This window comes from Shewanella sp. (assembly GCF_048265805.1).
Lineage (GTDB): Bacteria > Pseudomonadota > Gammaproteobacteria > Enterobacterales > Shewanellaceae > Shewanella.
This window is the reverse complement of sequence record NZ_JBLXAT010000002.1, coordinates 115,344-173,014: the sequence shown is the minus strand read 5'-3', so window position 1 is coordinate 173,014 and position 57,671 is coordinate 115,344. Positions and strand designations below refer to the sequence as shown.

The window sequence follows — 57,671 nt, the reverse complement described above, 5'->3', positions numbered from 1 at the left end:
ATTGGCGTGATCACAATCGCCTTTGCCAAGCGTCATTTGGCACCACCGCTGTTATATGCTGTAGCAGCGATTATTCCGATGATCCCTGGCTCATATGCCTACAACACCGTAATTGCGGTGGTGCAACTAACGGCCAGCCAAACACTGCAACCAGAATTACTCAATAGTGCGGTAACTAACGGCTTAAAAACGATATTTATTTTGGGGGCGCTATCTGTCGGCTTGGCAATGCCCACCTTAGTGTATTACCGTACACGCCCTATTATATAACAGGATAAGCTCATGCATATCGCAATGATTGCCGCCATGGCGAATAACCGAGTGATTGGAAAAGATAATCAAATGCCATGGCATCTGCCGGAAGATTTGCGGCATTTTAAGGCGATGACATTAGGCAAGCCGATTATTATGGGACGTCGTACCTTTGAGTCTATCGGTCGTCCATTGCCAGGGCGGGTTAACATTGTAGTAAGCCGCCAGACTGACTACCACGCCGAAGGTATTACCTTAGTATCATCGCTCAATGACGCGTTGCTGGCCGCAGGCGATGTCGAAGAAGCGGTAATCATCGGTGGTGGCCAACTTTATCGTGAAGCGTTGCCATTAGCACAGCGTTTGTATCTAACTGAAATTGATTTAGCGGTAGAAGGCGACACCACATTTCCGCAATGGGATGATGGAAGTTGGGAGATTGAAAGTGAAGTTCCAGGAAAAAGTGTATCAGGATTAGTATTTTGCTTTAAAAGCTTACGCAAGAAGTGTTAAATTCTGCAGGGTTTGAAAACCCTGATTAACAAAGGCTTAGGCTTTTAATAACGACAAATACATTTAAGGAGTGAATGATGCGCTTATTTCCAGTGGCATTAGCGCTAGTTGTTGTATCTTCATCAATGTTGCCAGCAACCAAAGCGGTGGCAGCTGATTCTATCGCCGCAGGTATCTGTACCGAAGTTCAAGGTGACAGCAAAATGCGTCTGCGTAAAGAATTAAAAGATCACCGCGTCAAACTGCGTAACATCTACACAGATGTTGCATGTAACGGGGAAAGTATTTTGCGCTTTGCCTATCGTTCAAATGCGAATGATACCGGTGCGTTTATTGCCCAACGTTTGCTGACCGATCAACTGCAAGCGGCAGAAAGTGATGGTCAATCAATCCTCGATTGGGCCAATGCCAATGGTTTTGGTGATAGTCCAATTACTAAAGCGATTAAAGAGCGCTTGGGCGGTTAAGTTTTTATCTTAACGCGCTGATAACGGGCTAATGGTGCAAACTGTTAGCCCATTTTTTATTGAACTACTCAGCAGGCAGCGTATCAACAGGCAGTTGTTGTAAGCGTTTACTGTTGCGTTTTATGCGGGTTCGGCGTCGGTCTGTCGCCGCTCGTTTGAACGATAACGCACGTGACAATAGCAGGCCAATAATTCCCGCCACAACTAACATAATCTGCTGCTGTCGCATATTTTGCTCATGTGCAGCTTGGATTTCATTAAAAAATAGTCGCGGATTCAGTCGTACTTCAACGAATCCTAAGTTATCGTTACCTTGAATAATCGCTTCCACATACGGTGGATAGGGCGCTAGCAGCGCGGCCAGTTGTGGGGCGTCAGGGGGGAGTTCTGCTTTATCAATATCCTGAGCAAAGGATACTCGCATACCCTCTGCATTGTAGATAGTCGCCGCCATCACTTTGGGATCTTGCACCAGCGCGGATGTGAGCCACTGCAACTGCTCATCGTTTTGTAGCTGCAAAGCTGGCGCGGCACCATAGGCGGTTTGCTGCACCATCAATCTTGCCATCTTTTCTGTTTGGTTCTTTAGAAGCTGCTGGCCTTGTAGTAGGCTGGTCTGCCACAATTGCACCAAGGCATAAATCAACACTATTGCGAGTGCTATTTGCAGCAAACGAATGATCGTTTGCGTTGCTTTAAGGCCTTTAAATAATAACACTTTGTACCTTAGTTAACTGCTGGTGGTTTGTTAATCATAATGGATAATTACGCCATCGCACAGCCGGAGATAATTTGAGTATGGTTGCAGCATTTTCCCACTTAACACGAATATCCCACGAAGGGCTTGATTGCTTTGCGACAGATAGCCATCAATGGCGTATTCATGATGAAGGAGAGTTTGCTACAGCTGCTCGATTACGCCTAGTGTTTACTGCTGAGGCGGAGGTTGCTGTGGTGCAGCTACTAAGCTATCTGCCGATTGCCAGTATGGCGCAGTTGCACCGTCAGCAAGCGTTGCTGGGGCTGGAATTAGTGTTAGCGCTGCCACTAACCGCGGAGCAACTGCAGGCGGTATCTGCTTTGCCACAGGTTGAAGTGTTAACTATTGCTGAACAGCAATTGTTGCCCGCTTTGCATAATCCAGGTCTGTTGGTGATGGATATGGACTCCACGGCGATCCAGATAGAGTGTATCGACGAACTAGCAGCGGCGGCGGGTGTTGGCCAAGAGGTTGCTGAGGTAACCGAGCGTGCAATGCAAGGTGAGTTGGATTTTGAGCAAAGTTTACGTGCTCGAGTGGCTAAGTTAGCCGGCGCCCACAGCAGTATTATTGATGAGTTGTGCGCACGGCTACCACTGAGCCCAGGGCTGGATACTATGATTGCTGAACTGCAACAGCACCAGTGGCGCATCGTCGTGGCATCTGGTGGTTTTACGCCTTTTGTTGGCCACCTAAAGCAGTTGCTTAATTTAGATGCTGCCTACGCTAATCACCTGGTACTGCAAGATGACCAGTTCACTGGTGACGTCACAGGAACCATCGTCGATGCGCAATTTAAAGCGGATACTGTGACTCGTTGTGCTGCAGAGTGGCAAATTGCTCATCAGCAAACGGTCGCTATTGGCGATGGCGCCAATGATATTCCTATGGTGCAAACCGCGGCATTTGGTATTGCTTATCATGCAAAGCCTAAACTCTCTGCCGCAGCAGATGCTTCCATCAAACAATTGAGTTTGGCCGCGTTGCCTTATTTTTTACAGGCTTAATGCGCCGCGTGTAATTCTGGATAACGCCACGGTACTTCGGTGGAGATATCGGTGATTTCGCCAACGCCGATAATACGCCATAACATCTGTTCGAGCTGTTTCTCGCGATGTGCCGCATGGATACGGATGTATTCTAGTTCTCGTTGCAGATAGGTCATGTCGGGCTTGCCCGTGGCAGCCCGATAAATTCTAAAAGCAACAAACTCGCCAATCTGCTGCGCCTGCTTAATGTAGGCGATCTCCTCGTCGATGCTGTGAAATTCGTGAATATATTTGCAGCGGATAAGTTGTCGATTGCTATTCATGTTGACTGCAACGGCGAAAAGCTCGATATGTTTAGCATTCTGCTGCGGCCGCATCTGCCGAATAGGCAACACAATTTCCTGTCTTAAACGCCCACCACTCAACAGTGGGGATAAATCGAACAGCAGTTTACGCTCTCTGTCGCAGGCAAATCGGTCGCTAATAGGGTCGCGTTGCATGCCGATGCCGATGGCAGCGATTTGGAACGACCTACTGGTTTTCTCCACCATAAACGGAACTGAGTTGAGGTGCCGAACCAGTTGGTTCTTCAAACCATCGGCGAGCTCTTTGGCCTCAATATTGTGCTCGGCTAATTGAGATAACTTCGCTCGATTGTGAATAATTAAACGGTTGAGAAAGTCCACCCCAGTATGTACTTCATGACCAATCACCGCACAGAGATGTAAGGTTTTGCCATCTTTGCGTTGTTTCACCAAGCGGTAGGCCAAGGCTTGTAACTTAGTTTTAGGGGAAAGCTCCTGTAACTTGGTAAAGCTGACGGTAAACTCTTTGGTACTTTCAAACTCAGCCGCATCAGTTAAGTCGAGTTGTAAGCCGCGGCTAGAAATATCATGGGTGATGCCGCTGATCTCTTTGCCATCCTGCAGCAAGCTCACTTGAGTTTTAAACGCATAGCGAGGCTCTTGGCGTCGTTCACTAAACTGCAGTGATACTGGATGAATGCTGGTTTTGGTGATTTTTTCTTGACCAAATCGCTTTAACTCGTTGGCTTTGAGGTCGGTTTGCCAGCGCTGATAACGCAGCTGTGCCTCAAACGAGGTGCAATCAAACATCTGCAATATGTGGGTATAGTGCGCCAGTTGCTGCTCTGTCAGTGCCGAATAAGTGAGATCGTCACCCGGTAAAATAGAGGATTTATAGCTTTGGTTGTGATCAATTGGATTGACGTATAAACGGTAAACATGCCAATTGGACTTGTTGGCGCCAAAGCTCAGAAAAAGTGCGACCAGATCATGTTGTTGTAGCTCTGCTAGCGTTGCAGAGTAAAAAAACACACTGTTGTTAATCTGGTAGGTAAAACTGAACAACAGGGCATGAGCCTGTTCCTCTGGATGCTCAATAACCGCCTGTAATCTTGTGTTGGTGAGCATTGCTGGCAGTTGATTAACCTCTTGCTCATCAACAAAATGATGTAGTAGACGTTGATTATCGCGCGTGAGCAGCAGAGTATTTGCGCGATATTGCTGTTCACTGTCTCGTTCAACAAACAGCGGTAAGTGCGGATAGTGGGGCAGATAATGGCGCTCAAAGCCCATGCCGCTGGCGTTAACCAATAGATCGTTAATGTCCACTTTATAGCGGAATTTAAAGCCGCGGATCAGATTGGCCAGCATCTCGCCTAGCTTTTGGCTACCACTGATACGCTTTAAGCGCAGGATGCAATCATCGCCTTTAGTTTGTGCATCGGCGACTTGGTATTCCACCCCTTGTTGCAGATCTTCAAAATAAAACTCATCACTTAGTTCCGTTAACTTAACTAGCAACGGTTGGTTAAGGTTGAAATTATGATCTGCTGGCAGTTTGATGCGTGCGCCACTGATCGATAGATCTAAGGTTGAGCCAACTAATTCACGTCGTTGAGGCTGTGACACTAAGATCTTAATGCTGTAGTTCATCCGCTCTTCGGTACGGCGAATGTAGTTGCCCAGAATGATACCGGGCACCTTAAACAGCTCATCGATTTCTTCGGTCTCGTTCGGCAGAGAGCGTTGTCTGCGTCGACGCTCCTGATGCATGTTCATCACATGTTCGTAAACGCCCATCGTGTAATGGTTACGGTAAAGCGCGAGGGCAGTTTCAAAATCTTGCCGCGCCGCTTCATCAAGAAAATGGCGTTGTTCACCGAATATGACTTCGGAACAGGGACTATCAGATTTATCGCGCAGATCGATGAGGCGTAAGCAAGGGGACGCGAGGCGATTGACTTCCATCTTAAGCAGGAAACGAGTCGAATTGGATTCTTTAGCGGTAAGTTTGCGAAAAATCTCATCAAAATTCGGCTCCATCATCATGGGCTTAAGTTGTTCAATCAGATTAGCGTTTGCTTCCGAATTCATCGAGTGATCCTAAAAGAATGTTACACTGCCCCTGCTCGTATTATATTGTCGGCGGATGCCAAGGTAACTAAAGTTATTTTTGTAAATTGTCTTCCGCTAACTTAACGTTATTTCATGTTTTTTTCACTAAATTGATCAAGCTGATGTTATATGGCCAAAAATAAAACTGCCTACGTCTGCAATGAGTGCGGACAAGACTTTCCCCGCTGGCAAGGACAGTGTAGTGCCTGTCACGAATGGAACACGATTACCGAAGTTAGACTCGGTGCGGTAACCGCCGCCAAAAGCCAGAAATTTAGTGGTTATGCGGGCAACGCGGGCAGTTCGGTACAGACGTTAGATCAGATTGATTTGAATGAATTACCACGCATTGCTACCAGTTTTACTGAATTTGATCGCGTACTCGGTGGCGGCATCGTGGCGGGGAGTGCCATACTGATTGGTGGCCATCCGGGAGCGGGTAAAAGTACGCTGTTGCTACAAACTTTATGCGCACTCGCACAAACGATGCCAGCGTTATATGTCACTGGTGAAGAATCATTGCAACAAGTGGCAATGCGGGCGCATCGGTTAGCGTTACCGACCGACAAATTGAAAATGTTATCGGAAACCAGCGTCGACGTTATCTGTGAAATCGCCTTACGTGAAAAGCCAAAAATCATCGTTATCGACTCGATTCAGGTGATGCATATCAGTGATGTGCAATCATCTCCTGGTAGTGTGGCGCAGGTGCGTGAATCGGCAGCGTTTTTAACACGCTTTGCCAAGCAAAATGACATTGCCATTATCATGGTTGGCCATGTCACCAAAGACGGTAGCTTGGCTGGCCCGAAAGTGCTGGAACACTGTATTGATTGTTCCGTCATGTTTGAAGGCGATTCGGATAACCGCTATCGCACGCTGCGGTCGCACAAAAACCGTTTTGGAGCGATTAACGAATTAGGCGTATTCGCCATGACCGAGCGTGGCTTACGTGAAGTTGCTAACCCTTCAGCCATTTTCCTTTCCCGTGCTGATGAAGCCGCGCCCGGCTCAGTGGTGATGGTGGTGTGGGAAGGGACGCGGCCACTGCTGGTCGAACTACAAGTGTTAGTGGACCAATCGATGGTTGGGCATCCTCGTCGCATTGCCGTGGGCACTGACGCTAACCGTCTGGCGATGTTACTGGCGGTGATGCATCGTCACGGTGGTTTGCAGATGTCCGATCAAGACGTGTTTGTGAACGTGGTGGGTGGCGTCAAAGTTACCGAAACCAGCGCCGATTTGACCTTGCTGCTATCGATGGTGTCTAGTTTTCGAACCATCGTATTGCCGCGGGATTTGGTGGTATTTGGTGAAGTGGGGTTGTCGGGGGAAATTCGGCCCGTTCCCAATGGGACTGAGCGGTTAATTGAAGCAGCTAAGCACGGCTTTACGCGGGCTATTGTGCCTAAAGCCAACGTGCCTAAGAAGCCGCCTCAAGGCATGACTGTAATTGGTGTAGCCAAGTTGACTGAGGCGCTTGAGGCGTTGGTCGATTAGTCTGGTGATGCACTGCCACGTTAAGGGTTAGCGTGGTCGTGCTCAGCAATAAATTGACTCAACTCGCGGTTGAGCATGGACGAATCGCCAATGTTGAGTTCAAGTAGACGACGCAAATGGGTAATGCTGTCGACGTCGATAAACGCACATTTGAGACCGAGAAAACCGCCGCGCTGGTACATCACATCAGCTGGCATGCGCAATTCAATATCGGAACCGGGCAGGGTAAATACTAACTCCATGGGTTCCGTGCTAGCAAAGCCTTCGGGTTGCTCTACCATCGCACCGTTCAAGCATAAATCGTGCAGTCGAGTCTGCCATTGGCCACTTTGCGTATGAAGGTGAGCTTTAGCATCAAATAGCACCCGCGAGAATTTGCGCTTTTCTTCCATATGTTATATCCGTCTGTTCCTCTGCAATGCTTAAATTGTAGACACAAACTACGGTAAGAGACATAGCGATGGCGAAGTTTTGTTTTATGCGGCGCTCAGATATTCAACCTGTGGTGTTGTACTAACTACCGCAGGATTGGTTGTCATCGCCGTAACGGATCATACCGCTGGCACTGATATTGACACTGCGAGAGTCACCGCTATCACCATTGGGGCAATAGATAAAACTCACTTGCTCGGTACTTTTGGTCAGGCCATCAGGGCGAAATACCACCTTGTCGCCAACAACACGGTCGCTGCTATTAAAACCTTCTACCACCTTTAGCACTTTACTGACGCTAGCGGTGTTAGCCGTTGTAGTGGCGTAAATCAGTAGGCCAGATTGCCAACTGTCACCACAGCTTGTGCCGCTGCTATTCGGGCATACGCCTACAGGCGCACCGTAGCTAATCGCTTGGTTTCTGGCAAAAGACAGCGCTTGTTGGATGCGGCTGATTTCAGAGCTACCACGGTAGGCATCGTACAGTGACTTCAAAGATGGTACGCCGACTGTGAGTAAAATAGCGGCAACCGCAATAGTGACCATGAGTTCCACTAAGGTGAACCCATTGGGTATCTTGCGCATACAATACTCCATAACCTACCAATACATCGCTAAGTATAGGGACAGCTGTGGAGCAATGACACATTAAATTAACAATTTGTGTTGTCGCTAAGGTGAATTCGTCCCGCTTGATTAACGATGATCGCTTGTGCGTCCACACCACTTTCCTGCGGGCAGTAACTCAAGGTGCCATTCATGCCGCTGGCTAAACCAGTTGGCAGAAAGCGGATGGCTTGGCGATTGAAAGAGATATCTGCTTCTCCGCCAAATTCCCCTGATTCATACAAGACCGGCTCCCCGTCATCCTTTTGGAAATTGCCATTGATATCGACAAATACGGTCACGCCTTGCTGCCAAAGATTTTGATTGCAATTGTTATTTTCTAAATGGCACAGTGTGGTGCGTGCACCGTAACTAATCGCTTGGTTGCGAGCAAGCCAAATAGCCTGACGTAATTGTTGCAGTGTGGTGGACGCTTGATAATGGGCCATCAAGCTTTTGAGTGAGGGTACACCAATGCCCAAGATGATACTGGCCACACAGATAGTGACCATCAACTCCACTAAGGTGAAGCCGCAGCTGCTGAGTTTCATAGACAAATCCTTTGTCGTGGTTGAGAGTCTGCATCCTGCAAACACGGCTACCAGTTTAGGAGCTATCAGCTGTGATGAAAATGCTGTTTTTAGACGATTATCTAATAACCAAAAGCGTGCGTTATAGTTAAATTTACGCTTTGGCTGGCAGCTTTCGTCGTCAGCTGCGTGTTAAGCTAGCGAAAAATTGAAATAAAGGCTTAAAGGAGTACCTGATGAAAAAAGTGGAAGCGATAATCAAGCCGTTCAAGCTTGACGATGTACGTGAAGCGCTGGCTGAGATCGGTATTACCGGCATGACAGTGGTAGAAGTGAAAGGCTTCGGACGTCAAAAAGGGCACACTGAACTCTATCGCGGTGCTGAATATATGGTGGATTTTCTGCCAAAAGTGAAAATTGAAGTTGTCATCAAAGAAGAGCTGGTGGAACAGACGGTTGACGTCATTGTTGATGTGGCTCGCACTGGCAAAATTGGCGATGGTAAGATTTTTGTCACGGATGTGGAACGTGTGATCCGCATTCGTACCGGTGAAGAAAACGAAGAAGCCGTTTAACCGGTAACTGCATGAATACAAAAGGGCTGGTTATTGACCAGCCCTTCTTTTATTCGGTGCTTGCGCTACCATCATGAAGATGCGATGCCGCTATTATTCCCACTTGGTGTTCAGATATTCTGTCTCCATATGTTCGTCATAGTAACGGCGCTTAGTGTCGCGACGACGCTGCTTCACTTTCTTACTGCGTTGCTTGCTACGCAGTTGGTCATCATCATCGTTCCATGATGCGTCATCTTCATCAAAATAGTATTCGCGTGACATGTTACAGGTCCAATCAACAGTGCAAATATAGCACTCGATCTTTTTACTCAAAGCTGTTGCTAAGCTAAAGCGAAATATTTAGTGCTTATCGGTAAGAATTTTTTGCCGTTGTAAATTGACCCGTATGACCACTCGAATGCGGTTGATTATGATGCCCGTCGTAGTCGTGCGACAAACATCCCATCACTATCCGCTTCAAAAGGCCAGATAGTCAGGTATTGTGTCACACTGCCAGTAAAGGGATGTGTCACTGTTTCCAGCGTAAATTCTGGGTGTTGTTGCAAAAATTTTTCAACGAGCAGCTGATTTTCGGTAGCGGTGATAGAGCAAGTCGCGTAGACCAATACTCCAGCGGGTTTAACCGCAGCCGCCGCCCGCTGTAAAATCTTTTGTTGCAGTTCGGCACTGTTATTAACGACCGATTCATCGTCTAACCAACGCTGGTCGGGGTTACGACGCCAAGTGCCGATACAACTGCAGGGCGCATCGACCAATACGCCATCAAAGCTGGCGCTGGCGACGGGGAGCGTGTCATCTTGCCAAGGGGCGGTGCTAATGTTGCTGAACCCCGCTCGTTGGGCGCGTTTTTGCAGCTCATTCATAGCGGCAGGTCGTACATCAGACACCACGATATCGGCGACTGTGTTACCTGCTTGTTCCATCAATGAGGCTAGCTGCAGGGTTTTACCTCCAGCGCCACAACAGGCATCCCACCAATGTTCACCAGCATGAGGTGCACAGATCTGGCCAATCACTTGTGACGCCAAATCTTGCACTTCAAGGTGTCCATCGCGATATAAAGGCACTTGTTGTAAGTTAATACTTTTTTGACCCAAATTAACCGTGTCACTAAAGTGCCCCGCTGTGGCGGCAATCTCAATAGCCTGCAATTGTGCCAGCGCGTCAGCTCGCGACATACGTTGTACACGCCCCCATATCGGTGGGCGTTGACACAGCGACTCAATCAGCGCTTCTTTAGCGGTAAAATCAGCAGGCAGATATTGCCATAACCAATCTGGAACCAGTTGTTCTAGGGTGAACAATTTAGGCGCAAAACTATTGTTGAGCCAACGGCAGGCCGCTTGTGGGCTATAAATTTCATCGGCCACGTAATATTGCGTATCGGCCAACGTGGCCCAAGCTTCGGCAATATCCTGCCAGGCGTGTTGCTCTATTTGGCTTGTCAGATAGAGCAGTAAGGTACGTGCAGACCCCGCGCTTTGCTCAGGTTGCAACTGTTGTAACCAGCCCCACCAACGAAATAGACCAAACAGGGTTTCTCGAATAATGCGACGGTCTTTTGCCCCATGTTTTTTAGTGGCACGAAAATACTCCGCAATGACGCGGTCGGCATTTTTTTTCGATGTGATGATGTCATCAAATAGGCCATTAATGGTGGTGGCATAGCTTAAGGCGCGTTTTTCTATTGGGGTCATCGCAAGTTTCCGGCGTGGGCTGATAGTGCAGGGCGCGGAGTATAGCAAACTTCCCGCGCTGTCACTTAATAATCGAGTTCAAGGGCGAAGCAAAGATAGCCCATCAGTTTTTGCACGGCTTGAAACTCTTGGGCGCAAAAATCTACAAAGTCGTCGCGACAAACTTGTTGGCTGCTCAAACTTTTGATGGCAATAAAATCTTTGCGTTTAAGTTCATCAATCAAGGGGTGTTGCTTATCAAACCCCTTGGGGGGACGTTGCAGCGAATCGCCGTCCAACATGAAGCCGGCAGCAGTTAACTGTGCAATTGCTTTGAGGTAACTGTTGGGATTGTCATCAATACATTGACGAATTTTGTTGAGCTCTGGCCCTGCCGGATGCCAACAGCCGGCAGCAAGAAAACATTCATCTTCGGCAATATGCACGTACATACCGGGGGCGTGTACATCACCCGCCTGAAAATGACGAAACTGGATGCCGACATTGAGTTTATATGGTGATTTGTTGTGGCTGAAGCGGGTGTCTCGTTGGGGCCGCATTAAACTGCCGCCGACCTTTTTAGCCACTGCGGTCATACGTGGTGACATCGCCTGAATATGTGGCTGCATAAGCTCAATAAATTGCAGCGCTGGCGTACGTACATTGTCTTCGTAGGTTTGTTGGTGTTCTTTAAACCAGCTACGTTCGTTGTTGTGTTTCAGTGCACGTAAAAATGCAAAACTTTGGTCAGAAAACATCACGGTCCCTTGCTGATGACTGGACTACTTAGTAGCGATATCCGCTTCTAGCTCAATATCGGTACAACCTTTAGCGCAGCGGATACTGCCAAGCACATCGCCTTTGGCGCTGGGCAACTTAGCACTGAGCGCTTTGCCACAATGGTCACAAAGCATCGTCTTGCCGGCGAGCAACGCTTTGATCATACGCTGTTGCTGTTTAAACGACAGGCTGCTGCGTTGGTTGAGTTCGGTAAAGTTTGGCTTGGTCATTCAATTGATAATAGTTGCCTACTAGTTACGGCCGATTATACGGGGCCGTGGTTGATCTCGGCAAACTACGGGCGAAATCCAGCGATTGCTGAAGGAAAATCAAACAAATCTTAGCCGCTATTCGCAGTAATTTTTCTCATGCATTCCGCGTTGTTGAATATATTTTTAAGCCTTTTCAGATTGTTATCTAACATCGCTACTGAAATTACCGCACGGCGTCCAAATAAATTCACTTTTACATTAATTAACCGCAGTCATATGGTCGCTTATATGAGGCATGGGCGTCTTAATGTTAGGTGCGCTTATGCCCCTGCTGTAGTTTAAGGATAGTTATGCTAACGATGTTTAAGAATTGGTCGCTGAAGGTGAAGATTACGCTCACTTCAGCGTTATTATTAGCGCTATTGAGCATATTGCTGATCTGGCAAAGCCTGACAGCGCTAAATAGTACGATCAACACCACCTTGGATGCCAACATTGATGGCTTTGCGCAATCGGTGTCAGTCAACTTGGGTAACTGGATGGATGATCGTATTCAAGCTATTGAAAAAACTGCTAACTCACTAGCAACAAATAAGGACATTGCGCCACATATCTTGTTGCAACAGACCAACGAAGCCATGCGTTTTCGCATTACTTATCTCGGTACTGTCGATGGGCAGATGCTGCAAAACGACCCGAACGTCATCCTTAAAGATTACGACCCACGCACCCGCAGTTGGTATAAGGGCGCCGTTGCTAATAACGACCTGTTTATTAGTGATCCGTATACCTCGGTAACATCGGGTAAGTACGTGGTAACTATCGCTTACCCAGTAAAACGTAACGGCCGATTGATTGGTGTTATTGGGGGCAACTTGACCCTCGACGCGCTGACAGAAACCATTGGTAAGTTGAGTATTGCTGGCAATGGTTACGCGCTGTTGATTGATGATAGTGATCAGTTGATTGCCCACCCACAAGAGCGCTGGCGTCGTAAAGTAGCCTCTGAGTTTTCAGACAAGCTGTCGCCAGCCAAACTGCAACAGCTGACAGCACGCAATACGATTGAACAGGCAAATATTGCAGGGCAAGACAGCTTACTGTATTCAGTGAATATTCCACACACTCGCTGGACGTTTGTAATGGTGATGGATCGCGATACCGTGATGGCTCCAGTGCATCGCCAGTTGTGGGTCCAATTAGGAATTGGTGCCATTATTCTGCTCGGTGCCACCATGTTGTTAGCCTTTATGGCACGTATTTTGTTCCATGATTTGGAGCAGATCCGCCAAAACCTGAACGCGATTGCGTCAGGTAACGGCGATCTTACCCAACGTCTCCCCATTACCAGCAAAGATGAGATAGGCCAACTGGCGAGCAGTTTTAACCGCTTTATCGAGCAGTTACATGGCATTATCTCAACGCTGAAAGTCACGTCACAATCGTTGCAACTGGAGTCTGAATCATCAGCCAGTGCGGCACAGCAACAACATAATCGTGTGCAAAAGCATCAATCTGAGCTGCATATGGTGGCCACCGCAGTGACTGAGATGGCTTCTGCCACGCAAGAGATCTCCTCCAATGCAGAAACCACATCACAGCAAGCGATGGATGCGGTGACATTAGGTGAGCAGGGATGTGAGCAGGTTAGCCGCAGTCGCCAGTCGATTTCTGAACTCGCAACCGATCTTAGCCACACCAGTGCAATTATTGATAAGTTACATGAACATTCCCAGACAATTAGTTCCATTCTTTCTACCATTGCCGGGATCGCTGACCAAACCAACTTGCTAGCGCTTAACGCCGCAATTGAAGCCGCACGCGCGGGCGAACATGGTCGTGGTTTTGCGGTGGTTGCAGATGAAGTGCGAGTGTTATCACAACGCACTCACCAGTCGACGCAAGAGATTGAAGCTATGATTGCTGAGCTGCAACAATCCACGGTCGCGGCAGTGACCGCTATGACTGACGCCAGTGAAAAGGCTGATGGCAGCGTGGCAGACGCAGAAGCGGCTAGCCAAGTGCTGCAGCAAATTAGTGATGCGGTGCGCAGCATCAATGATATGGCGGCGCAGATAGCCTCGGCAGCTGAAGAGCAAGCGTCGGTGACTATCGAAATTAACCAAAACACCGAGATCATTCGTGAAGTTGGTGATGAGATGTCGCGTAGTAGTGAGGCCGCATCAGCTGGTGCCATCACGCTCAAAGAGCTCGGCAGTGATATCAGCCGTGAAGTGAATAAGTTCGTTATTTAATGTGTGACGGATGAACCCATATAAGAAAGGCCTCGTAACGAGGCCTTTCTTTTAGGCGGCTAGAACTGGAGGTAGCGCCAGTCTCTAGCGGTACATCAACTACATCGCATTTTTGAAGATTTGGCAGATCTCTTCATGAGTTGCTTGTTTAGGGTTAGTGATACCGCAAGCATCTTTCAGGGCGTTGGTTGCCAGTGTTGGAATATCCGCCTCTTTCACGCCAATGGTGGTGAGGTTGGCTGGAATATTGATATCTTTTGCCAGTGTTTTAATGGTGCGGATCGCGGCTTGTGCGCCTTCTGCATCACTCATGGCAGAGACATCAACACCCAAGGCTTTGGCGACGTCTTTCAGACGAGGTGCAGCGACTTGAGCGTTGTACTCTTGTACAAATGGCAATAGCAAGGCGTTACATACGCCATGAGGCAAGTCGTAGAAACCGCCGAGTTGGTGTGCCATCGCATGTACATAGCCTAAGCTGGCATTGTTGAACGCCATACCTGCTAAGAACTGCGCATAGGCCATTTGTTCACGCGCTTCCAAATTGCTACCTTCATTAACCGCTGTGCGCAAATTATCACGAATGATTTCAATCGCTTTAATTGCACAAGCATCAGTAATTGGGGTTGCTGCGGTAGATACATAAGCTTCTACGGCGTGGGTTAATGCATCCATACCTGTTGCTGCGGTCAAACCTTTTGGTTTTTTCAACATCAATTCTGGGTCGTTCACTGACAAAATTGGGGTAACGTGTTTGTCAACGATAGCCATTTTGATATGACGTTTTTCATCAGTGATGATACAAAAACGCGTCATTTCACTGGCGGTGCCTGCAGTGGTGTTAATAGCAATTAATGGCAGCTGAGGTTTTGCTGATTGGTCGAGACCTTCATAGTCGGCAATATTGCCACCATTTGCGGCGACTAAGGCAATCCCTTTCGCGCAATCGTGTGGAGAACCGCCACCTAAAGAAATTACGCAATCACACTTATTGGTTTGCAGCAGTGTTAACCCAGCTTCAACGTTACTGACGGTTGGATTGGGATGCACGCCGTCGTAAACGGTCGCTGCTAACCCCGCGTTGCCCAACTTCTCAACAACACTGCCAACGATACCGATATCAACCAAAGGCTTATCAGTGACAATCAACGCATGTTTGAAACCAAATGATTTGATATCACCGACGGCTTCGTCTAATGAACCTTTACCAAGTACGTTTACAGATGGAATGAAGAATTTTGTAGCCATGATGACACCTCCTAGTGTTAGGGCTTTTCTCCGCTCTCGCGTGGCAGTTGGTTTAGCAAGAAGTTTAATAGAAGTAAACTTGAGTAATTGTGCTCTGAGTATCAATTACCTGCACGACTCTGCCCGAGAACATTTACGTATGTCTCGTTTAACTTGTTCAATTTAATATAAATAATGCAAGATAAGACGGGGTAGACTCTTGAAATCCTTATGCGAAAAGGCTAACGGAGTTTTTTGGCAAGTCGCTATTAGATTTTGGTATAATCGGGAGCCATCGCTCGTACTATGACCTGATCTTTCCACCCAAAATAGAGTTATCGCTGTTCATGGAAAAACATCAATTACTGTTAATTTCACTGCGCAAAATTATTCGTGCCATCGACTTACATAGCCGACAGTTGAGTAAGCACTCTGGATTAACGGGGCCGCAGTTGATGGTGATGCAACAGATAAGCTCACTGGGCAATCCGTTGCTGAAACAGATCGCCGCAGAAATTAATCTCAGTCCAGCTACCGTTACCTCGATCATCGACCGATTAGAAGCCAAAGGTTTTGTTAGCAGAGAGCGTTCGGTGACGGATAAACGCAAAGTGCACCTGTTACTTAGTGATACAGGTAAAGCACTACTAGCCAATGCACCATTACCTTTGCAGGAACATTTCATAGAGCATTATCAATCGCTTGAAGCTTGGGAACAAAGCCAATTGCTGTCAGCGGTTGAGCGCATTGCAGCGATGATGAATGCTGAAGCGTTGGATGCTGCGCCTATGCTATTAGTGGGCCAGATAGCTGACGAGAAATCTGAATTAAAATAGTGCGTCCCACAGTTTCTCATAGATGTTGATTAGCGCAGGTGCCAATAACTCGCATGCGCCCAGTGTGACGACATATCCGCTTCAGATTGGTCGCTAAAGATGCGTTTTTTGCAAAACGGCGGCGCTGCATATCGGCGCTTACGCCATGCCCAACGCGATTCTGCCTCTCCCCGGTGTCGCCAAGATGAGCACCTTCTTAAGCGTGTTGATGTACACGCTCATCTCCAAATGTCCCCACGGTTCATTTAATTAACGGCTTTACCAACAAGCAGTTAACTTCTCTCTGCTTTGGTTGCACTTGAATGGTGATCTGTTGCACAGTTTTACATCGTTGATTGCACAATATAACCCCATCACATTGTCATCAGTTGATGCAATAATTGTGCAAAAAATAGCTAATATGCTGATTTGTAATGGTTAGTTTTGAGCGGGTTGTTTCACAATAAGTATTTGTGAAAATTGAGATTTGCTTATGGCATGTAACCTGCTCAATAATTGTTATTCAAAACTGTCACGGGGAACTATGGATGGATCTGGACAAGTTGCTTTACCTGCAAGGTGTTGGAAACGGTTTTGTTGACTGTAATGGTGTTTATCATGAGGTGCCAACATCAGATCGGGAGTATCTGCTCAAAACCATGTGTTATGAGCAACTAAGCTCGGTAAGCGCAGCTGATTATCCGCAATGGGTTGATGGCAGAATCGACGAGTTGGATGCACAACCGTGGACCAAATTACTCCGTCCTTTACAATGGGCTGATGTCGATCAGCCGATGCTGACCTTTCAAGTTCCTGCCCAATTTTCTGGCAAATTAACGCTGGAGTTGACCGCCGAACAGCAAGCCCCAGTCATACTGACATTTGATGTGCAAGCTGCTGGTATTACCGGCGATTACTTTACCCGCAATCAGTCATTTGTAGAGCGCAAGTTAGCGCTAGCGCCGCTATTGGCAGCCATCGATGAAGCATTGCCGGGTATGGGCTACCATCAGGTAAATTTGACCTATGCCGATGATGCTACTTCAACGGAGCAGGGCATTTTACTGTTGGCTCCCACACAAGTTTACGGCGCCGATTTAGCCAGCGTAGCGCCAAATAAACGCCCTTGGGGCGTAAGTCTACAAGTCTTCTCGTTATGGAATGCCGAGTCAGCAGGTGGTTCTTTGCCTACAGCATTTGGTGATTTTGCCGCGTTGGCCGATACCATCAAAATATTGGCCGCTCAAGGCGCTGATTTCTTACTGCTTAACCCATTACATGCCTTGCCTCTGCATGAGCCGGAAGCCGCCAGTCCTTATAGCCCATATGATCGACGTCGCTTACATTGCTTGTATATCACTCCAAGTTTATCGGCCGAGGGGCAAACGCCACAGTGGCGTGAGTTTTTACCTAAGCGTATGCCAAAAGCCGACAAAGGTGAGGAATGGATTGATTACACCCTAGCCGCACACTACAAGGCGGCCGAGCTTAAGGCGATGTTTAAGGTGTTTAATGCCTATCCGGCAACACATCCAAGACGTATCGCTTTTACCGAATTCTTAGACGCTGAAGGCACTGCATTGCAGCACTATGCCGAGCAGCAGGCAGATGAAGCCACAGCGCCTTGGTTGAAGAATCCTGAATTTTATTGCTATTTACAGTTTGTTGCGGAAGAGCAACTAGCTCTGTGCCAACAGTTAGCCACTGATAGTGGTATGGCGATCGGTTTGATCCGTGACCTTGCCGTAGGCGCAGTGGGAAGTGGTGTTGAGGTGTCGCGAGAAATTGAGCAATTTTGCACCCGCGCGAGCATCGGTGCTCCACCAGATCCATTTGCCCCACAAGGGCAAAATTGGGGGCTGACGCCATTAGATCCTATCGGCTTAAAACAGAATAACTTTCAACATTTTATCGAAATGTTGCGCTGCAATATGCGCCATTGTGGTGCATTACGAATCGATCACTTTATGGGGCTATTTCGCTTGTGGTGGTGGCCAATCGCGGAGTTAGGCCAACCGCAACCGACGGGCGCATATATCTATTATCCATTTGAACTGATGATGGCTATTTTGCGCTTAGAAAGCCATCGTGCGGCTTGCATGGTCATCGGGGAAGATCTCGGCATTGTGCCACCAGAGATTAAAGCGCCGATGACGGACGCCGGCATCTATTCCAACGAGCTATTTTACTTTTGCAGCGATGATTATCACTACCCGCAATATGCGGGCTTTAAAGCGCCCCACGACTATAAATCACACGCTTTAATGATGCTGGCTAACCATGATGTACCGACGATGGCCGCTTGGTGGCAAGGTAAAGATCTGCTCAAGCGGCATGAGCTTAATCTGCTGAGCCAAGAGGATCTGCAACATGCGCAGCAACAGCGGGAACATCAACGGCAAGGTGTATTGCATTGGCTGAAAGATATGGCGGGGCTGACGGAATCCTCTGCAACGCTAGATGTGATTTTACCCACTTGGGCCAAAACGGTCGCCTCTGGCAATTCGCAGCTATACAGCATTGCGCTGGCGGATTTATTGGCCGAGGTCGATGCTATTAATATCCCCGGTACCAGCAGTGAATACCCCAATTGGCGGCGGCGTTATTCCGTCCCCGTTTCCCAATTTGCGGCCAAGAACTTATTCGTAGACGTGCTGACGGCGGTGAGGTCGGTACGTAACACTCATCATTCTTAATGTTTTGACAGGAGGAGCAGGAGATGAAGCAGGAGATGTCTGAACCAGTAACCGAAGGCGCTGTGTCTGGCGAGTCCATTGGCAACACTCCAAACGATGTCTGTCCGGAATATGGTTGTGCTCGGGCATTAGCGGAGGGCCGTCATGGAGATCCATTTAGTTGGCTAGGCATGCACTTAGTCGGTAGCGACAAGCCATCTCTTGTAGTACGGGCGGTGCTGCCCGGTGCGACCAAGGTGGATGTGTTAGATAAAAAAACGGGCAAGAAAGTCACCAGTTTAACCGCGGTGTCCGGCGCGGAGCCATTGTTTGTCGGTAAGATGCCGCGTCGCGTCAAGCCGTTCCCCTATCTGCTACAAGTCAGTTATCCCGCCGCACAACATACGGTGAGCGATCCCTATTCGTTCTCATCGTTACTCAATGATGATGATACCTATCTGTTTAACGAGGGACGTCAGCAGCAAGCATGGCATTTTCTCGGGGCTAACTGGCATGAGGTCGATGGCGAACAGGGGATCCAATTCTGCGTGTGGGCGCCCAACGCACAATCGGTGTCGGTGGTGGCGGATTTCAACTGCTGGGATAAGCGCCGCCATAGCATGCGGAAACATCCTGCCTCAGGGATTTGGGGAATTTTTATTCCAGGTTTAGTTGGATTAGAACACTACAAATTCGCCATTCAAACCGCGGGTGGTGGCTGGCATGAAAAGGCCGATCCTTATGCGCGCAGCATGGAGCCACCACCCTATAACGCCTCGATTGTGCCACCACGAGATCAATGGCAGTGGCGCGATAGCAAGTGGATGAAGCGGCGCGCGCAAACCGCATGGCACCAAGCCCCCGTAAGTATTTATGAGGTGCACTTGGGCTCATGGCGCCGTAAAGGTGATGATGGCCGCGACTACATTAGCTACCAAGATGCCGTTAGCCACCTGATCCCTTATGTGAAAGAGCTGGGCTTTACTCATGTGGAGTTTATGCCGCTGAGTGAGTTTCCGTTTGATGGTTCTTGGGGTTATCAACCCGTGGGTATGTATGCGCCAACCTACCGTTTTGGCGATGCGGCAGGTTTGAAGATGATGATCGATGCCTTTCACCAAGAGGGCATTGGGGTGATTCTAGATTGGGTGCCAGCGCACTTTCCTAAAGATCCTCATGGGCTGGGCAACTTCGACGGCACCTGTTTATATGAACATCAAGACCCACAGCGTGGCAGCCATCCAGATTGGGATACCTTGATCTACAACTATGGTCGCAAAGAGGTGCAAAGCTTTCTACTGAGTAATGCCTGTTATTGGTTACAAGAGTTCCATATTGATGGCTTACGGCTGGATGCGGTGTCCTCGATGTTGTATCTCGATTACAGCCGCAAAGCCGGAGAGTGGTCTCCCAACCAATTTGGTGGCCGTGAAAACCTAGAAGCTATTGAGTTGCTGCAGGAGCTTAATACCCGCCTGTACGCCAGTTTTCCCGGTATTATGATGATTGCCGAAGAGTCCACGGCTTGGGGCGGTGTCAGCCGCGCGGTAAGTGCTGGTGGCCTTGGATTCGGTTTTAAATGGAATATGGGCTGGATGCACGACACCTTGTGTTATATCGGTCGCGACCCGGTGTATCGCAGCTTCCATCATCATGAAATGACCTTCTCAATGGTGTATGCCTACACCGAGCAATTTATCTTATCGCTAAGCCATGACGAAGTGGTGCACGGCAAGCGCGCATTGCTAGAAAAAATCCCCGGTGATGATTGGCAGAAGTTTGCCACGTTGCGCGCTTATTACGGCTTTATGTGGGCGCATCCGGGCAAGAAATTACTGTTCATGGGCAATGAGTTTGCGCAGCGGCGTGAATGGCAACATGACTACAGTTTAGATTGGCATTTGCTGCAATACGCGCCGCACCAACAGATGAAACAGTGGGTGACGGATCTCAACCATGCTTATACCGAGCTTCCCGCATTGTGGCAACGCGACATGGAAGGCAATGGTTTTGCATGGTTGGATTGCACTGATACGGGTAGCAGTGTGTTGGCTTTCTGCCGTTTTGACGCCAAAGGCCGCCCAGTGGTCGTAGTGTGTAACTTTACTCCCGCAGTGCGGGAAGGTTATCGCATCGGCTTGCCACAAGGTGGGCATTACCGTGAACGATTGAATAGCGACAGTCACTTCTATGGTGGTGCCGATGTTGGTAATAACGGCACCATTGTCAGTGAGTATCAACCGTGGCAGGGCATGAAGCACTCAGCGGTAATTACCTTACCGCCGCTTGCGACCTTGTACTTCACATTGCAGGAGAACTAACCATGTTCATGCGTCCGGGACAACCCTATCCCTTGGGCAGTTCAGTGGTAAAAGATGAGCAAGGCCAAGTCATCGGGGTCAATTTTGCGCTGTTTTCTGCTAATGCGACAGAAGTCGAGCTGTGTTGCTATGAGCAGGATAGCGGCGGCCACTGGCGTGAGTTGGAACGCTATATATTGCCTGAGTATCGCCAGCAGATCTGGTGCGGTTTTTTGGAAGGTGCCGCTGCAGGATTGTGCTACGGCTATCGCGTTAAGGGACCGTATCAACCTCACTTAGGGCATCGCTTTAACCCCAATAAGTTATTGATGGACCCTTATGCTCGATGGTTCAAAGGAACACTACAGCCGGGGCCGTGGATGCTTGGCTATGCGCGAATTGACGAGCAAGGCAAGCCACTCGATGTTGAATGCTTATTGGAATCTCCTGAGTTTGAAAGCGAACTTGCGCAAACTCAGGGGGTTTCTGCTGATGGCAATATCGGTGATGACACCTTACTGAACTGTGTTGATAACGCTTGGGCAGTGCCGCGTTCGGTCGTGGTGGAGGAGCAAGCGTTCTCCGGTAAACGTTTGCTGCCACAATCATTGAACTCGGAGGTGATCTTTGAACTGCACGTAAAAGGGTTTACCCAGCAGTTTCCTGATTTGGCTGATGAACTCCGTGGAACCTACGCCGGGCTAGGCAGTCCGCAAGTGATTGAATATCTGCAATCGCTTGGTGTTACCAGCGTAGAATTGCTGCCCGTACATAGTTTTTTTTCTGAGCCATTTCTTGATGATAAAGGGATGACAAATTACTGGGGTTACAACAGCGTAGCCTTTTTTTGTCCCCACCGAAGCTATTGCGCCACCGACGATGGTATTCAAGAGTTTCAGCAGATGGTGGACAATTTTCATCAAGCGGGCATTCGCGTCATTTTAGATGTGGTGTACAACCATACCGCCGAAGGCAATCGCCTCGGGCCTAGTTACAATTTCCGTGGTATTGATAACCTCAGTTACTACCGCCTCTATCCCAATGATAAACGTTTTTATATCAACGATACCGGCTGCGGCAACTGTTTGGATATTAGTCATCCGCGCGTGTTGCAGTTGGTGATGGATTCGCTGCGTTATTGGGTGTCAGTGATGGGCGTGGATGGTTTTCGTTTCGATTTAGCCAGCTGTTTAGGACGAGAGCCGAAAGGCTTTGATGCTGGCGCTGGCTTTTTTGATGCATTGTTGCAGGACCCAATATTAAGTGGTGCGGCGATGATTGCCGAGCCGTGGGATATTGGGCCCGGAGGTTATCAGCTAGGTCAATTCCCGCTGCCTTTTTCAGAATGGAATGATCGTTATCGCGATACCGTGCGCCGTTTTTGGCGCGGCGATCATGGCATGTTGCCAGAGTTGGCGAAGCGGCTACATGGGTCTGGCGATCTGTTTGAGCATTCAGGGCGTGGGCCATGCAGTTCGGTCAACTTTATTACTAGCCATGATGGCTTCACGTTGAATGATATTGTGAGTTATGAGCAACGCCATAACGAAGCTAACGGCGAAGAAAACCGCGATGGTCACCATGAAAACTTTAGCGCCAATTATGGGGTGGAAGGCGATACCGATGAGCCAGAAATTTTAGCCATCCGCCAGCAGCAACAGCGCAATATCATGGCCACTTTATTGCTTTCGCAAGGGGTGCCCATGATGCTTGCTGGTGATGAGCAGAGCAATAGCCAGCGCGGTAATAACAACGCCTATTGCCAAGACAGTAACATCGGCTGGATAGATTGGCGTCAAGATGAAGCGGCGCAACAGATGCGCAGTTTTTGTCAGCGCTTGATTAGTCTGCGGCGCCAGTCTGCGGTGTTTCAAACGCGCGAGTTTATTCACTCCGCCAACCCTAAAGATGAGCACGCCTTAGGTTGGTATGACCGTCATGGCGACGAAATGACGTGGAAACATTGGGCCGAAGGTAATTGCCGTAGCCTACAGTTATTGATGAAAACCACTGAAGCAGATGGTCGTGTAGAGATGTTACTCATCATGATGCACGCGAGTGAGGAGGAAACTGAGTTCGTCATTCCAGAGATTGTCGAGGGTTACCGTTGGCAAGCCTTGCTAACCACCAGTTCGGCAATAGGGTTACCGCAAGACACTGAAAGTTGCTTTGAGGCAGGCACTAAGTTGTCGGTATCTGCAAGATCGTTAATTTTACTCGGGGCGGTAATGCCCGGAGAACAGGGATATGGAAGAAGGAGTAATGCATGACTGAAGCGTCAAAGAAAGCCCCGGCTAAACGGCCGGCTAAGCGCGCCACACCTGCAAAAACGACGACTGCTGCAACAGTTCCAGCACCTGCGGTAAGTATGGGCTGTGAACCTTGTGATTCACTGAAAGTCGCCTTTGAGCGTCAACTGAGATACGACCTAACGCGGGATGAGCAATCGGAATCAGGGATGTTTCATGCATTGGCTATCGCCGTCAAAGAGCAGTTACTGGATAACTGGCGTGATACCCGCAAAGCCGATATTGAACAGCAGAAAAAACATGTGTCGTACTTGTCCCTAGAGTTTCTGATGGGGCGGGCTTTAGGCAATGCACTACTCAATCTTAATATGTCTAATGAGTGCCGTAACGTGCTCAACAGTTACGCGGTTTCGTTGGAAGCATTAGAGCAACAAGAACACGATGCAGGTTTGGGTAATGGTGGCTTGGGCCGCTTGGCGGCGTGTTTTCTTGATAGCTGTGCCACGTTAGATCTCGCCGTTACCGGTTATGGTATCCGTTACGAGTACGGCATGTTCTTGCAGAAGATTGTTGATGGCTATCAGGTTGAACAGCCTGACCGTTGGCTGCGTGATGGTAATCCGTGGGAAGTCCGCGTACCGCAGCATAACGTCACAGTGAAGTTTTTTGGTCATACCCACAGTTATGTGGATGCTACTGGCCGCCGCCATATGTTGTGGAGTGATACGCAAGATGTTGCCGCTGTGGCTTACGATATGCCAGTCCCCGGCTATCGCAATGGCCGGGTTAACACGCTGCGCCTGTGGAAAGCCGAAGCCACCAATGAGTTTGATTTGGCAGAGTTTAACCAAGGTGACTACACCGAAGCTGTTGCGGCGAAAAACTTGGCCGAGCAGATCACTATGGTGCTCTATCCCAATGACAGCAGCGAAAACGGTAAAGAGTTACGCTTGCGGCAGCAATACTTTTTGTCGTCCGCCAGTTTGCAGGATTTGCTGCGTAACTGGGTACTTAATCATGGCATGGATTTCAGCAAATTCGCCGAGCTCAATGCTATCCAACTGAACGATACCCATCCGGCGATTGCTGTACCTGAGTTGATGCGTCTGCTGGTGGATGTCTATGAAATGGATTGGGATCCAGCGTGGAACATCGTCAGCAAATGTATGGCCTACACCAACCACACGCTGTTGCCAGAAGCATTGGAACGTTGGCCGGTACGTATGTTCAAACATATGTTGCCGCGCATCATGGAGATCATCTACGAAATCAATGCGCGTTATCTAGATGAAGTTGCGCATCGTTGGCCGGGCAATACCGAGAAACTGCGGGCAATGTCGATTATTGAAGAGGGGCCAGATCCACACGTTCGAATGGCTTACTTAGCCATTGTGGCGTCCTTCTCTGTTAACGGCGTGGCGGCGTTACACACAGAGCTGCTAATGAGCGGTTTATTCCGTGACTTTTATGAATTATGGCCGCACAAATTCAATAACCGCACCAACGGTGTTACCCCAAGACGCTGGATGGCCTACTGTAACCCGACACTGTCAGCGCTGATCTCCAGCAAGTTAGGCGATGACTGGGTGACCGATTTAACTAAGCTCGAAGGGCTGAAAAAATTAGCCGATAACAAAACCTTTGCCGATGCTTGGTATCAAGTTAAACAAGAAAATAAAGCCGCATTAGCTAAGTTGGTGGCAGAGCGGTGCCATGTCGAGTTTGATACCTCAATGATGTTTGATGTGCAAGTTAAACGTATTCATGAATACAAGCGGCAACTGCTAAATGTGCTGCATGTCATTCATCTGTACCAGCGCATCATTAATGGCGATACCCAAGGCATGCAACCCCGTTGCGTATTGATTGGGGGGAAAGCGGCACCGGGGTACGCCATTGCTAAACTTATCATCAAGTTAGCCAACAATGTGGCGCATATGATCAACTGCGATCCTAAGGTCAATAAATGGCTGCGCTTCGCCTTCCTGCCGGATTACAACGTCTCCGCCATGGAAGTTATCTGTCCCGGAACCGACTTGTCGGAGCAAATCTCTACCGCAGGTAAGGAAGCATCCGGCACCGGCAACATGAAGTTTATGATGAATGGCGCGTTAACCATCGGTACGTTAGATGGTGCCAATATCGAAATGCTAGAGCAGGTGGGTGATGAAAACTTCTTCCTGTTCGGTTTGAATGCTAAGCAAGTTGAGGAGCTGCGACGCCATTACCGACCATGGGAATATATCGCCGCCTCAGAAGCGCTATCAGGCGTAATGACGCTACTGAAAAGTGGTCACTTTAATCTGCAGGAACCCGGCATTTTCGACCCGCTGGTGATGGCGATTGAATCCCCCACCGATCCGTGGATGCTCGCTGCGGACTTTGAAGCGTTCAGAATTGCCCAACTTGATGCGGCTAACGCCTATCAAGATAGACAACGCTGGACTGCAATGAGTATTCGCAATACCGCCGCAAGTGGACGTTTTTCAAGCGATTTTACCATCGCAGGATATCGGGATAATATCTGGAAAGCCTAGGAGGCTTTCCATCATTTTTTGGGGAGACCGAGCTATATGCCAAATTCCAGTCCGCGTTATATTAGTAATCTTACTCGCGATACTTATGCGTTAATTCTCGCCGGCGGCAGGGGAAGCCGTCTGCATGAATTAACCGACTGGCGTGCGAAACCCGCGTTATATTTTGGTGGCAAATTCCGCATCATCGATTTTCCACTGTCTAACTGCATCAACTCAGGTATTCGCCGAGTTGGGGTGGTGACGCAGTATAAGTCCCACTCGCTGATCCGTCACATCATGCGTGGTTGGGGCCATTTCAAGAAGGAATTGGGCGAGTCGGTCGAGGTACTGCCTGCATCGCAACGTTTCTCAGATAGTTGGTACCAAGGCACGGCAGATGCGGTGTTTCAAAATATCGACATTATTCGCCATGAACTGCCCCGCTATGTGATGGTGCTTTCTGGCGACCATGTCTATCGCATGGACTACGCTGGTTTGCTGGCGGCACATGCTGAGTCGGGTGCAGATATGACCTGCTGTTGCATGGAAGTCCCCATTGAAGAAGCGGCTAACTCCTTTGGCGTAATGGAGGTGGATCAAAACAACCGCATTTTAGGATTTCAGGAAAAACCTGCCCATCCTAAACCTGTACCAGATAATCCTGAACTGTGTCTCGCGTCGATGGGCAACTACGTGTTCAACACCGAGTTTCTGTTTGACCAGCTGAAAAGAGATGCCAAGAACGAGGCGTCTCGCCGTGACTTCGGTATGGATATCATTCCGTCGATCATTGAGCATCATAATGTATATGCCTATCCATTCCGCAGTGCCTTTCCCAATGAACCCGCCTACTGGCGCGATGTGGGAACGTTGGATTCCTTCTGGCTGGCCAATATGGAACTGTTGTATCCGACACCAGCACTCAATCTGTACGATGCCAAATGGCCTATCTGGACTTATCAAGAACAACTGCCACCAGCAAAATTTGTGTTTGATGATGATGGCCGCCGCGGCATGGCGGTTGATTCTGTGGTCTCCAGCGGCTGTATTGTCTCGGGCGCGACGGTGCGTCACTGCGTGTTATTTAACGAAGTGCGCGTTTGTTCTTATTCGATAGTGGAGGATTCCGTTATTCTGCCGGACGTGGTGGTGTTACGTAACTGCCGCATTAAAAAGGCGATTATCGATCGCGGTTGTATCATTCCCGAAGGGATGGAGATTGGCTACAACCATGATCATGACCGCGCCAAAGGTTTTAGAGTGTCCAAGGACGGCGTGGTACTTGTAACACGAGATATGCTTGGTTTGCCGGTAGGATATGAATAATGCAGCAATCGCCTAAAGTGCGTGAAGTTTTAATGTTGGCGGCTGAAAATGCCGCCCTGAAAGGTGGCAAAGTAGGGGGCATGGCGGACGTGATTCGGGATTTACCCGCCGCCTTAGCTAAGCAAGGTGTTACCGCCCATATCATCATGCCGGATTACGGTTTTCTTGCCCGAGAGCAACAAGCCGACTTTATGTGTGATTTTCCGGTACATTTCGATAGCGGTCATTTCCTGATCAAACTGTATCGTTTACCCAATCCATTGCAGCCTAAGGCGTGGATTTATCTGTTAGCCCATCAGCAATTTGTTTCTCCCGGCCACGGCATCTATACCCAAGATGCCGAGGGTCGGCCCTTCGCTACTGACGCAGGTAAATTTGCGCTGTTTTGTACCGCCGTTGCCACCGCCTTGTGCGGTGGTTTACTGCCATTGCCGGAGCGGTTACATCTGCACGATTGGCATTGTGGCTTTTTTACGATGCTGCGCCGTTACATGCAGGAATACGCCACCCTCAAACAGATCCCCGTGATCCTCACCATTCACAACCTCGCCATGCAGGGCATTCGGCCATTGCGCGGTGATATCTCATCGTTAGAAGCGTGGTTTCCGGAGTTAGCCAAAAAGCCGCCGCATCAGTTGGCGGAGATTATCGACCCGCGTTATCCCGAGTGTGTTAATCCGCTAAGAGCCGCCATCAATCTGTCTGACTCAGTACATCTGGTCTCTCCCGGTTATGCCGAGGAAGTGCTGCAACCGTCACAACATGAGCAAGGCTTTTTTGGTGGCGAAGGGCTAGAGTGGGACCTGCAACAAGTACAGCGTCGTGGCAAGCTTTACGGCATTCTTAACGGCTGCGAATATCCGCCGCTTCGAGACAATGTACCGAGCCGTGATGAGTTAAAGCGCCAACTGGTGTCGTTAGCGAACGAAGCCTTGCTGTATAAATTAGGCTTCAGTGAAAATGTGCATCCATCAGAACTGATCGCGCAGATTCGCTTGTTTCAACAAGGGCGTCCGAAAGCTTTTCTGCTGACTTCCGTTGGGCGTTTAACCGACCAAAAGATGCTGCTGTTACGCCAACCGTGGCGAGGCAAAATCGTGCTTGATGGCATTTTAACGCGCCTAAAAGCTTGGAATCCGAAAGCGCGCTTTTGGTTGCTAGGGAGTGGCGATGATGCGATTGCGCGGCAGTTCAGTGAAGTGGCGGCGCGACATGATAACTTCCTGTTTGTGAATGGCTATCATGAAGAGTTGTCTGATGCGCTGTACGCCTGTGGCGATCTGTTCTTAATGCCAAGTTCGTTTGAGCCATGTGGTATTAGTCAGATGTTGGCTCTACGCGGTGCTCAGCCCTGTTTGGTGCACAGTATCGGCGGCCTGCGCGATACCGTAGTCGATGGTAAAAATGGCTTTAGCTTCAGTGGCGATAACCTGCAAGAACAAGCCGATGAATTGCTTAACACTTTGGACCGCGCGTTAAGTTTGTATGGCAGTGAACCTTGGTTGGTGATGGTAAAAAATGCCGCCAACTGTCGCTTTGATTGGCAAACCAGTGCCAAGCTATATGTGACAGAGCTTTATGGTATGGCCTGATAACATCATAAGATTCAACGCTATGCTAAACTGATTTTATCTGCCATTTTTCTTTCAGTTAGCGAGCCACCAATGACACAAGGGATCTTGTTGGCACTTGTCCAGAACGCCGCGTTGTTATTGGTGCTCGCGATTGTTTATGAAGCAATCCCACTGCGTAAACCGAGTCGCTACTCGCTGATATGGCGCGTGCTAGCTGGCGTGATAATTGGTGGCCTTGCCATAGCGATGATGCTGACGCCATGGAACATACAACCTGGGATTATTTACGATGCTCGCAGCATCTTGCTGTGCATGACAGGGCTGTTTTTTGGGGTGGTGCCAGCGGTTGTTGCGTCGATTATTGCTTCGTTGTACCGACTTTATCTCGGCGGCATGGGCATGTGGCTCGGCATGTCGGTCATCTGCTCATCTGTTCTGTTTGGTCTCGGGTGGCGTTATTGGCGGCGCTGGCGCCAAGCGCCGCTGCAAGATATCTCCATTGCTGAGATGTTACTGTTCTCGTTTGCGGTACAAGTGCCAATTATGTTGTGGAACTTGATCCTGCCGCTCGATATCGCCATTGATGTGATGTTGGACTTGGCGGTTCCATTCTTTACGGTCTTTCCGTTAGCTAATGCTGGGTTAGGTTATGTGCTGGCTCAGCGACTGCAGCACGAGCAAGATCAACGTATCAAGTTGCAAGATGAATTTCTGTTCCGTTCCCAATTTGACAGCGGCAATATCGGTATCTCCATCGCCTCAACCGACATGCATTGGCTCAAAGTCAACCCTAGCTTGTGTAAGATCCTCGGCTATTGCGAAGAGGAACTACTACAGATGGCTTGGACTGAGCTTACCCATCCAGATGACCTCGATAGTGACTTGCAGTACTACCACAAGATGCTCAGCGGTACGATTGAGGGATACGAGTTAGAAAAACGCTTTATCCATAAAAACGGTGAGGTGGTGTACTGCAAAATCACCGTGTCATGCAAACGCGAGCGTGGCACGGTGCAACTGGTTATCGCCGGTTATATCAATATCACTGCCGCCAAACTGGCAGAACAGCAACTCAAAAGCAGTTACGAGCAACTTGAACTGGTGTTAGCAAGCTCAGGGCAAGGCTACTGGGTGTGGGATCTTCCAAAGGATGAGCTGACGTTAGATGCTCGCTCCGCAAAGATGTTGGGCTGCACCGAACAAGCCTTGGCCGAAGGTGGGCGGCAACTGTGGTATAGCGCTATCGATCGGCAAGATCTGCCTCATGTGTTAACGGCACTGGAGCAGCATATTGCGGGGGAAACGGTTAATTTTCATTGTGAATATCGTTTTCATCGCTTCGATGGACAACAACGTTGGTTTCGCGTCAATGGCAAGGTCATTGAGCGTAACGAACAGGGGGGCGCCATTAAGCTTTGTGGCGTGCATGAGGATATTACCGAGCAGAAACAGCGGGAAGTTTCGCTAAAATTGGCGGCTTCAGTATACAAAAACAGTACCGAAGCAATGGCGGTCATCAATGACAAAGGGCGTATTATCACCATTAACCCTGCTTTTAGTCAGATCACCGGTTATCGTGAAACCGATATTTTAGGACACAGTATTCGACCGCTGCGCAGTAGCCAGCAAACGGCGGAGGACTATCGCCATATTCGCGATGAACTGAAGCGAGAGAAATGCTGGCAAGGGGAGTTGTGGCTGAAGTGTCATGATGCGCGTGAAATCATTGTTTGGCTTTCTATCAATCTGCTCGCCGACGAAGAAGCCAAGTTGCATCGTTGGGTGATGTTGTTCTCTGATATTACCGAGAAGAAGAACACTGAACAGGTGATTTGGCAGCAAGCTAACTATGACCCTCTTACGGGGTTGCCCAATCGACGCATGTTTATTGAACAGTTGAACCAGGAGATCCGCCAAGCACAGCGACGCCATGCTAAATTCGCCCTGCTATTTTTGGATCTCGATTTCTTTAAAGAGGTCAATGACACCTTAGGCCACGATATGGGCGACCGCTTGTTGCGTGACACCGCGGTACGGCTTCGTAGCTGTGTGCGAGAGACCGATTTTGTGGCGCGCCTCGGCGGGGATGAGTTTACGTTGTTACTGCTTAATGCCCAAAGCAGCAAAGATGTAGAGCGGGTAGCACAGCAGATTTTGCAGCGCTTAGCTGAACCATTCCAACTCGGCGAAGAGAATGCTTACATCAGTGGCAGTATCGGCATCACCATGTTCCCTGACGATGGCCACAGCGAAGAGCTATTGTTGAAACATGCCGATCAGGCGATGTACGCCGCCAAAGCACAGGGACGTAACCGCTTTAATTACTTTACTTCTTCGATGCAGGAGCAGGCGAAGTATCGCATGAAGCTGATCCAAGATTTACGCCAAGCGGTGCAAGCTGATAGCTTTGAACTCTACTATCAGCCGATAGTTAATCTGGCGACCAACCAAGTCGAAAAAGTGGAAGGGCTATTACGTTGGTCGCACGATGAGCGCGGCACGGTCTCACCAGCGGAGTTTATTCCGGTGGCGGAAGATACTGGCATGATCCTCGATATCGGCGATTGGGTTTTCCGCCAAGCGGTGGATCAATGTGCTCAGTGGCAACAGCATTATCAGCTTGAGATGCAGATCAGCATCAACAAGTCGCCGATTCAATTTCGCGATGAAGGTGCTCGCTTTGAGCAATGGATTGATTACCTCAAGCAAAAATCAGTCACTGGTAGTTGTATCTGTATCGAAATCACGGAGGGATTACTGCTGGAAGCAAATGAAACGATTTCCAGTAAGCTACTTACCTATCGAGATGTCGGCATTCAGGTGTCATTGGATGACTTTGGCACAGGCTATTCCTCGTTGGCTTACTTGAAACGGTTTGATATTGATTATCTTAAAATTGACCGTTCGTTTACCAATCAAATCGATGTGGACGAAAATAATGTGACCTTATGCGAGGCCATTATTGTGATGGCACATAAGTTGGGGATTAAAGTGATTGCCGAAGGCGTCGAAAATGCCGAGCAAGCCGCCATTCTCAAACAGATGGGCTGCGACTATGCTCAAGGATATTTTTATTCGCGTGCCGTTACCGCTAGCGAATTCGAACTGCAATATCTGCATCGTCAAATCCGGCTACCGTCCTAAGGGGCTGTTTATCTTTGCTGGTTGTTTTTGCAGTAGACAGAGGGTGATTTAGGCAAGGCAGGTGATGTGCCGTGTAGTTATTCTCCACAAATATCACCTAACGCTGAATAAATTGCGCTATGTCACTGCCCGAAGGGTTCATTTAAACGCCTCCTGAACTTTGTTGCCTCCGGTGTGCTTAGTCGACTAAACGTTACTGGCTGCGCCTTGCTCATAATGCGTTTAATTTGAACGAAAATTAAACGCTAAGGATAAACAGCCCCTAAGGGGCGAAACGGTTTTGATGGTGTTGACTAGTCCCCGCCTAGGCTTGTTGCTCGCCCCGCGCTTGCTGCAAGTAGTCAAGCCAAGTGTATACGGGACTTATTCGCATCTTGGTTAAATCGGGGTACACTTGCGCCTCTTATAATGAGGGGAGCACTATGATTCAAGCCAATATTCCGACCCATGTGATCACCGGTTTTCTCGGCGCGGGCAAAACCACGTTTATTCAAGCGTTATTGCAATCAAAACCTGCGGATGAGACTTGGGCGGTATTGGTCAATGAATTTGGCGAAATCGGTATCGATGCCGAGTTGCTACCCTCAACCGACGGGGTCGTGATCCGCGAGGTGCCCGGTGGTTGTCTGTGCTGTGCCGCTGGGGTGCCTTTGCAAGTGGCGGTGACGCAATTAGTTGCCAAAGCTAAGCCGCAGCGCCTGCTGATTGAGCCGACTGGGCTTGGTCATCCACAACAGATTTTACGCCTGCTTAGCTCACCACAGTTTGCCCATATTTTATCGCTACGTAGCAGCTGCTGCGTGATTGACCCGCGTAAGTTGGCGGATGCCAAATATTTGCAGCACGACACCTTTTTACAACAGTTGCACAGCAGCGAGCTATTGCTACTGTCCAAGTCGGATCTATGGCGCGACCAGATTGATCTGCCCGCCTTGTTAGCCAAGTTGCCCGAATCGGTGCAGCGCCAACCACAGTTTCAATGGTCACGTAATGACGGGATCCCCGAAGCATTAATGGCAGCAATGGCAACGCCGCGCGCGGTGGTCAGTCGACCAAGTATGATGACTGCCACTAGCGGATTGCTACAAGCGCCAACAAGCGATGAGGTGGCACCGCCTGATGATGTTTATGATGCGCAAGGTATCATCTTTAAACAGCAGAGTAGTGAAGGTTATTACAGCTACGGTTGGCGTTTTGATGCCACTTGGGTATTTGAGTTTGACGCACTATTCACTTGGTTGGCGGCGGTGACCAGCGAGCGCCTTAAAGCGGTGATGATCACTAATGAAGGAATTGCCGCGATTAATCGCCTTGGCGACGAACAAACCGTTAGCGAATTGGATGACGCGATGGAATCGCGCATTGAGTTTATCTCCCAAACTGCATTAGATGCCACCGCGTTACAACAAGCATTGAGCCAGTGCCGTTGGCAGGAAGATTACCGCTAATATGAGTCACACTTCCCATGCGGTTGATATGGCACAGCAGCCGATTGGTAAGCTGTTTTGGCGCTACGCCATGCCGACCATTGTCTCCATGTTGGCTACTGGCGTGTACGTCACGGTTGATGGCATGTTTATCGGCCATTTTTTGGGAGAGCAGGGGCTAGCGGCGATTACGCTGGCCTATCCGGTCGGGGCGGTGATCTATGCTATTGGCGCGCTTATCGGTATGGGGGGGGCCGCACTCGCATCATTGCAGTTGGGTAAAGGACGCGTGCAGGCAGCTAAAGAGATTGTCGCGAATACCTTGTTGCTCGGCATAGTGGCGGGAGTCTTGGTGGCAATTATCGGCATCATTATGCGTGAGCCGATACTGCGGCTGCTGGGCGTTACTGGCGATATCCTCGCCTATGCCAAAATCTATCTGTTTTGGTACTTTTTGTTTGGCGTGTTACCGATTCTATCCATGTCGTTCTCGGCCATGCTGCGCAATGACGGCTTTCCTGGCCGTGTGACGTGGATTCAGATTGGCTGTGGCGTACTCAACATCGTACTCGACTGGCTGCTGATTGTGCTGATCCCACTGGAATTTGCAGGGGTTGCCATTGCCACTATGTTGTGCCAAGGCGTTGCTGCGTGGCTGTGTTTACGCCATTTCTTTAGCGAGCAGACACAGTTACGCCTGACGCGTGAGCAACTCAAATTTAGCTGGCAGTGGGTGAAATCTATTTTGCGCTTGGGCTTTCCTAGCATGATGATGAGCCTGTATTTATCGGTAGTGCTAACGCTGCACAATATTGCCTTTTTGTGGCAAGGAGAGCCGATACACATCGCCGCTTATGGCGTGGTAAGTTATACCGAAGCGATGTTTTATTTGATCTTTGAAGGCATTGCTCTTGGCGCTCAACCAATTATGAGTTTTAACGCTGGTGCTGGATTAATGCGGCGAGTGCGGCAGATTGCGCTGTTGGCCTTTAGCGCCACAGTGGGTGTTGCGCTGTTGGGCATGACGCTCATCTATAGCAAGCCGGAGAGGATGGTTTATCTGTTTGCTGGCGACAATCCAACCTTGGCACCATATGCCATTGACGGTTTGTATCTCTATTTTTGGGGCTTGGCATTTGAAGGCATGGTGTTAGTCGGTGCCAGTTTATTTCAAGCGATGGATCGTCCCAAAGAGGCCACTATGCTCACTGGCAGTAAACTGATATTAATCGGTGTGCTTATTTTTGCTCTCGGTAAGTTATTTGGGGTGACTGGCGTATGGCTGGCGATGTCATGTTGCAGCAGTTTGCTGGTTGTTTGGATGTTGCAGCGTTTCATCATGCTTAATAAACGACTATTGGCAAGCTAACTGTCCAGTTATTAATTTATTAGTAGAATTTAATATAAATATCACGCTAATCCAATAGGTCATTCGACTATCAAAATGTGATATAAGTAACATAATTTTTGAGGGATTCATGGGGGTAAAAAGTCGTGACCGCTAACAGAATCGTTATTGTTGGAGGCGGCGCTGGTGGTCTAGCGTTAGCTTCAAAACTGGGGCGTAAACTTGGCTTATCTGGCGAAGCTGAAATTTGCTTGGTCGATAAAAGTTCGGTGCATATTTGGAAACCCAAATTACATGAAGTAGCCGTTGGCGTTATCGATCAATCGGTCGAAGGTTTGCTTTATCGCGACCACGGTCTGAAAAATGGCTACCGCTTTTTGCGCGGCGAGCTGGCTGGCTGCAACCCTCAAGCAAAATCTATCACGCTGTCGAGTGTACTAAATGACGATGGTGAAGAGCTGATTGGTCAGCGTGAAATCCCCTACGATTACTTAGTGCTCGCCATTGGCGGTATCTCCAATAGCTTTAATACGCCAAGCGCGGAAGAACACTGCATCTTCTTGGACAACTTGGAAAGTGCTAACCGTTTCCACCAGAAGTTGCTCGACGATCTGTTACTGCTGGACGAAACCAATGAAAAACTCAGTATCGGTATTGTCGGTGCCGGTGCCACAGGAGTTGAGTTGGCGGCAGAGTTGCACCACGTGCTGGAATCGGTGAAAGATTTTGGTTATCTCAATATTGATAAATCGCACTTAGAGATCCACCTGATTGAAGCTGCGCAGAAAATCCTACCTGCCTTGCCCGACAAAGTCAGCGCGCGGGCCCAAACTGTGTTAGACCATATCGGCGTGCGTTTGCATATTGGTGTACAGGTTAAAGAGGTTGTCAAAGAGGGCTTTGTTACCCAAGACGGTGTGCTGATTGAGTCTGGCTTAAAAGTGTGGGCCGCAGGTGTGAAAGGCCCTGATGCGCTGCAAGTGCTGACCGAGTTACCCATCAGCAAGCGCAATCAAGTGGAAGTCGACGCGTGCATGCGGGTGAAAGGTCAAGAGTACATCTATGCGATTGGTGACTGTGCCATGTTGATTCAAGACAGTGGTCGCCCTGTGCCACCTCGAGCGCAAGCGGCATCGCAAATGGCAGAGACACTCTATAAAAACTTATTGAATCGCTTGAAAGGTAAAGCGGAAAAACCGTTTGTCTACCAAGACTATGGTTCATTGGTCTCGCTGAGCCGTTTCTCCGCCGTCGGTAACCTGATGGGCAACCTGCGTTCGCGCTCACTGTTCATTGAAGGCTATTTAGCGCGCTTGATGTATATGTCGTTATATCAGCGCCATCTGGCGAGTCTTTATGGTTGGTTTTCTGCCGCCATTTACAGTTTGGCGCAGCGACTACTCAAATGGCAGCGGCCGAAACTGAAGTTGCACTAATGAGGCGAAAGGGGAACTGCGGTTCCCTTTTTTATGGTTGCGACTTAGCTTTTGGCTAAAAAAACTGCAGTTGAGTGATAAATGTCAATCTGGTGTCTGGTTAATCACAGTTGTTACCGTTTTGTGTTTTTATTCACGAATGAAACAGGGTATAACTACGGGCTAGGGAAAGCGCTTCCTGATTTTTTAGAACATAAAACTTAGAGAAAAGAGCCCTCAAGGAGCTTGAAATGACCCAAGCAATTGCATTGTTAGATCCAGCAAAACATGCCGATCTTAAATTCAAAAAACCATCTTTTGAGCATGTGGCTGATCAGCATTTGATGCCAGTTAGTCTGCACGAAGTAATGTACGCAGCAACAGATGTACCTGTGGTGTTTGTTAAGTCCAACGAAGAAACTAACGAGTTCCAAGCGGTGATGATGCTGGGCTTGAAACCACAACAAAACCTGCGTGTAAAAGATGGCGCGTGGACCGGCACCTATGTACCTAACGTACTGCGTGATTTTCCGCTGACAGTGGTACTGGACCCAGAGCAAACTGACCGCGTATGGTTTGGTGTGCGTGAAGAGAGTGACCAACTGAGCAAAGAAGAAGGCGTTGCATTGTTTGAAAATGGCGAAGAAACGCCAGCGCTGAAAGAGCGTCGCGAACAAGTACTGCGTCACTTCGAGCAAGATCAACAATCTCGTGCCGTATTAAAATTCTTGGCTGAAAAAGAGTTGCTGATCCAACAAACCCTGACTGTTGAAGTGAAAGGTGAAAAACGTAACATCAACGGTATCTATCTGGTTGATGAGCGTAAGCTGGCAGAGCTGAGCGATGAAGATTATCTGGATTTACGTAAGAAAGGCCTGTTAGGTCCCATCTACAGCCATCTGACTTCTCTGAATCAAATCCCGCGTTTGGTTATGGCAGAAACTGCACTGTAATTGATGTAAGCAGTGATACAAGAGGGCGGTGTTTACCGCCTTTTTTATTGCGGTAAATTCAGTGATTGGCAAATTTCAGGCATAAAAAAAGCCACAACAATGTGGCCTTAAAAATGGTGCCGGCACCAAGAGTCGAACTCGGGACCTACTGATTACAAGTCAGTTGCTCTACCAACTGAGCTATGCCGGCAACAAGTGGTGCCCGAACCCGGAATCGAACCAGGGACACGCGGATTTTCAATCCGCTGCTCTACCAACTGAGCTATTCGGGCAACTGATGATTTTCGTTATCAGTTATTTTACTTCTACATTTCAAGCTGTTTGCCTGTCCTGTCGAAGTGGTGCGTATCATATAGCGGTGTTTTTTCTGGCGCAACCCCTTTTTGAATAGAACTGCTTTGTTCGCTCAGTTAATGGTCAAATGTGCGCTATTAGTGCGACGTTATGGCGACATAGCTAATGTTTACGGCGATTAATTGCCCATTATTCAATTTATTCCTCTGTCGACCATCATAATGAGTATATTGGTGTCGTGATGGTAACAATGTGTTGACTACCTCTTTATGGGGTTTCTGAGATAGCGATATAAGCGCATAATAGCGCCCCAATTTATACCACCGACCATCGTCGCGTTATTCCAAGGACGTCTATGTCGACCAATGCTCCTACGCTTTCCCCGAAACTTATTCTGTTAATGGCTGTTGCTGCCGGGGTGGCAGTAGCTAACAACTATTTCGTACAGCCCTTGCTCGATACTATTTCTCAAGCATTTGATGTCTCTCATGCCGTGGCTGGCACCTTAGTTACCGCGGCGCAATTAAGCTATGGCCTCGGTTTGTTCCTTATTGTGCCTATGGCCGATATTCTTGAACGGCGCCGTATGATTGTGGTGCTGATGTTACTGGCAACTGTTGGCTTATTGGTGAGTGCGATGGCACGGAGCGTGAGCTGGTTGCTTATTGGTACGGCAATGACTGGCGGTTGTTCGGTGGTTGCTCAAGTGTTTGTGCCGTTGGCAGCCACGTTGTCAGCACCGGAGCAACGTGGCAAAGCAGTAGGCACGGTAATGGGCGGCTTGCTGTTAGGCATTTTGCTGGCGCGAGTGGTGGCGGGGGCGCTCTCCTCATTACTATCTTGGCAAGCGGTGTACTGGTTCGCAGCCGTAGCTATGTTGATCTGTTCTATTTTGCTATGGCGCACATTACCTAACTATCGCCCACAAGTGTCTCTTAACTATGGTCAGGCATTACGCTCGGTTCTCAGCCTGTTTAAGACTGAACCTGTGCTAGCTCAGCGAGCATTCCTTGGTGCGTTAAGCTTTGCCATGTTTACCTTGTTTTGGACACCGTTAGCCTTTTTGTTGGCGAATCCTCCCTATGAATATTCCGATGCGGTGATCGGTTTGTTTGGGATTGCGGGTATCGCTGGCGTAATGGCGGCGAAATGGGCGGGTAAACTGGCCGATCGCGGTAAAGGCAATTGGGGCAGTTGGATCGGCTGGTTGGCCGGTTTAGTGAGTTGGCTGTTACTGTTTCTTGCCGATAGCTCGGTTGTTAGTTTGATCATCGGTATTGTGCTGTTGGACTTAGCGGTACAGCTGGCGCATGTAAGCAATCAGAACGTGATTTATGCATTGCAGCCGGAAGCCCGTAATCGGCTTAATGCCGGCTATATGACCAGCTATTTTGCTGGAGGTGCGCTGGGCTCATATGTATCGGTATTATTGTACCAATGGCATGGTTGGTTTGCGGTATGTTGTGGCGGGGTGACGCTCGCGGTGGTTGCTATTGCTTTTATGCTGCTTCTCAGCCGTCGCCGTTGATAATAGCGACCAATTAAGCCAACACTGGGGGGCTTAATTCAGATAGACAACTTGCACATTCACCTGTGGAAAATGGCGCTGTAAAATAAATAGCTCACTGCGAAACAGTGAACGTTGCATGGTGAAGTGAATTAGCTGTTGCTGCTGCTCATGTTGGTACTGATGCCAATCATTGAGGTAATCCAATAATGCTTCCAAGCGCTGCGGTGCGTCCTGCGGGTATCTCAACTTAAGTGCTACCATAGTTGATCTCCACTGCACAGATGATGTATTTGGTGGTTCATCCTTCGAAGGGCGCATTTGTAGCATTTTGTAGCGTTATTGTGCAACTTGTAACCAAGGTGGGCGGCGGGCAAATAACGACTAAAGCCCGTAGTGGTGCGGTAATTCACAGTGGCCATACCACTGCTGAGAAATGTTACTGATTGTTCTCAAATAAGAAAAGGCCCATTAAGGGCCTTTATATTTTTCTCATTTAGGCGGTGCCATTTGTCATTTTGGTCGGCGCGCTACACTTATAGCTCGTCTTCTTTTGGTGGCACATAACCTTCAACGTGGACGTCACCACCTTCAAACAGAAATGCCACCATTTGCTCTTCCAGCAGTTTACGATGCTCTGGATTCATCATATTGAGCTTTTTCTCATTGATCAGCATGGTTTGCTTGTTTTGCCATTGAGCCCAAGCTTCTTTGCTGATGTTGTCGAAAATCTTTTTACCTAGCTCACCTGGGTAAAGTTGAAAATCGAGCCCTTCGGCTTCTTTATTGAGATAAACGCAATGAACTGTGCGTGCCATGAGTTATTCAAGCTCCTTGATTGAGGCGGTCTGAAGACTCGCAATAATACGTTCGGTTGCCGCAGCCAAGCCGACTCTTGATGGTTGGGCTAAGTTATACCAAAGAGTGGGCTTAGGTTCCATGACGTTGTTGTCACTCTGTTGCTCAAGTAGAGCTGCATCTAAGTGATTTGGGGCAACGTCATCAACGTTGAGCAGCAAAGGCTCAATGTCAAAGTGGTAGTGGCTAAAAGTGTGCCGAAATGGCGGCAATGGATGCAGCTGGGCATTTGGCGCAATTTGTTCAGCGCGCTGCTTCAGCTGTGTTGCAGAGCTAAACTCTGGAAAGCACCACAAGCCTCCCCATATTCCGGCGGGGGGCCGCTGCTGCAGTAAAATCTGCTGTCCTTGGCGAAGTACCAATAGAAAGCCTTGTTTGCTTGGAATCGCTTTCTTGGGCTTTTTACTTGGGAAATCTTTCTGGCGTCCTTGGCGCTGTGCTTGGCAATCTATCGCTACCGGACAACGCTCGCACGCAGGTTTGCTGCGGGTACATAAGGTGGCCCCAATATCCATCATCGCTTGGTTGTATTGGTCGATATGCAGTTTGGGCGACAGAGCTTCAGCAACTTGCCACAGCGTTTGCTCAACTTTGGCGTTGCCAGGCCAACCTTCAATGGCCTGATGGCGCGTCAATACACGTTTGACGTTACCGTCTAAAATGGCATGGTGTTGACCGCTGGCAAGCGACAAGATGGCGCCAGCAGTGGAACGACCTATGCCCGGTAACGCCACTACATCATCAAACTTGTCGGGAAATTGGCCCGCATAGTTATCACGAATCATGAGCGCCGCTTTATGCAGATTGCGGGCGCGGGCGTAATAACCAAGACCGGTCCAGTGATGGAGCACTTCATCAATATCGGCATCGGCGAGTTCAGTTACCGTGGTAAAGCGCGCCATAAACCGCTCAAAGTAAGGGATAACAGTGGCAACTTGTGTTTGTTGCAACATTATCTCTGATATCCATACTTTATAAGGGGTTTTAGCTTGTTGCCACGGTAGGGTAGTGCGGCCAAATTGGCGATACCACTCGATGATACGCTGAGAAAAAGGGACTGTATTCATGGCCGCCAAGTGTATAGCTGGCCTAAATGCCACACAAGTAAATCCTGATGTAGTGCATGAATAAACGCTTTGTCGGGTACTTTTTCAACGCTAGGGCTTGCACCCTAGGGTGAAGTTTGGATAATGCCCATTCTTTTCACATGGCTGTCCGTTGACAGGAGCAAAAATGAGCGACGTTACCACTGCTGAATTCAATGAAGAAGGCAAGTACCTGCGTAAAGTTAAAAGCTTTGTATTGCGCGAGGGACGACTGACTAAAGGTCAGGCTCAAGCGCTTGAGGAAAACTGGCCGACCATGGGGTTGGAATACTCTCCAGAACCGTTGGATTTAGCCAAGGTATTTGGCCGCGAAGCGGATACCGTTGTTGAGATCGGTTTTGGTATGGGCGCATCATTGGTTGAAATGGCGAAAGCGGCTCCTGAGCTGAACTTCATTGGGATTGAAGTACATAAGCCAGGCGTGGGCGCGTGTCTGAGTTCTGCGGCGGAAGCGGGTGTAACTAACCTGCGGGTGTATCACCATGATGCGGTAGAAGTGCTTGACCACTGTATTCCAAATGGTTCATTGGCGCGCTTACAGCTGTTCTTCCCAGATCCTTGGCATAAAAAGCGCCATCACAAGCGTCGTATCGTACAAGCTGAGTTTGCTGAGCGTGTACGTCATTGTTTGAAGATTGGTGGCGTGTTACATATGGCTACCGACTGGGAAAACTATAGCGAACATATGCTTGAAGTCATGAACCAAGCAGCTGGCTATAAAAATCAGTCAGCAGATGGTACTGTGGTACCTCGTCCTGACTACCGCCCATTGACCAAATTCGAAGCTCGTGGCCAACGTCTTGGACACGGAGTTTGGGATCTGATGTTTGAACGCGTTGAGTAATTGTTAGAGGGAGATTAGACATGGCTATTCGCAGTCGTCGTTTACGTAAAAAGCTACGCGTAGATGAGTTTCAAGAGTTAGGTTTTGATGTGGCATGGCGCTTCCCTGACACCATCTCTGAAGATGAGATTGATGCGCAAGTGGACAAGTTCATTGCTGAAGTGATTGAGCCGCGCAACCTGGGATTCCATGGCGGCGGTCACCGTATTTGGGACGGTATCATTGCGACCCAACGTATCGGTAAATGTACCGAAGATGATCGCCAAGCGGTGGCAGCATTTTGGCAAGCACAAAAGGTTGATGATGTGAATGTCACCGAGCTTTATGACATTTGGTGGAGTTAATCCTCGCCGTTAACCTGAAAAGCAGCGTCAATACGCTGCTTTTTTTATGCTTTCACCACTGCTGTAGTCAGAATCGCTAAAAACTCGCCTGTTTAACTACATCCCGTCAGGTTTTGTTATTCATTATTTTAAAAATCCTTATTTATCAGTCTGATAAAAGTTGGCACGCCATGTGCTATTTCAAAGCAATAACATTGGCATGATAGGAATCATCATGAAAACTCTGCTTTGTACCCTCGCAATTGCTGGCAGCTTGTTAGATGCTAATCCAGTGGAAGCTAAAACGTTTAGTCATCACCACGATAGCTGCGATATTTCGCTCAACTATGATGTTACCGCCAAACCGCAATGGTTATCTGTGGCTGAAAACGATGTGGAGCGTTACCGCATTGAGGGCGACAAATTATTTGTCGATGGCAAGCAAGTGAGTTTGAACGCAGAGCAGCGTCAGTTAGTTACCCAGTATCGCGAAGGTATCAGCGAGCAACTGCCTAAAGTTATCGGCTTAGTGGATGACGCGATGGATATCGCTACCGATGCGGTAGGTGGTGCGTTAACGCCATTATTAGGTGATGAAGGCTCAACCAAGCTTAATCAAGCACTGGAAAAACTACACAGCCGTTTAGGGGATTTAGCATATCACCGTGGTGATGTGTATTACGTAGGTGCTTCTGAAGAATCAATTGACGCAGCATTTAACGACGAGTTCAGTGATGAGATTGAGCAAGTGGTGATGAGCTCAATGGGCAGTATTTTGATGAACATCGGCAAAAGTATGATGGATGGCGATATGGAAGATTTCGGCGCCAAAATGGATCGCATGGGCGAGGAGATTGAGGCGCGTGTCGATGCCAAGTCAAAAGTGTTGGAGCAGCATGCTGATGAACTCTGTAGCAGTTTTGAGCAGCTACAAGTGACCGAGCAACAGCTACAGCAACAGATCCCTGAGCTTACTAAATACACCTTAATTGCTGGTGATTCTGACAAGCAGTAATGCATTTAACCTACCTTGACTGGTTCTAACGAACCTTCCTTTCGCCCCGTATGAGTAGATTTCAGTACGGGGCATTTTTCTTGCCAGTCGGCCTGCCTGGGTGAGCTGAATCGAGAAAGCATTGGTATATTTTTCTGAATCTCGATACAATTATTCGCTCAACCGTACAATCACGGCCATTGGCCGGTACGTTCAAGTCCAAATTATGTTTCGTGCTATAAAAATACAGCAGCTATAGGCGACATCAATGCTAGAACTATTAGAACCCATTGCAATTTTCACCCATGTCGCTCGTGCTGGCAGTTTCAGCTCCGCAGCCCGTCGTTTAGGTATCTCCAAGTCCAAAGTAAGTACCCAAGTCGCTGATTTAGAACATCGTTTAGGTGTACAACTTATTCAACGTACTACCCGCAGTTTGAGCCTGACTGAAGCCGGTAACCTGCTTTACGCCCAAGGTGAAGAGTTGTTACGTGGCGCTGACCAAGCAGTAGCTAGTGTGCACAACCTTAACGACGCTACTCGTGGTGTATTAAAGCTGGGGATTTCACAGTCGTTTGGTACGGCTCATATTATTCCGGCGTTGCCTGAGTTTATGGAGCGTCATCCAGAGTTAGAGCTACAAGTTAGCTTGTTGGATCATAAGGTTGACGTGGTCAACGAAGGCTTAGATCTGCTGTTAACTATGTCTGAGCAACTACCGCTGGGTATGGTGGCGCGCCCACTGATGAAGTGTCAGTTCTTATTGTTAGCCTCACCAGATTACATTAAGCGCCATGGTATGCCTGACCGTCCGGAGCAGTTGGTTGAGCATAACTGTTTGGTGTACCACGGTGAATGGCATGAGCATTCAGTGTGGCAGTTTAGACGTGGCGAAGATTATTGCGAGATTGGCGTATCAGGCAACTTCCGCGTGGACAATGCGCCCGCCCTGAAAACTGCCGCTGTTAACGGCCTAGGTATCGTGTATATGGCTACCTATCTGCTGGAAAATGAAATTGCTGAAGGTAAGTTAGTACCTATGCTAACCGACTGGCATTTAGTGAATCACTTGCCATTGCAAGCGGTGTATCCACGCCGTAAGCATCTGGCGCCAAAAGTCAGTGCCTTTATTGAATTTATCAAAGATCATATTGGCACTCCGCCAAGATGGGACGACAAATTCACAGAGATTTTCGAACAGCGTAAGTAAAACGGAAAAAACAATTTTATTCAGTAAAATCAATCGATTTAATCTGAGATAATAAAATTGTACTATAAATCAAGGTGTTGTTTTTAATATAGATAATTAAGCAAAATGTGTTTTTTGACCTGAGTGGCAAATAATTGTTTCTCAGGTTGCAACACTCCCTTGGCTTATTAGAATGGTATGGCTTGATTTGGGTGGGAATCTAGGGAGAAAGCTGTGTTGGAATGACCCCTTTGACACGGCGCTATGATTCAGCAATATCTGCTATCCGAATCTTTTGTTGTACGGTTTAACTGAGCCGTTCAGCATTTAAACCTACATCCTGATTTATGGTTATGCCCCAGCAATACTGGGGCATTTTTTATGGCCGTTTAGCAAAAATAGGACAATAACTCATTCACAAACATATGGCCTTTGGTTGTGAGTTCCCAATGGCTATCGGTCACTATCACTAACCCCTGACGCTCACCTTGCTGCATACCATCATCCAGCACACTGGCACTGACACCAGTGCGTGCTTCAAAGGCAGTTCTGGCAATCGGCGTCATCAACCGCAGTCGGTTCATCAGATATTCTAACGGGCGGTCTTCCTCGGCCACTTCGTCCAGTTGATATAAGTGTTCACCCGCCAAATACCCTTTGGGATGCTTGACTTTGACGCTACGGACGATCTTCTGCTCTGCCAGCTGGGTGATCTTGCCATGGGCACCACAACCGATACCTAAGTAATCACCAAACTCCCAATAATTGAGATTATGGCGGCACTCAAAACCGGGTTTAGCGTAGGCGGAAATCTCATATTGACGGTAACCCAGCTCTGCTAAACGCTGTTGCCCTTGTTGGTAGATGCCCCATAAGGCTTCGTCGTCAGGTAGTGTTGGCGGGCGGCTATGGAACAAGGTGTTTGGCTCAATGGTGAGCTGATACCAAGACAGATGGGGCGGATTCAGCGCCGCCGCGGTTTCAATATCAGCCAATGCCTGCGCCAGTGACTGATCGGGCAGACCGTGCATCAAGTCGATATTGAAGCTGTTAAATTGTGCCTGCTTTACTGTCTGTGCCGCTTGCTTCGCTTCATCACCACCGTGAATACGGCCAAGAATGGTCAGCTTATCTGGCGCAAAGCTTTGCACGCCCATCGATACGCGGGTGACGCCAGCTGCGCGGTAGCCTGCAAAGTCGTCATGTTCAATGGTGCCAGGGTTGGCTTCCATCGTGACTTCAATATCGGTCGCAAAAGGTATGCGTGCCGCTACGCCATCAAGCAAGCGTTTGATCTGGGTTGCATCGAATAGTGATGGCGTGCCACCCCCAATAAAAATACTGTGTAGCGGCCGTTGTTGTACCCAGTGCAAGTCAGCATCCAGATCTTTGAGTAGCTCGTCGACATATTGCTGCTGCGGTAACTCACCATGCTGGGCATGGCTGTTGAAATCGCAATAGGGGCATTTACGTACACACCACGGAATATGGATGTACAAGCTCAGAGGCGGCAGTTGGCTGATCAAGCAATAATCCCCTGCGCTTTAAAGGCTTCCAGCAACAAGGCTAACGCTTTACCACGATGACTTAAGGCGTTCTTTTGCTCGCTGCTAATTTCGGCGGCCGTTTGTTGCATGCCTTGAGGGATAAACACTGGGTCATAGCCGTGGCCTTGCTCACCTTGCGGAGCGTAGCCGATGCTACCTTCCCATGCGGCTTGGGCGATGATCGGCGTTGGGTCCTTGGCGTGACGCATGTACACCAATACACATTGGAAGCGAGCGGTGCGCGCTGCATCGCTCTCTTTGAGTGCGCTCAGCAATTTTTGATAGTTGCCTTCAGCGGTTGCTTGTTCTCCACTATAGCGGGCGGAATAGATCCCCGGTGCACCTTGCAGCGCATCAACTTCTAATCCCGAATCATCAGCAATGGCTGGCAGACCAGTCATTTCGGCGGCATGACGCGCTTTGATGATGGCGTTTTCCACAAAGGTGGTGCCTGTTTCGGCCACTTCGCTCACAGCAAAATCGCTCTGCGGTAGCACTTCAATCTGGAATTCACTGAACATTTCGGCAAACTCTTTCAGTTTGCCTTTGTTGCCGCTGGCAAGCACAAATTTTTGCATGGTGTTGTCTCAAATAGGCTATTGCTTGGCTAGTGCAAGCATTTGAATTTAATCATTAAAAAATTGCTGGGTGAAATTCAGTTTGGTATTCAGTTCGCCTTTGTTTTTGATAGAAAGGTCAAAGTTGATCTCCTCACTGTCGCGATAAGGTAGTTGCGCGAGGTAATAGATGGTACTGCCTTCACGCATCTCTCTGAATTTCAGTTTAAATCTGGCCTCTAGCAGATTGGTGGCAATGCCATTGATTTCTACGGACACATAGCTCGGCGTAGCGGATTCGGTATCGATGACAACAATATTCACTAAGCCAAGGTAGCGGCTGCGTTGAATACCGTAAGTTTGCGCCACCGCCGGTGAGATAAAGGTACTCGGCAGTGCCATATAGTGGATGTCATAGTGGCCTACATGCAGCTTTTGTTCGGCATGGGCGGAAAATACCCAAGCGCTGCAGATAAGTAGCAAGCTGATACACGAACGGAACATGATGTCTCTGTATGTCGATAAGTCAGGCAAATTATACGCAGCAACGCGATGAATTCCCATCAAAGTAACGTGCTAATTGCCTCAGGTAGTTGCTGTGGGTCAGTAATGCGGATCTGTTTGTGGCGGCCCAGTTCACCTTTTTGAATCGCTACGCTGCTTTTGGGCACTTTAAACGCTTTGGCGAGCAGCTTGATGATATGTTGGTTGGCTTTACCATCAACTGGTGGTGCGGTGATTGCCAGTTTTAGCTCATCACCATGCAGGCCACACCATTGGTCGCGGCTAGCTTTGGGCTGTATATAAAGATGGAGCAGCAATGATTGCTGCTCCATGGTAACGGCGGGTGTAGCCATTAGGCGATGGCCCAGTATGGAACGTGCTGTGCTAACAACAAATTGATGAAGTTCAATAAAATAAATAACACCAGTACCGACAAATCTAGGCCACCCATGGGGGGAATGATGCGGCGAATTGGCGTTAAGAATGGCTCAGTTAACTGGATAAGCACGAGTTCAAACGGATTGCGGCCTTGGCTAACCCAACTAAGAATGGCGCGCACAATCAGCAAATAAAATAGCAATACCCCCGCCTGCTTAATCACAGAAACCACGCTAAACAGTAAAATAGCTGCGATATTTATGGGTTGACCAGCAATCAGCGCGATAAGCACAATCTTGAGTACCACCACTGCCAATGCGAGCACAACCGACGCAGTATCTAAATTGCCGATGGCTGGCAGCACGCGGCGCATGGGTTTAATAATTGGGTGGGTTGCTTTGACAATAAATTGGCTAAATGGGTTATAAAAATCCGCACGAGCCAACTGCAGCCAGATACGCAGTAACACCACCATCAGATATAAATCGAACAGGGTATTTATCAAAAAAACGAATGGATCATTCATAACGAATTAGCTCTCTTCGAGGTTAAAATTGTTTCGCCATCTCTTGCGCACGCGCGATACAGTTTGCCATAGCCTTAGCGGTTAAACCATGTAGGTCGCCGCGCTTAAAGGTCTCTACAGCTTCGTGCGTGGTGCCACCTTTAGACGTGACGTTTTGGCGTAATTGCTCAGCCGTTAAATCTGGGTTTTCAATCAACATACGTGCGGCACCAAAGGCGGCTTGCTGAGCTAAAGTACGCGCTTTGTCAGCGTCCATTCCCATGGCGATACCCGCGTTAATCATCCCTTCGACAAACAGGAAGAAATACGCTGGTGAACTGCCAGCAAGTGCAATCACCAGATTAAGACCATCTTCGTCGTCTACCCAGACTGCATCACCACCGGTTTTTACAATTGCTTCCGCTACCGCTTTTTGCTCGTCGGAAATATTGGCTGGTGCATACAAACCTGACATTCCCGCACCCAGTTGCATTGGAGTATTTGGCATCACGCGGATCAGTTGGATGGGTTGGCCAAAGTATTCTTGGTAGCGGGCGGCGGGAATGCCAGCGGCGATAGTAATGATCAGCTTCTGTGACAGATCAAGCGTGGCCAGCGCTTCGCACACTTGCTGCATTAATTGTGGTTTGACTGACAAAATAATCACATCAGCACGTGCCGCTGCTGCCGCGTTATCACTACTGGTATTGATGGCAAAATCTGCTTTGAGCGCGTCCAGCTTAGGTGTGCTAGGATTGGTGGCCTCAATGCAGCCGGCAGGATAGCCGCTGGTTACTAAACCACTGATGATACTGCGGCTCATATTGCCGGCGCCGATAAAACAGATTCTATTAGAAGTCATGCGTTCCTCTTTTTGTTAATGCGAACGTGCCACCGTAGCGACGTCGTTATAGTATTTGGGCGCGATAGCTGAAAAACAAGGCCAGCGCTAAGGTTCTAAGCCTTTTTGCTGTAATCGCGAGCACCAAAGATGGCACTGCCAATGCGTACCATAGTGGAGCCGTATTCCACCGCGAGTTCTAAATCTTGGCTCATGCCCATGGATAGGGTGTCAATGTCGGCATAGTGCTGTTGCAGTGTGTGAAATAACAGCTGCATTTGGCCGAACTCATGCCGCAGTTGCAACTCGTCATCTTGGCTTGGAATCGTCATCAAACCACGTAATTTCAGTTGTGGTAGCGCGGTAATCTGCTGCGCTAATGCTAGCATGCTCGCCTCATCAGTAATGCCTGACTTGCTTACTTCACCACTGATGTTGATCTGGATACACACATTGAGCGGCGCTAGATTTGCTGGCCGCTGCGCACTTAAACGCTGTACAATTTTGGCGCGGTCGACAGTATGCATCCAATCAAAATGTTCAGCGACGATGCGGCTTTTGTTGGATTGCAGAGGCCCAATGAAATGCCACTCAATATCGGGATATTGCTCGGCTAAGGCGGTGACCTTTTCTTGGCCTTCCTGCACATAATTTTCACCAAAGCGACGTTGCCCTGCGGCGTAAGCCGCTAAAATATCAGTTACGGGCTTAGTCTTGCTCACTGCCAGAAGTTGGATTTCGTCTGCAGTTCTGGCGGATTTTGTCGCCGCTGCCGTTATCCGCTGCTGGGCGAGTGACAGTCTGTCTGCTATTGTTGTCATGTTGTTATCTTTGGTTTAACGGATATACCAAGTTATGGAAATCACTGAATTATTGGCTTTTAGTGTAAAGCACAAAGCGTCAGATCTACACCTTTCAGCGGGTGTTCCCCCTATGATACGTGTCGACGGTGAGGTGAGAAAGCTCAACGTGCCTGCATTGCAGCACCAAGACGTGCACCGCCTTGTTTACGATATCATGAATGATAAACAGCGTAAGGATTATGAAGAGCACTTAGAGCTCGACTTTTCCTTTGAAGTGCCCAATTTGGCGCGTTTCAGGGTTAACGCTTTTAACCAGTCACGTGGTAGTGCGGCAGTATTCCGTACCATTCCTACTGAGATCCTCAGCTTAGAACAGTTAGGCGCGCCAGAGATTTTCAAAAAAATAGCATCGTATCCGCGCGGCCTAGTATTGGTTACTGGACCAACTGGTTCCGGTAAAAGTACCACGCTGGCTGGGATGATTGACTATGTGAATGACAATCGTCATGACCATATTCTGACCATTGAAGACCCGATCGAATTTGTCCACCAAAACAAGCAATGTCTGATCAACCAACGTGAAGTACATCGCCACACATGGAGCTTTGAAGCGGCGCTGCGTAGCGCATTACGTGAAGACCCCGATGTGATTCTGGTAGGGGAAATGCGTGACTTGGAAACGATCCGTTTGGCACTGACGGCGGCTGAAACCGGTCACCTAGTATTTGGTACCTTGCACACCACTTCAGCGGCTAAAACCATTGACCGTGTGGTCGACGTGTTCCCTGCGGGTGAAAAAGACATGGTGCGCACTATGTTGTCAGAATCGTTACAGGCGGTTATCTCACAGACATTGATCAAGAAAATCGGCGGTGGCCGTGTGGCTGCGCATGAAATCATGCTTGGTACTCCTGCTATTCGTAACCTGATCCGTGAAGACAAAGTGGCGCAAATGTATTCCGCTATCCAAACTGGTATGGCGCATGGGATGCAAACCTTGGAGCAAAGTCTGCAGCAGTTGGTGAGTCGCGGCATGATTACACGCGAAGACGCCTTGTCGAAGAGCTCTAATAAGCAAGTGAATTTCTAAGGAGTCATTTGATGGACGTCAGACCTTTTTTAGAGGCGATGGTTGAACGTAAGGCGTCAGATCTATTCATCACCGCTGGGTTTCCGCCTAGCGCGAAAGTAGATGGCTCTTTACGTCCGTTGGCAGAAAACCCTTTTACGCCAGCGCAGGCATTAGAATTTGTTGAATCACTGATGTCGCCTGCGAACAAGCAGGAGTTTCATGAAACCAAAGAGTGCAACTTTGCGATTGGCTCCAAAGGGCTGGGGCGTTTTCGTGTGAGTGCCTTTTGGCAACGTGAGGCGGCGGGCTGTGTGTTACGTCGTATCGAAACCAAAATCCCGACCATGGAAGATCTCAGTTTACCGCCAGTGCTGAAAGACTTAGTGATGTCCAAGCGCGGGCTAGTGATCATGGTGGGGGCTACTGGTACCGGTAAATCGACCTCGTTGGCGGCGATGATTGGCTATCGCAATGCCAATACCAAAGGACACATTCTTACCATTGAAGATCCAGTGGAATTTGTCCATCAGCACAACAAATGCATCATCACCCAGCGGGAAGTTGGGATTGATACGGATTCATTTGATGCGGCACTGAAAAGCTCATTGCGGCAAGCGCCGGACGTGATCCTCATCGGTGAAATCCGTAGCCAAGAAACGATGGAGTTTGCTCTGTCATTTGCTGAAACGGGTCACCTATGTTTGGCAACATTGCACGCCAACAACGCTAACCAAGCGCTTGACCGCATCATGCACTTAGTACCAGAAAGTAAACACGCGCAGTTGCTGTTTGACTTGTCGCTCAACCTACGTGGCATTGTGGCGCAACAGTTGGTGCCTAAGGCGGACGGTAATGGTCGGCGTGCGGCGATTGAAATTCTGATCAATACTCCGCGCGTTGCCAGTGTTATCCAACGGCATGAATTACATCAGCTCAAAGAGGTGATGGCGAAATCCACCGAGCAGGGCATGCGCACCTTTGACCAAGCGCTGTTCCAGCTTTATAAGGACGGCGAAATTAGCTACGCCGATGCATTGCATCATGCTGATTCTCCAAATGATTTGCGTTTGATGATAAAATTGGAGAGCGGCAATGCTGGTTCATCGGGTTCAATGGACGGCATTACGCTGGATATGGACTAGGGAAGGTGTGCTTGAAATGCCGCAGCGCGTCTGATGCAGCTGCATCTGCGACGTTGCTATTTCTTTAAGATAACTCGACATCTTGCGGCAAGCTGAGTCGCTGTATTTGTAGCTTGAATGTCTGCATTAAACACACTCAAGACTAAGACGCATCTTTCTGAGCGGTGGAAACACCACTTTTATTTTTCAATAACAAGGAAAATATCTCATTTCTATTCATAATATTTATAGTTTTGTGACTTATCAGGCTAGGGGAGTAAACAATGAAGCTTAGTACCCGTGTTGGTATCGTATCTCTTTCACTTATGTGTTCATTTTCATCTTTGGCTGTACCTGTAACTGACAAACTCGATATAGGTGGTGCGGTGCGGTTGAACTACGGTTGGAAGGATTATGATGACAACGATAAGTTTGAATTTGAGCTGTTTCGTGTCGATGTAAACTATAAAGATGACAAGCTGCTAGCCTCAGCACAGTACCGTTGGTACAAAGATCAAGAAGTGATCCATCACGCTTGGGCTGGTTATAAATTTTCAGACGAAACCACCGTAAAACTGGGCATTACCTTAGTGCCGTTTGGTTTGCTGGATGTGGCATCACACTCCTTCTGGTTTGGCTCAACTTACTATCTCGGCTTCGAAGATGACTATGATGCAGGGATCCACCTACAACATGAAGCCAATGGTTGGCGCTACGATATCGCCTATTTTGCTAATGACGAATACGGTGATAGCAGCCGCTATGACCGCTACTCATTTGATGTGGCCTATTCCGATGCGCGCCCTTATGAAGAGGCGGGGCAATATAATGCCCGTATCGAACGGTTTATTGAAACCGGCGACGTAAAGCATAAATTAGGGGCTTCATTCCAGTTTAGCGAGTTCGATTATATCGAGGGTGATAATGCCGCTGACGGCAAAGATACTGATGGCTATGCAGCCGCAGTTCATTACCAAGTTGACTGGAATAATTGGCAAGGCCAACTGCAATACATTCACTATGATTACGACATGCCTGATGACCGCATGGCAATGTCAGCGTTTTCTTACCCATTTGAAATTGCTGCCAAGGCGGATGTGTACACAGCTAACGTGTCGCACAGTATGGATGTTGAATGGGGCCCAATCTCAAACATCAACTGCTATAACGATTACTCGATGACGGCAGCATCAGGTGAAGGATTGGATGACTCTATCCAAAACGTCACCGGTTGTATGCTCACAGCGGGTAAGTTCTATACCTATGTTGACTGGATTGCTGGTAAGAACATGTGGTTTGCCAATGGCCCTGGCATCGGTATTGATGATGGTGACAATGGTTGGCACTCCCGCTTAAACATCAATATTGGGTTATATTTCTAGCCCGAGTGTTAGCGCGGCGCAGTAACCAATGTTGAGTTGCTGCATAAAAGGCATGAGAGTCTTGGCTTTCATGCCTTTTTCTATTGGAACTGGATTTACTAAACGATGGGCTATGTTATTGGTTTTACGATAGACAATGATCTAAAACCTACACGAAATATCGTTATTAAATTAACATGTAAATCATCATAACTTATTGATTTAAATGTATATAAGAACTTAATGTAACACCTGAGACTGAAGTTTACATGTAATTAACTTTCATTAATTCATGTATTTTAAAAAAAATAGCGATCGATATTGTAATAATATTTCATTGATGTATTATTAGCACCAATGGTGACGCAAGACATGAGATGTTGTCAGCCGTTACTGGAGTTTGATGGTACTGATGAGAATCCCCAACCTCGACGTACTGTCGGAATTTCTCCCCAACACATGGTTACTTTGGTCGGTGCTATGTGCAATGAAATTCCAGCGCCAGTTGCCTGCTATCTCTACTTGATGTTGGTTGTTGATTTCACTCCGGATCGCAGCTTTCACCTGTAACTGCTTCTTAAGTGGTTGCTTAAAGGTTTTCGATGGACACCAACCCATCAGAATCTGTTTGTGCAAATGGTTATTAAACCCCATGTAATGGGCGTTTTGTTACATCTCTTCACCTGCTCATTGAGCAGGTTTTTTTTTGTCAGTAATTTATCAATTAGTTAGCGCTCACTCAGCGTTAATTGCGTGATCCGTGTCCGGCAGTATGGTGATATTGCTGGAATCTGGCGGACAAGGGCATTTATAATTTGCCGCTGCAAAATAGCTGTGTTAACTAACTGTTACATATAGAACCCTACATTAAACTTATATCAAGGAACCTCGTTCCATGTTGGAAAAACTGTTTAAGCTCTCTGAGCATCAAACGACCCTCAAGCAGGAAGTGTTGGCTGGTTTCACCACCTTTCTGACCATGGCATATATCATTTTCGTTAACCCAGATATTCTGGCTAAAGCTGGTATGGACAAAGGGGCAGTATTTGCTGCTACCTGTATTGCCGCGGCGGTGGGCTGTTTTGTGATGGGGCTGCTAGCCAACTATCCAATCGCGTTGGCGCCTGGGATGGGCTTGAATGCCTTCTTCACCTTCAGTGTCGTGGGGGACATGGGATATAGCTGGGAAACGGCACTGGGTGCGGTATTCCTCTCAGGCTGTTGCTTCCTGATTTTGTCGTTAGTACGTATTCGTGAGTGGATAGTAAACTCCATTCCTATGTCGCTGCGTATGGGCATTGCCGCGGGGATCGGCTTGTTCCTCGCGCTGATTGGTTTGCGAAACGCTGGGATAGTGGTCGATAACTCTGCGACGTTGGTGGGAATGGGCGATCTGCAAGCGTTCCCAGTGGCCATGTCAGCACTGGGTTTCTTTCTAATCGTTGCTTTTGTACAACGTGGCTATAAAGCTGCGGTTATCATGAGCATTTTGACCATTACGCTATTGGGCGTGCTCTTTGGTGGGGTGGAATACAACGGTATCGTTTCGGCTCCTCCATCGTTAGCGCCAACCTTTATGGCGATGGATTTAAGCGGTGTGCTGAATATCAGCATGATCTCCGTTGTATTTGCTTTCCTGTTTGTCGACCTGTTTGACACCTCTGGTACCTTAGTCGCTGTTGCGCACCGCGCTGGGTTGTTGGAGGAAGACGGTCGTTTACCTCGTCTTAAACGAGCGTTAACCGCTGACTCTATCGCGACGATGGCGGGGGCAGCACTGGGTACCTCAACCACGACCAGTTACATTGAAAGTACTGCGGGTGTGAGTGCTGGTGGCCGTACAGGTTTGACTGCTGTTGTGGTGGGCTTACTGTTCCTTGCCGCACTGTTTATCTCGCCATTGACAGACTTGGTGCAACCATACGCGACGGCTGGTACGCTGTTTTATGTTGCTATTTTGATGATGTCGAGCCTATTGCATGTTGAGTGGGATGATTTAACCGAAACCGCACCTATGGTGATTGCTGCCTTGGTGATGCCTTTTACTTACTCTATTGCTAACGGTATTGCACTTGGCTTCATCTCTTATGCCATCATTAAGTTGTTGTGTGGTCGTTTCAAAGATTTGAATATCGGTATTATCGTTATCGCGTTGCTGTTCTTAGGTAAAATATTGTTTATGTAACAAAAGCGCAGTTTAAAAAGGTCATCCTAAGTGATGGCCTTTTTTTATGGAGGATTTTTGATAGATAAGCAGAAATCTTTGATTAGTGACTAATCGTTGCTAGGCAAAGTTGGCGCTATTCGGTATAAGAGAAGACTTCCTGTGTCATTTTCAGCGTTGTGTTGATGTAAATGGATATATCCAGCAAAACCCGTTATCGCCGGGTCGTGGTAAAACTTGGTACTAGCGTGCTTACCTCGGGCAGTAAAAAATTAGATAAAGCGCATATGGTGGAATTGTCGCGCCAGATGGCGGCACTGATGCGTGATGGGATTGAAGTGGTGCTGTGTACCTCTGGTGCTATTGCGGCAGGGCGCGAGCACCTGCTGTATCCGCAATTGCCTGACACTATGCCCAATAAGCAGTTGTTAGCTGCGGTAGGGCAAAGCCAACTGATATTAGCGTGGTCGCAACTGTTTAGTATCTATGGTTTGCATGTGGGGCAACTGTTGCTAACCCGTGCAGATCTGCAAGATCGTAAGCGTTACCTCAATGCGCGCGATACGTTACATGCCTTGTTAGCGCAAAATATTATCCCAATCATCAATGAAAACGACGCGGTTGCGACTAGCGAAATCAAAGTGGGGGATAACGATAATTTATCAGCCCGCATTGCCTTGCTATGTGATGCCGATGCCTTGTTGTTACTGACTGACCAAAAAGGGTTGTACGATGCCGACCCTCGCAACAATCCTGATGCTAAGCTCATTGCTGAAGTGACGGGAATTGATGATCACCTGCGCGAAATTGCTGGTGGTTCGGTGTCGGGTTTGGGCACTGGCGGCATGGCAACCAAGTTGGAAGCCGCTGATATTGCTCGCCGTGCTGGTATTGAAGTGATGATCGCTTCCGGCCATCAGCCCGATGTGATTTTAAAACTGATGGCACATGAGAGCGTCGGCACACATTTCAGCGCCATTGAAAATCCGCTCGAAAGCCGCAAACAATGGATTCTTGCTGGCCCGAAAGCCAAAGGCAAAATTGTATTAGATGATGGTGCGGTGCGCGCCGTATCGGAGAAGGGCCGTAGCTTACTTTCTAAAGGGATTGTGGCCGTTGAAGGCAGTTTCGATCGCGGCATGACGGTTGACCTACACGACCAACAAGGGCATCGTTTTGCCAAGGGCATCTGCCGTTACAGCGCCAAAGCGCTACGCATGATCGCTGGTAAACATTCCAGCGAGATTGAAGCGATTTTAGGTTATGACTATGGTGATGCAGTGGTACATCGTAACGACATGGTGGTGTTATGAATGAACAGTATTTACAAACTTTAGGCCAACAAGCCAAACAGGCGAGTTTTGCGTTGGCTAACTTGTCGACTCCGCAAAAGTCGACGTTGCTGAGCACCATTGCTGCGCAGCTAACAGCTGCTGCCGATGAGATTGTAGCGGCCAATGAACAGGACGTTGCTGCGGCTAAAGCTGCTGGGCTGAATCAAGCGATGATCGACCGCTTATTGTTGGATAAGTCGCGCTTGGCTGGTGTGATTGCTGATATCGATAATGTGATCGCATTAGCCGATCCTATCGGCCGTGAGTTTGACTCGCGCCTATTAGATAACGGCATTCGTTTGTGCCGCCGTAGCGTGCCGCTGGGGGTAATCGGGGTGATTTATGAAGCGCGGCCTAATGTTACCGTCGATATTGCTGTGCTGGCATTAAAAACTGGTAATGCGGTGATCCTGCGTGGCGGTAAAGAAACCCTCAACTCCAATCGAGTGCTCGCGAAAGTGATTCGCGCTGCCGTCGCCAGTTGTGGACTGCCAGAAGATGCGGTACAGCTGATTGATAACCCCGAGCGTACTTTGGTGACTGGGCTGCTGAAGCTAGATCAATATGTCGATATGATAGTGCCACGCGGAGGAGATAAGCTGCAGCGCTTGTGTGCCGAACAGGCGACGATTCCGGTGATTTTGGGTGGCATTGGTATCTGTCATCTGTATGTCGACCAAGCGGCGGATCTAGCGCGTTCGACCGATGTCATTATTAACGCCAAGGTGCAGCGGCCGACAGTATGTAATGCCTTAGATACGGTGTTGGTGCATGAAAAAGTGGCGGCTCAATATTTGCCGCTCCTCGCCAACGCACTGATAGAGCAAGGCGTAAAATTAGTCGGTTGTGAGATCACTCGTGGCTTACTTAATGGTTTTGCTGTGGCGGTTGCAGATGATGAAGCGTTTGGCACCGAGTGGCTCAATCTAACCATCGGCATCAAAGTCGTGAGCGATATCGACCAAGCCATCGGCCATATTCGCCAGTTCTCTAGTGGTCACTCCGAAGCCATTTTAACGGATGATATTACCGCAGCGACTCATTTTATGAATGAAGTCAATTCGGCTGCGGTTTATCTCAATGCCAGTACCCGCTTTACTGATGGCGGTCAGTTTGGCTTAGGCGCTGAAGTGGCGGTAAGCACGCAAAAACTGCACGCTCGTGGTCCAATGGGCTTAGATGCGTTAACCACGTATAAATGGTTGGCAGTGGGGGACTACACCGTCAGAAGCTAATTGTATGACGGTGGTCATGAATACAAAAAGCGCGCTGACAGTTGATGCTAGCGCGCTTTTTGCTCTCTATAGGCGGGTCACCTAATCGTCGGTTTTTATCTCTGCAAAACTGCCACGACACAGCGCTGCTAAATCAGCGGCATTTAAACAGATCTCTAAACCACGGCGTCCAGCACTAACATAGATGTTATCGAA

General features: G+C 48.5%; 51 protein-coding genes and 2 tRNA genes (2 of these 53 cut by a window edge). 30 read left to right on the top strand and 23 right to left on the bottom strand.

Annotated features, from left to right (window positions below):
- From ACN0TT_RS02050 to ACN0TT_RS02040, 3 genes are all read left to right on the top strand, one after another.
- Positions 1-270: the 3' portion of a threonine/serine exporter family protein gene (locus ACN0TT_RS02050; RefSeq protein WP_417760471.1), read on the top strand. It extends 201 nt beyond the left edge of the window; the window shows 270 of its 471 coding nt (coding positions 202-471); its start codon lies off the left edge, out of view; its stop codon occupies positions 268-270.
- Between the two features lie 12 nt (positions 271-282).
- Positions 283-765 (top strand): type 3 dihydrofolate reductase, encoded by a 483-nt coding sequence (gene folA / locus ACN0TT_RS02045; RefSeq protein WP_417760470.1) that lies wholly within the window; start codon positions 283-285, stop codon positions 763-765.
- A gap of 77 nt (positions 766-842) precedes the next feature.
- Positions 843-1,232: a DUF3718 domain-containing protein gene (locus ACN0TT_RS02040; protein WP_417760562.1), complete on the top strand. Its 390-nt coding sequence runs from the start codon at positions 843-845 to the stop codon at positions 1,230-1,232.
- 64 nt (positions 1,233-1,296) lie between these two features.
- Here the strand turns inward: ACN0TT_RS02040 and ACN0TT_RS02035 are convergent, their stop codons facing one another.
- Positions 1,297-1,950, bottom strand: a complete 654-nt coding sequence (locus ACN0TT_RS02035; RefSeq protein ID WP_417760469.1) for an AhpA/YtjB family protein — start codon at positions 1,948-1,950, stop codon at positions 1,297-1,299.
- 80 nt (positions 1,951-2,030) lie between these two features.
- Here ACN0TT_RS02035 and serB point away from each other — a divergent pair, with 80 nt between their 5' ends.
- Positions 2,031-2,999: a phosphoserine phosphatase SerB gene (gene serB / locus ACN0TT_RS02030; RefSeq protein ID WP_417760561.1), complete on the top strand. Its 969-nt coding sequence runs from the start codon at positions 2,031-2,033 to the stop codon at positions 2,997-2,999.
- On the opposite strand, the gene ACN0TT_RS02025 is transcribed toward serB, so the two are convergent.
- A complete protein-coding gene (locus tag ACN0TT_RS02025; protein WP_417760468.1) occupies positions 2,996-5,380 on the bottom strand; it encodes a PilZ domain-containing protein in 2,385 nt (794 codons plus the stop codon). The genes serB and ACN0TT_RS02025 overlap by 4 nt on opposite strands.
- A 150-nt stretch (positions 5,381-5,530) precedes the next feature.
- Here ACN0TT_RS02025 and radA point away from each other — a divergent pair, with 150 nt between their 5' ends.
- The gene (gene radA / locus ACN0TT_RS02020; RefSeq protein WP_417760467.1) at positions 5,531-6,901 is read left to right on the top strand and encodes a DNA repair protein RadA; all 1,371 of its coding nucleotides are present in this window, start codon (positions 5,531-5,533) and stop codon (positions 6,899-6,901) included.
- A 20-nt stretch (positions 6,902-6,921) separates the two neighbouring features.
- Here radA and ACN0TT_RS02015 read toward each other — a convergent pair whose 3' ends face one another.
- The 3 genes from ACN0TT_RS02015 to ACN0TT_RS02005 form a co-directional block, all read right to left on the bottom strand.
- Positions 6,922-7,293 carry a PilZ domain-containing protein gene (locus ACN0TT_RS02015; RefSeq protein WP_417760466.1) on the bottom strand — a complete coding sequence of 124 codons (372 nt, stop codon included), beginning with the start codon at positions 7,291-7,293 and terminating at the stop codon, positions 6,922-6,924.
- A gap of 121 nt (positions 7,294-7,414) precedes the next feature.
- Positions 7,415-7,918, bottom strand: coding sequence for a GspH/FimT family pseudopilin (locus ACN0TT_RS02010; protein ID WP_417760465.1), 504 nt, complete (start codon positions 7,916-7,918; stop codon positions 7,415-7,417).
- A 68-nt stretch (positions 7,919-7,986) separates the two neighbouring features.
- A complete protein-coding gene (locus tag ACN0TT_RS02005) occupies positions 7,987-8,490 on the bottom strand; it encodes a GspH/FimT family pseudopilin (RefSeq protein WP_417760464.1) in 504 nt (167 codons plus the stop codon).
- A 215-nt stretch (positions 8,491-8,705) separates the two neighbouring features.
- Between ACN0TT_RS02005 and ACN0TT_RS02000 the strand changes: the two genes are divergently transcribed.
- The gene (locus ACN0TT_RS02000) at positions 8,706-9,044 is read left to right on the top strand and encodes a P-II family nitrogen regulator (protein ID WP_238895690.1); all 339 of its coding nucleotides are present in this window, start codon (positions 8,706-8,708) and stop codon (positions 9,042-9,044) included.
- 93 nt (positions 9,045-9,137) lie between these two features.
- Here the strand turns inward: ACN0TT_RS02000 and ACN0TT_RS01995 are convergent, their stop codons facing one another.
- The 4 genes from ACN0TT_RS01995 to ACN0TT_RS01980 form a co-directional block, all read right to left on the bottom strand.
- On the bottom strand, positions 9,138-9,308 hold the full coding sequence (locus ACN0TT_RS01995) for a small highly charged protein (RefSeq protein WP_417760463.1): 171 nt from the start codon (positions 9,306-9,308) through the stop codon (positions 9,138-9,140).
- A gap of 146 nt (positions 9,309-9,454) precedes the next feature.
- The gene (locus ACN0TT_RS01990) at positions 9,455-10,744 is read right to left on the bottom strand and encodes an RsmB/NOP family class I SAM-dependent RNA methyltransferase (protein ID WP_417760462.1); all 1,290 of its coding nucleotides are present in this window, start codon (positions 10,742-10,744) and stop codon (positions 9,455-9,457) included.
- Between the two features lie 65 nt (positions 10,745-10,809).
- Positions 10,810-11,481 (bottom strand): DUF2461 domain-containing protein, encoded by a 672-nt coding sequence (locus ACN0TT_RS01985; protein WP_417760461.1) that lies wholly within the window; start codon positions 11,479-11,481, stop codon positions 10,810-10,812.
- Between the two features lie 24 nt (positions 11,482-11,505).
- Positions 11,506-11,733: a hypothetical protein gene (locus tag ACN0TT_RS01980; protein WP_417760460.1), complete on the bottom strand. Its 228-nt coding sequence runs from the start codon at positions 11,731-11,733 to the stop codon at positions 11,506-11,508.
- A 341-nt stretch (positions 11,734-12,074) separates the two neighbouring features.
- On the opposite strand from ACN0TT_RS01980, the gene ACN0TT_RS01975 reads away from it, so the two are divergent.
- The gene (locus ACN0TT_RS01975) at positions 12,075-13,970 is read left to right on the top strand and encodes a methyl-accepting chemotaxis protein (protein WP_417760459.1); all 1,896 of its coding nucleotides are present in this window, start codon (positions 12,075-12,077) and stop codon (positions 13,968-13,970) included.
- Between the two features lie 99 nt (positions 13,971-14,069).
- Here the strand turns inward: ACN0TT_RS01975 and yiaY are convergent, their stop codons facing one another.
- Entirely contained in the window at positions 14,070-15,218 is a 1,149-nt protein-coding gene (yiaY, locus tag ACN0TT_RS01970) for an L-threonine dehydrogenase (protein ID WP_417760458.1), read from the bottom strand.
- A gap of 326 nt (positions 15,219-15,544) precedes the next feature.
- Here yiaY and ACN0TT_RS01965 point away from each other — a divergent pair, with 326 nt between their 5' ends.
- The 12 genes from ACN0TT_RS01965 (at position 15,545) to ACN0TT_RS01910 (ending at position 36,939) form a co-directional block, all read left to right on the top strand.
- Positions 15,545-16,033 (top strand): MarR family winged helix-turn-helix transcriptional regulator, encoded by a 489-nt coding sequence (locus ACN0TT_RS01965; RefSeq protein WP_417760457.1) that lies wholly within the window; start codon positions 15,545-15,547, stop codon positions 16,031-16,033.
- Positions 16,034-16,560: 527 nt separating this feature from the next.
- The gene (gene malQ, locus ACN0TT_RS01960) at positions 16,561-18,708 is read left to right on the top strand and encodes a 4-alpha-glucanotransferase (RefSeq protein ID WP_417760456.1); all 2,148 of its coding nucleotides are present in this window, start codon (positions 16,561-16,563) and stop codon (positions 18,706-18,708) included.
- A 23-nt stretch (positions 18,709-18,731) separates the two neighbouring features.
- A complete protein-coding gene (gene glgB, locus ACN0TT_RS01955; RefSeq protein WP_417760455.1) occupies positions 18,732-21,008 on the top strand; it encodes a 1,4-alpha-glucan branching protein GlgB in 2,277 nt (758 codons plus the stop codon).
- Positions 21,009-21,010: 2 nt separating this feature from the next.
- Positions 21,011-23,257, top strand: coding sequence for a glycogen debranching protein GlgX (gene glgX / locus ACN0TT_RS01950; protein ID WP_417760454.1), 2,247 nt, complete (start codon positions 21,011-21,013; stop codon positions 23,255-23,257).
- Positions 23,254-25,773 carry a glycogen/starch/alpha-glucan phosphorylase gene (locus ACN0TT_RS01945; RefSeq protein ID WP_417760453.1) on the top strand — a complete coding sequence of 840 codons (2,520 nt, stop codon included), beginning with the start codon at positions 23,254-23,256 and terminating at the stop codon, positions 25,771-25,773. The genes glgX and ACN0TT_RS01945 overlap by 4 nt, the downstream gene beginning before the upstream one ends.
- A gap of 36 nt (positions 25,774-25,809) precedes the next feature.
- Positions 25,810-27,078, top strand: coding sequence for a glucose-1-phosphate adenylyltransferase (gene glgC / locus ACN0TT_RS01940; protein ID WP_417760452.1), 1,269 nt, complete (start codon positions 25,810-25,812; stop codon positions 27,076-27,078).
- Entirely contained in the window at positions 27,078-28,670 is a 1,593-nt protein-coding gene (locus tag ACN0TT_RS01935; protein ID WP_417760451.1) for a glycogen synthase, read from the top strand. Before glgC ends, ACN0TT_RS01935 begins: the two co-directional genes overlap by 1 nt.
- Before the next feature lie 72 nt (positions 28,671-28,742).
- Positions 28,743-31,796 carry an EAL domain-containing protein gene (locus ACN0TT_RS01930; protein WP_417760450.1) on the top strand — a complete coding sequence of 1,018 codons (3,054 nt, stop codon included), beginning with the start codon at positions 28,743-28,745 and terminating at the stop codon, positions 31,794-31,796.
- Between the two features lie 422 nt (positions 31,797-32,218).
- Complete coding sequence (locus ACN0TT_RS01925; protein WP_417760449.1) at positions 32,219-33,244, top strand: CobW family GTP-binding protein; 1,026 nt, start codon at positions 32,219-32,221, stop codon at positions 33,242-33,244.
- Position 33,245: 1 nt separating this feature from the next.
- Positions 33,246-34,592, top strand: a complete 1,347-nt coding sequence (locus ACN0TT_RS01920; protein WP_417760448.1) for an MATE family efflux transporter — start codon at positions 33,246-33,248, stop codon at positions 34,590-34,592.
- Between the two features lie 125 nt (positions 34,593-34,717).
- Positions 34,718-36,007, top strand: a complete 1,290-nt coding sequence (locus tag ACN0TT_RS01915; RefSeq protein WP_417760447.1) for an NAD(P)/FAD-dependent oxidoreductase — start codon at positions 34,718-34,720, stop codon at positions 36,005-36,007.
- Between the two features lie 230 nt (positions 36,008-36,237).
- Positions 36,238-36,939 carry a SapC family protein gene (locus ACN0TT_RS01910; protein WP_417760446.1) on the top strand — a complete coding sequence of 234 codons (702 nt, stop codon included), beginning with the start codon at positions 36,238-36,240 and terminating at the stop codon, positions 36,937-36,939.
- 114 nt (positions 36,940-37,053) lie between these two features.
- On the opposite strand, the gene ACN0TT_RS01905 is transcribed toward ACN0TT_RS01910, so the two are convergent.
- Both ACN0TT_RS01905 and ACN0TT_RS01900 read right to left on the bottom strand, forming a co-directional pair.
- A tRNA-Thr gene (locus ACN0TT_RS01905) sits at positions 37,054-37,129 on the bottom strand.
- A 6-nt stretch (positions 37,130-37,135) separates the two neighbouring features.
- Positions 37,136-37,211: transfer RNA gene (locus tag ACN0TT_RS01900), tRNA-Phe, on the bottom strand.
- A gap of 377 nt (positions 37,212-37,588) precedes the next feature.
- On the opposite strand from ACN0TT_RS01900, the gene ACN0TT_RS01895 reads away from it, so the two are divergent.
- Positions 37,589-38,761 carry an MFS transporter gene (locus ACN0TT_RS01895; protein WP_417760445.1) on the top strand — a complete coding sequence of 391 codons (1,173 nt, stop codon included), beginning with the start codon at positions 37,589-37,591 and terminating at the stop codon, positions 38,759-38,761.
- A gap of 33 nt (positions 38,762-38,794) precedes the next feature.
- On the opposite strand, the gene ACN0TT_RS01890 is transcribed toward ACN0TT_RS01895, so the two are convergent.
- The 3 genes from ACN0TT_RS01890 to mutY all read right to left on the bottom strand — a co-directional run bounded on the left by ACN0TT_RS01890 (position 38,795) and on the right by mutY (position 40,665).
- Positions 38,795-39,004 carry a hypothetical protein gene (locus ACN0TT_RS01890; protein ID WP_417760444.1) on the bottom strand — a complete coding sequence of 70 codons (210 nt, stop codon included), beginning with the start codon at positions 39,002-39,004 and terminating at the stop codon, positions 38,795-38,797.
- Between the two features lie 272 nt (positions 39,005-39,276).
- Positions 39,277-39,558, bottom strand: a complete 282-nt coding sequence (locus tag ACN0TT_RS01885) for an oxidative damage protection protein (RefSeq protein ID WP_417760443.1) — start codon at positions 39,556-39,558, stop codon at positions 39,277-39,279.
- A 3-nt stretch (positions 39,559-39,561) separates the two neighbouring features.
- Positions 39,562-40,665: an A/G-specific adenine glycosylase gene (mutY, locus tag ACN0TT_RS01880; protein WP_417760442.1), complete on the bottom strand. Its 1,104-nt coding sequence runs from the start codon at positions 40,663-40,665 to the stop codon at positions 39,562-39,564.
- A gap of 166 nt (positions 40,666-40,831) precedes the next feature.
- Here mutY and trmB point away from each other — a divergent pair, with 166 nt between their 5' ends.
- The 4 genes from trmB (at position 40,832) to ACN0TT_RS01860 (ending at position 44,075) form a co-directional block, all read left to right on the top strand.
- Positions 40,832-41,548, top strand: coding sequence for a tRNA (guanosine(46)-N7)-methyltransferase TrmB (trmB, locus tag ACN0TT_RS01875; protein WP_417760441.1), 717 nt, complete (start codon positions 40,832-40,834; stop codon positions 41,546-41,548).
- A 20-nt stretch (positions 41,549-41,568) separates the two neighbouring features.
- The gene (locus ACN0TT_RS01870; RefSeq protein ID WP_417760440.1) at positions 41,569-41,892 is read left to right on the top strand and encodes a 50S ribosome-binding protein YggL; all 324 of its coding nucleotides are present in this window, start codon (positions 41,569-41,571) and stop codon (positions 41,890-41,892) included.
- Between the two features lie 214 nt (positions 41,893-42,106).
- Positions 42,107-42,886 carry a YggN family protein gene (locus ACN0TT_RS01865; protein WP_417760439.1) on the top strand — a complete coding sequence of 260 codons (780 nt, stop codon included), beginning with the start codon at positions 42,107-42,109 and terminating at the stop codon, positions 42,884-42,886.
- A gap of 247 nt (positions 42,887-43,133) precedes the next feature.
- Entirely contained in the window at positions 43,134-44,075 is a 942-nt protein-coding gene (locus ACN0TT_RS01860; RefSeq protein ID WP_417760438.1) for a LysR family transcriptional regulator, read from the top strand.
- A gap of 368 nt (positions 44,076-44,443) precedes the next feature.
- On the opposite strand, the gene hemW is transcribed toward ACN0TT_RS01860, so the two are convergent.
- From hemW to ACN0TT_RS01825, 7 genes are all read right to left on the bottom strand, one after another.
- Positions 44,444-45,577: a radical SAM family heme chaperone HemW gene (gene hemW / locus ACN0TT_RS01855; RefSeq protein WP_417760560.1), complete on the bottom strand. Its 1,134-nt coding sequence runs from the start codon at positions 45,575-45,577 to the stop codon at positions 44,444-44,446.
- Complete coding sequence (gene rdgB / locus ACN0TT_RS01850) at positions 45,577-46,179, bottom strand: RdgB/HAM1 family non-canonical purine NTP pyrophosphatase (RefSeq protein ID WP_417760437.1); 603 nt, start codon at positions 46,177-46,179, stop codon at positions 45,577-45,579. Before rdgB ends, hemW begins: the two co-directional genes overlap by 1 nt.
- A gap of 48 nt (positions 46,180-46,227) precedes the next feature.
- On the bottom strand, positions 46,228-46,662 hold the full coding sequence (locus tag ACN0TT_RS01845; RefSeq protein WP_417760436.1) for a DUF4426 domain-containing protein: 435 nt from the start codon (positions 46,660-46,662) through the stop codon (positions 46,228-46,230).
- A 59-nt stretch (positions 46,663-46,721) separates the two neighbouring features.
- Complete coding sequence (gene yggU, locus ACN0TT_RS01840; RefSeq protein WP_417760435.1) at positions 46,722-47,015, bottom strand: DUF167 family protein YggU; 294 nt, start codon at positions 47,013-47,015, stop codon at positions 46,722-46,724.
- Entirely contained in the window at positions 47,015-47,566 is a 552-nt protein-coding gene (locus tag ACN0TT_RS01835; protein WP_417760434.1) for a YggT family protein, read from the bottom strand. The genes yggU and ACN0TT_RS01835 overlap by 1 nt, the downstream gene beginning before the upstream one ends.
- Before the next feature lie 22 nt (positions 47,567-47,588).
- Entirely contained in the window at positions 47,589-48,407 is an 819-nt protein-coding gene (gene proC, locus ACN0TT_RS01830; protein ID WP_417760433.1) for a pyrroline-5-carboxylate reductase, read from the bottom strand.
- A 95-nt stretch (positions 48,408-48,502) separates the two neighbouring features.
- Positions 48,503-49,207, bottom strand: a complete 705-nt coding sequence (locus ACN0TT_RS01825; protein ID WP_417760432.1) for a YggS family pyridoxal phosphate-dependent enzyme — start codon at positions 49,205-49,207, stop codon at positions 48,503-48,505.
- A 34-nt stretch (positions 49,208-49,241) separates the two neighbouring features.
- Here ACN0TT_RS01825 and ACN0TT_RS01820 point away from each other — a divergent pair, with 34 nt between their 5' ends.
- The 6 genes from ACN0TT_RS01820 (at position 49,242) to ACN0TT_RS01795 (ending at position 57,476) form a co-directional block, all read left to right on the top strand.
- Positions 49,242-50,279 carry a type IV pilus twitching motility protein PilT gene (locus ACN0TT_RS01820; protein ID WP_417760431.1) on the top strand — a complete coding sequence of 346 codons (1,038 nt, stop codon included), beginning with the start codon at positions 49,242-49,244 and terminating at the stop codon, positions 50,277-50,279.
- An 11-nt stretch (positions 50,280-50,290) separates the two neighbouring features.
- Entirely contained in the window at positions 50,291-51,403 is a 1,113-nt protein-coding gene (locus ACN0TT_RS01815) for a PilT/PilU family type 4a pilus ATPase (protein ID WP_417760430.1), read from the top strand.
- Between the two features lie 263 nt (positions 51,404-51,666).
- The gene (locus ACN0TT_RS01810) at positions 51,667-52,764 is read left to right on the top strand and encodes a hypothetical protein (protein ID WP_417760429.1); all 1,098 of its coding nucleotides are present in this window, start codon (positions 51,667-51,669) and stop codon (positions 52,762-52,764) included.
- A gap of 874 nt (positions 52,765-53,638) precedes the next feature.
- Positions 53,639-54,928 (top strand): NCS2 family permease, encoded by a 1,290-nt coding sequence (locus ACN0TT_RS01805; RefSeq protein ID WP_417760428.1) that lies wholly within the window; start codon positions 53,639-53,641, stop codon positions 54,926-54,928.
- A gap of 170 nt (positions 54,929-55,098) precedes the next feature.
- Entirely contained in the window at positions 55,099-56,220 is a 1,122-nt protein-coding gene (gene proB / locus ACN0TT_RS01800) for a glutamate 5-kinase (RefSeq protein WP_417760427.1), read from the top strand.
- A complete protein-coding gene (locus ACN0TT_RS01795; protein ID WP_417760426.1) occupies positions 56,217-57,476 on the top strand; it encodes a glutamate-5-semialdehyde dehydrogenase in 1,260 nt (419 codons plus the stop codon). The genes proB and ACN0TT_RS01795 overlap by 4 nt, the downstream gene beginning before the upstream one ends.
- Positions 57,477-57,557: 81 nt before the next feature.
- On the opposite strand, the gene ybaK is transcribed toward ACN0TT_RS01795, so the two are convergent.
- Positions 57,558-57,671, bottom strand: partial view of a Cys-tRNA(Pro) deacylase gene (gene ybaK / locus ACN0TT_RS01790; protein WP_417760425.1) — the 3' portion only. It continues 366 nt past the right edge of the window; only the last 114 of its 480 coding nucleotides appear in the window; its start codon lies off the right edge, out of view; its stop codon occupies positions 57,558-57,560.

Bases quoted from the DNA above. Each gene is read 5' to 3' on its own strand.
- folA (WP_417760470.1), top strand. From the start codon at position 283: ATGCATATCGCAATGATTGCCGCCATGGCGAATAACCGAGTGATTGGA.
- ACN0TT_RS02040 (WP_417760562.1), top strand. From the start codon at position 843: ATGCGCTTATTTCCAGTGGCATTAGCGCTAGTTGTTGTATCTTCATCA.
- serB (WP_417760561.1), top strand. From the start codon at position 2,031: ATGGTTGCAGCATTTTCCCACTTAACACGAATATCCCACGAAGGGCTT.
- ACN0TT_RS02025 (WP_417760468.1), bottom strand. From the start codon at position 5,380: ATGAATTCGGAAGCAAACGCTAATCTGATTGAACAACTTAAGCCCATG.
- radA (WP_417760467.1), top strand. From the start codon at position 5,531: ATGGCCAAAAATAAAACTGCCTACGTCTGCAATGAGTGCGGACAAGAC.
- ACN0TT_RS02015 (WP_417760466.1), bottom strand. From the start codon at position 7,293: ATGGAAGAAAAGCGCAAATTCTCGCGGGTGCTATTTGATGCTAAAGCT.
- ACN0TT_RS02010 (WP_417760465.1), bottom strand. From the start codon at position 7,918: ATGCGCAAGATACCCAATGGGTTCACCTTAGTGGAACTCATGGTCACT.
- ACN0TT_RS02005 (WP_417760464.1), bottom strand. From the start codon at position 8,490: ATGAAACTCAGCAGCTGCGGCTTCACCTTAGTGGAGTTGATGGTCACT.
- ACN0TT_RS02000 (WP_238895690.1), top strand. From the start codon at position 8,706: ATGAAAAAAGTGGAAGCGATAATCAAGCCGTTCAAGCTTGACGATGTA.
- ACN0TT_RS01995 (WP_417760463.1), bottom strand. From the start codon at position 9,308: ATGTCACGCGAATACTATTTTGATGAAGATGACGCATCATGGAACGAT.
- ACN0TT_RS01990 (WP_417760462.1), bottom strand. From the start codon at position 10,744: ATGACCCCAATAGAAAAACGCGCCTTAAGCTATGCCACCACCATTAAT.
- ACN0TT_RS01985 (WP_417760461.1), bottom strand. From the start codon at position 11,481: ATGTTTTCTGACCAAAGTTTTGCATTTTTACGTGCACTGAAACACAAC.
- ACN0TT_RS01980 (WP_417760460.1), bottom strand. From the start codon at position 11,733: ATGACCAAGCCAAACTTTACCGAACTCAACCAACGCAGCAGCCTGTCG.
- ACN0TT_RS01975 (WP_417760459.1), top strand. From the start codon at position 12,075: ATGTTTAAGAATTGGTCGCTGAAGGTGAAGATTACGCTCACTTCAGCG.
- yiaY (WP_417760458.1), bottom strand. From the start codon at position 15,218: ATGGCTACAAAATTCTTCATTCCATCTGTAAACGTACTTGGTAAAGGT.
- ACN0TT_RS01965 (WP_417760457.1), top strand. From the start codon at position 15,545: ATGGAAAAACATCAATTACTGTTAATTTCACTGCGCAAAATTATTCGT.
- malQ (WP_417760456.1), top strand. From the start codon at position 16,561: ATGGATCTGGACAAGTTGCTTTACCTGCAAGGTGTTGGAAACGGTTTT.
- glgB (WP_417760455.1), top strand. From the start codon at position 18,732: ATGAAGCAGGAGATGTCTGAACCAGTAACCGAAGGCGCTGTGTCTGGC.
- glgX (WP_417760454.1), top strand. From the start codon at position 21,011: ATGTTCATGCGTCCGGGACAACCCTATCCCTTGGGCAGTTCAGTGGTA.
- ACN0TT_RS01945 (WP_417760453.1), top strand. From the start codon at position 23,254: ATGACTGAAGCGTCAAAGAAAGCCCCGGCTAAACGGCCGGCTAAGCGC.
- glgC (WP_417760452.1), top strand. From the start codon at position 25,810: ATGCCAAATTCCAGTCCGCGTTATATTAGTAATCTTACTCGCGATACT.
- ACN0TT_RS01935 (WP_417760451.1), top strand. From the start codon at position 27,078: ATGCAGCAATCGCCTAAAGTGCGTGAAGTTTTAATGTTGGCGGCTGAA.
- ACN0TT_RS01930 (WP_417760450.1), top strand. From the start codon at position 28,743: ATGACACAAGGGATCTTGTTGGCACTTGTCCAGAACGCCGCGTTGTTA.
- ACN0TT_RS01925 (WP_417760449.1), top strand. From the start codon at position 32,219: ATGATTCAAGCCAATATTCCGACCCATGTGATCACCGGTTTTCTCGGC.
- ACN0TT_RS01920 (WP_417760448.1), top strand. From the start codon at position 33,246: ATGAGTCACACTTCCCATGCGGTTGATATGGCACAGCAGCCGATTGGT.
- ACN0TT_RS01910 (WP_417760446.1), top strand. From the start codon at position 36,238: ATGACCCAAGCAATTGCATTGTTAGATCCAGCAAAACATGCCGATCTT.
- ACN0TT_RS01895 (WP_417760445.1), top strand. From the start codon at position 37,589: ATGTCGACCAATGCTCCTACGCTTTCCCCGAAACTTATTCTGTTAATG.
- ACN0TT_RS01890 (WP_417760444.1), bottom strand. From the start codon at position 39,004: ATGGTAGCACTTAAGTTGAGATACCCGCAGGACGCACCGCAGCGCTTG.
- ACN0TT_RS01885 (WP_417760443.1), bottom strand. From the start codon at position 39,558: ATGGCACGCACAGTTCATTGCGTTTATCTCAATAAAGAAGCCGAAGGG.
- mutY (WP_417760442.1), bottom strand. From the start codon at position 40,665: ATGAATACAGTCCCTTTTTCTCAGCGTATCATCGAGTGGTATCGCCAA.
- trmB (WP_417760441.1), top strand. From the start codon at position 40,832: ATGAGCGACGTTACCACTGCTGAATTCAATGAAGAAGGCAAGTACCTG.
- ACN0TT_RS01870 (WP_417760440.1), top strand. From the start codon at position 41,569: ATGGCTATTCGCAGTCGTCGTTTACGTAAAAAGCTACGCGTAGATGAG.
- ACN0TT_RS01865 (WP_417760439.1), top strand. From the start codon at position 42,107: ATGAAAACTCTGCTTTGTACCCTCGCAATTGCTGGCAGCTTGTTAGAT.
- ACN0TT_RS01860 (WP_417760438.1), top strand. From the start codon at position 43,134: ATGCTAGAACTATTAGAACCCATTGCAATTTTCACCCATGTCGCTCGT.
- rdgB (WP_417760437.1), bottom strand. From the start codon at position 46,179: ATGCAAAAATTTGTGCTTGCCAGCGGCAACAAAGGCAAACTGAAAGAG.
- ACN0TT_RS01845 (WP_417760436.1), bottom strand. From the start codon at position 46,662: ATGTTCCGTTCGTGTATCAGCTTGCTACTTATCTGCAGCGCTTGGGTA.
- yggU (WP_417760435.1), bottom strand. From the start codon at position 47,015: ATGGCTACACCCGCCGTTACCATGGAGCAGCAATCATTGCTGCTCCAT.
- ACN0TT_RS01835 (WP_417760434.1), bottom strand. From the start codon at position 47,566: ATGAATGATCCATTCGTTTTTTTGATAAATACCCTGTTCGATTTATAT.
- proC (WP_417760433.1), bottom strand. From the start codon at position 48,407: ATGACTTCTAATAGAATCTGTTTTATCGGCGCCGGCAATATGAGCCGC.
- ACN0TT_RS01825 (WP_417760432.1), bottom strand. From the start codon at position 49,207: ATGACAACAATAGCAGACAGACTGTCACTCGCCCAGCAGCGGATAACG.
- ACN0TT_RS01820 (WP_417760431.1), top strand. From the start codon at position 49,242: ATGGAAATCACTGAATTATTGGCTTTTAGTGTAAAGCACAAAGCGTCA.
- ACN0TT_RS01815 (WP_417760430.1), top strand. From the start codon at position 50,291: ATGGACGTCAGACCTTTTTTAGAGGCGATGGTTGAACGTAAGGCGTCA.
- ACN0TT_RS01810 (WP_417760429.1), top strand. From the start codon at position 51,667: ATGAAGCTTAGTACCCGTGTTGGTATCGTATCTCTTTCACTTATGTGT.
- ACN0TT_RS01805 (WP_417760428.1), top strand. From the start codon at position 53,639: ATGTTGGAAAAACTGTTTAAGCTCTCTGAGCATCAAACGACCCTCAAG.
- proB (WP_417760427.1), top strand. From the start codon at position 55,099: ATGGATATATCCAGCAAAACCCGTTATCGCCGGGTCGTGGTAAAACTT.
- ACN0TT_RS01795 (WP_417760426.1), top strand. From the start codon at position 56,217: ATGAATGAACAGTATTTACAAACTTTAGGCCAACAAGCCAAACAGGCG.